The organism is Sphingomonas montanisoli (assembly GCF_008274695.1).
GTDB classification, from domain to species: Bacteria; Pseudomonadota; Alphaproteobacteria; order Sphingomonadales; family Sphingomonadaceae; genus Rhizorhabdus; species Rhizorhabdus montanisoli.
This window is the reverse complement of record NZ_VTOU01000002.1, coordinates 927,465-985,135: the sequence shown is the minus strand read 5'-3', so window position 1 is coordinate 985,135 and position 57,671 is coordinate 927,465. Positions and strand designations below refer to the sequence as shown.

General features: G+C 61.5%; 47 protein-coding genes, 1 tRNA gene and 2 pseudogenes (2 of these 50 cut by a window edge). 16 read left to right on the top strand and 34 right to left on the bottom strand.

Translation table 11 applies throughout. From position 1 onward, the window contains the following. From FYJ91_RS10460 to FYJ91_RS10440, 5 genes are all read left to right on the top strand, one after another. Positions 1 to 249 carry the 3' portion of a TIGR02300 family protein gene (locus tag FYJ91_RS10460; protein WP_149522362.1) on the top strand. The gene continues 69 nt to the left of window position 1, outside the view, so 249 of the gene's 318 nt are visible here — the last part of the coding sequence; the start codon falls outside the window, past its left edge; it ends in the stop codon at positions 247 to 249. A gap of 139 nt (positions 250 to 388) precedes the next feature. Beyond that, positions 389 to 464: transfer RNA gene (locus FYJ91_RS10455), tRNA-Ala, on the top strand. A 64-nt stretch (positions 465 to 528) separates the two neighbouring features. Further along, on the top strand, positions 529 to 1,752 hold the full coding sequence (locus FYJ91_RS10450) for a glycosyltransferase family 4 protein (RefSeq protein ID WP_149522170.1): 1,224 nt from the start codon (positions 529 to 531) through the stop codon (positions 1,750 to 1,752). Next, the gene (locus FYJ91_RS10445; RefSeq protein WP_149522169.1) at positions 1,752 to 2,561 is read left to right on the top strand and encodes an ABC transporter permease; all 810 of its coding nucleotides are present in this window, start codon (positions 1,752 to 1,754) and stop codon (positions 2,559 to 2,561) included. The genes FYJ91_RS10450 and FYJ91_RS10445 overlap by 1 nt, the downstream gene beginning before the upstream one ends. A 27-nt stretch (positions 2,562 to 2,588) precedes the next feature. Then, complete coding sequence (locus FYJ91_RS10440; RefSeq protein ID WP_149522168.1) at positions 2,589 to 3,755, top strand: KpsE/RkpR family capsule polysaccharide export protein; 1,167 nt, start codon at positions 2,589 to 2,591, stop codon at positions 3,753 to 3,755. Between the two features lie 186 nt (positions 3,756 to 3,941). On the opposite strand, the pseudogene FYJ91_RS20600 reads toward FYJ91_RS10440, so the two are convergent. Beyond that, a pseudogene (locus FYJ91_RS20600) lies at positions 3,942 to 4,282 on the bottom strand (DDE-type integrase/transposase/recombinase); the annotation flags it as partial. Between the two features lie 73 nt (positions 4,283 to 4,355). On the opposite strand from FYJ91_RS20600, the pseudogene FYJ91_RS10435 reads away from it, so the two are divergent. Beyond that, positions 4,356 to 5,112 (top strand): annotated as a pseudogene (locus tag FYJ91_RS10435) (IS5 family transposase). 241 nt (positions 5,113 to 5,353) lie between these two features. Here FYJ91_RS10435 and FYJ91_RS10430 read toward each other — a convergent pair. The 4 genes from FYJ91_RS10430 to FYJ91_RS10415 form a co-directional block, all read right to left on the bottom strand. Next, on the bottom strand, positions 5,354 to 6,262 hold the full coding sequence (locus tag FYJ91_RS10430) for a class I SAM-dependent methyltransferase (protein ID WP_149522167.1): 909 nt from the start codon (positions 6,260 to 6,262) through the stop codon (positions 5,354 to 5,356). A 254-nt stretch (positions 6,263 to 6,516) separates the two neighbouring features. Beyond that, positions 6,517 to 7,404 (bottom strand): glycosyltransferase family protein, encoded by an 888-nt coding sequence (locus FYJ91_RS10425; RefSeq protein WP_149522166.1) that lies wholly within the window; start codon positions 7,402 to 7,404, stop codon positions 6,517 to 6,519. Beyond that, positions 7,405 to 11,139 (bottom strand): glycosyltransferase, encoded by a 3,735-nt coding sequence (locus tag FYJ91_RS10420; RefSeq protein WP_149522165.1) that lies wholly within the window; start codon positions 11,137 to 11,139, stop codon positions 7,405 to 7,407. Between the two features lie 26 nt (positions 11,140 to 11,165). After that, positions 11,166 to 11,603, bottom strand: a complete 438-nt coding sequence (locus tag FYJ91_RS10415; protein ID WP_181008444.1) for a tetratricopeptide repeat protein — start codon at positions 11,601 to 11,603, stop codon at positions 11,166 to 11,168. A 234-nt stretch (positions 11,604 to 11,837) separates the two neighbouring features. Between FYJ91_RS10415 and FYJ91_RS10410 the strand changes: the two genes are divergently transcribed. Both FYJ91_RS10410 and FYJ91_RS10405 read left to right on the top strand, forming a co-directional pair. After that, on the top strand, positions 11,838 to 12,881 hold the full coding sequence (locus FYJ91_RS10410; protein WP_149522163.1) for a glycosyltransferase: 1,044 nt from the start codon (positions 11,838 to 11,840) through the stop codon (positions 12,879 to 12,881). Further along, a complete protein-coding gene (locus FYJ91_RS10405) occupies positions 12,874 to 14,436 on the top strand; it encodes a glycosyltransferase family 2 protein (RefSeq protein ID WP_181008443.1) in 1,563 nt (520 codons plus the stop codon). The genes FYJ91_RS10410 and FYJ91_RS10405 overlap by 8 nt, the downstream gene beginning before the upstream one ends. Before the next feature lie 33 nt (positions 14,437 to 14,469). Here the strand turns inward: FYJ91_RS10405 and FYJ91_RS10400 are convergent, their stop codons facing one another. The 9 genes from FYJ91_RS10400 to rfbC form a co-directional block, all read right to left on the bottom strand. Then, a complete protein-coding gene (locus tag FYJ91_RS10400; protein WP_149522161.1) occupies positions 14,470 to 15,117 on the bottom strand; it encodes a sulfotransferase family protein in 648 nt (215 codons plus the stop codon). Beyond that, positions 15,114 to 20,390 (bottom strand): glycosyltransferase, encoded by a 5,277-nt coding sequence (locus FYJ91_RS10395; protein ID WP_149522160.1) that lies wholly within the window; start codon positions 20,388 to 20,390, stop codon positions 15,114 to 15,116. Before FYJ91_RS10395 ends, FYJ91_RS10400 begins: the two co-directional genes overlap by 4 nt. A 7-nt stretch (positions 20,391 to 20,397) precedes the next feature. After that, positions 20,398 to 21,678, bottom strand: coding sequence for an FkbM family methyltransferase (locus tag FYJ91_RS10390; protein ID WP_149522159.1), 1,281 nt, complete (start codon positions 21,676 to 21,678; stop codon positions 20,398 to 20,400). Between the two features lie 46 nt (positions 21,679 to 21,724). Further along, positions 21,725 to 22,663: a GDP-L-fucose synthase gene (gene fcl, locus FYJ91_RS10385; RefSeq protein WP_149522158.1), complete on the bottom strand. Its 939-nt coding sequence runs from the start codon at positions 22,661 to 22,663 to the stop codon at positions 21,725 to 21,727. After that, a complete protein-coding gene (gmd, locus tag FYJ91_RS10380; protein WP_149522157.1) occupies positions 22,663 to 23,736 on the bottom strand; it encodes a GDP-mannose 4,6-dehydratase in 1,074 nt (357 codons plus the stop codon). Before gmd ends, fcl begins: the two co-directional genes overlap by 1 nt. A gap of 68 nt (positions 23,737 to 23,804) precedes the next feature. After that, on the bottom strand, positions 23,805 to 24,689 hold the full coding sequence (gene rfbA, locus FYJ91_RS10375) for a glucose-1-phosphate thymidylyltransferase RfbA (protein ID WP_149522156.1): 885 nt from the start codon (positions 24,687 to 24,689) through the stop codon (positions 23,805 to 23,807). A 22-nt stretch (positions 24,690 to 24,711) separates the two neighbouring features. Beyond that, positions 24,712 to 25,611 carry a dTDP-4-dehydrorhamnose reductase gene (rfbD, locus tag FYJ91_RS10370; RefSeq protein ID WP_149522155.1) on the bottom strand — a complete coding sequence of 300 codons (900 nt, stop codon included), beginning with the start codon at positions 25,609 to 25,611 and terminating at the stop codon, positions 24,712 to 24,714. Further along, positions 25,611 to 26,672 carry a dTDP-glucose 4,6-dehydratase gene (gene rfbB / locus FYJ91_RS10365; protein ID WP_149522154.1) on the bottom strand — a complete coding sequence of 354 codons (1,062 nt, stop codon included), beginning with the start codon at positions 26,670 to 26,672 and terminating at the stop codon, positions 25,611 to 25,613. Before rfbB ends, rfbD begins: the two co-directional genes overlap by 1 nt. A 15-nt stretch (positions 26,673 to 26,687) precedes the next feature. Further along, positions 26,688 to 27,254, bottom strand: coding sequence for a dTDP-4-dehydrorhamnose 3,5-epimerase (gene rfbC, locus FYJ91_RS10360; RefSeq protein ID WP_149522153.1), 567 nt, complete (start codon positions 27,252 to 27,254; stop codon positions 26,688 to 26,690). A 128-nt stretch (positions 27,255 to 27,382) separates the two neighbouring features. On the opposite strand from rfbC, the gene FYJ91_RS10355 reads away from it, so the two are divergent. After that, positions 27,383 to 28,756, top strand: a complete 1,374-nt coding sequence (locus FYJ91_RS10355) for a discoidin domain-containing protein (protein WP_149522152.1) — start codon at positions 27,383 to 27,385, stop codon at positions 28,754 to 28,756. A 393-nt stretch (positions 28,757 to 29,149) separates the two neighbouring features. On the opposite strand, the gene nadC is transcribed toward FYJ91_RS10355, so the two are convergent. The 12 genes from nadC to FYJ91_RS10295 all read right to left on the bottom strand — a co-directional run bounded on the left by nadC (position 29,150) and on the right by FYJ91_RS10295 (position 40,913). After that, a complete protein-coding gene (gene nadC / locus FYJ91_RS10350; RefSeq protein WP_149522151.1) occupies positions 29,150 to 29,995 on the bottom strand; it encodes a carboxylating nicotinate-nucleotide diphosphorylase in 846 nt (281 codons plus the stop codon). Positions 29,996 to 30,087: 92 nt separating this feature from the next. Continuing rightward, positions 30,088 to 31,077 carry a quinolinate synthase NadA gene (nadA, locus tag FYJ91_RS10345; protein ID WP_149522150.1) on the bottom strand — a complete coding sequence of 330 codons (990 nt, stop codon included), beginning with the start codon at positions 31,075 to 31,077 and terminating at the stop codon, positions 30,088 to 30,090. A gap of 22 nt (positions 31,078 to 31,099) precedes the next feature. Next, on the bottom strand, positions 31,100 to 31,960 hold the full coding sequence (locus tag FYJ91_RS10340; protein WP_425474015.1) for an MBL fold metallo-hydrolase: 861 nt from the start codon (positions 31,958 to 31,960) through the stop codon (positions 31,100 to 31,102). Positions 31,961 to 32,029: 69 nt separating this feature from the next. Then, positions 32,030 to 33,118 carry a mannose-1-phosphate guanylyltransferase/mannose-6-phosphate isomerase gene (locus FYJ91_RS10335; protein WP_425474014.1) on the bottom strand — a complete coding sequence of 363 codons (1,089 nt, stop codon included), beginning with the start codon at positions 33,116 to 33,118 and terminating at the stop codon, positions 32,030 to 32,032. 8 nt (positions 33,119 to 33,126) lie between these two features. Further along, complete coding sequence (locus FYJ91_RS10330; protein WP_149522147.1) at positions 33,127 to 33,990, bottom strand: class I mannose-6-phosphate isomerase; 864 nt, start codon at positions 33,988 to 33,990, stop codon at positions 33,127 to 33,129. 109 nt (positions 33,991 to 34,099) lie between these two features. Continuing rightward, complete coding sequence (locus FYJ91_RS10325; protein WP_181008442.1) at positions 34,100 to 35,611, bottom strand: ATP-binding protein; 1,512 nt, start codon at positions 35,609 to 35,611, stop codon at positions 34,100 to 34,102. Positions 35,612 to 36,629: 1,018 nt separating this feature from the next. Beyond that, a complete protein-coding gene (gene grxD / locus FYJ91_RS10320) occupies positions 36,630 to 36,959 on the bottom strand; it encodes a Grx4 family monothiol glutaredoxin (protein WP_149522145.1) in 330 nt (109 codons plus the stop codon). A gap of 10 nt (positions 36,960 to 36,969) precedes the next feature. Next, the gene (locus FYJ91_RS10315; RefSeq protein ID WP_149522144.1) at positions 36,970 to 37,203 is read right to left on the bottom strand and encodes a BolA family protein; all 234 of its coding nucleotides are present in this window, start codon (positions 37,201 to 37,203) and stop codon (positions 36,970 to 36,972) included. A 5-nt stretch (positions 37,204 to 37,208) separates the two neighbouring features. Beyond that, on the bottom strand, positions 37,209 to 37,532 hold the full coding sequence (locus FYJ91_RS10310) for a DUF1476 domain-containing protein (RefSeq protein WP_149522143.1): 324 nt from the start codon (positions 37,530 to 37,532) through the stop codon (positions 37,209 to 37,211). 49 nt (positions 37,533 to 37,581) lie between these two features. Beyond that, positions 37,582 to 38,160, bottom strand: coding sequence for a 3-isopropylmalate dehydratase small subunit (gene leuD / locus FYJ91_RS10305; RefSeq protein WP_149522142.1), 579 nt, complete (start codon positions 38,158 to 38,160; stop codon positions 37,582 to 37,584). After that, complete coding sequence (leuC, locus tag FYJ91_RS10300; protein WP_149522141.1) at positions 38,160 to 39,599, bottom strand: 3-isopropylmalate dehydratase large subunit; 1,440 nt, start codon at positions 39,597 to 39,599, stop codon at positions 38,160 to 38,162. The genes leuD and leuC overlap by 1 nt, the downstream gene beginning before the upstream one ends. A 111-nt stretch (positions 39,600 to 39,710) precedes the next feature. Continuing rightward, positions 39,711 to 40,913, bottom strand: a complete 1,203-nt coding sequence (locus FYJ91_RS10295) for a M24 family metallopeptidase (RefSeq protein ID WP_246152554.1) — start codon at positions 40,911 to 40,913, stop codon at positions 39,711 to 39,713. A 290-nt stretch (positions 40,914 to 41,203) separates the two neighbouring features. Between FYJ91_RS10295 and FYJ91_RS10290 the strand changes: the two genes are divergently transcribed. The 3 genes from FYJ91_RS10290 to FYJ91_RS10280 all read left to right on the top strand — a co-directional run bounded on the left by FYJ91_RS10290 (position 41,204) and on the right by FYJ91_RS10280 (position 43,432). Continuing rightward, positions 41,204 to 41,593: a VOC family protein gene (locus FYJ91_RS10290; protein WP_425474004.1), complete on the top strand. Its 390-nt coding sequence runs from the start codon at positions 41,204 to 41,206 to the stop codon at positions 41,591 to 41,593. 178 nt (positions 41,594 to 41,771) lie between these two features. Next, entirely contained in the window at positions 41,772 to 43,085 is a 1,314-nt protein-coding gene (locus FYJ91_RS10285) for an MFS transporter (protein ID WP_149522139.1), read from the top strand. Further along, the gene (locus FYJ91_RS10280; protein WP_149522138.1) at positions 43,085 to 43,432 is read left to right on the top strand and encodes an EthD domain-containing protein; all 348 of its coding nucleotides are present in this window, start codon (positions 43,085 to 43,087) and stop codon (positions 43,430 to 43,432) included. Before FYJ91_RS10285 ends, FYJ91_RS10280 begins: the two co-directional genes overlap by 1 nt. Positions 43,433 to 43,528: 96 nt before the next feature. Here FYJ91_RS10280 and FYJ91_RS10275 read toward each other — a convergent pair whose 3' ends face one another. Both FYJ91_RS10275 and FYJ91_RS10270 read right to left on the bottom strand, forming a co-directional pair. Further along, positions 43,529 to 43,969, bottom strand: a complete 441-nt coding sequence (locus tag FYJ91_RS10275; RefSeq protein ID WP_149522137.1) for a nuclear transport factor 2 family protein — start codon at positions 43,967 to 43,969, stop codon at positions 43,529 to 43,531. Next, positions 43,966 to 44,487 carry a nuclear transport factor 2 family protein gene (locus FYJ91_RS10270; RefSeq protein ID WP_181008441.1) on the bottom strand — a complete coding sequence of 174 codons (522 nt, stop codon included), beginning with the start codon at positions 44,485 to 44,487 and terminating at the stop codon, positions 43,966 to 43,968. Before FYJ91_RS10270 ends, FYJ91_RS10275 begins: the two co-directional genes overlap by 4 nt. A 47-nt stretch (positions 44,488 to 44,534) precedes the next feature. On the opposite strand from FYJ91_RS10270, the gene FYJ91_RS10265 reads away from it, so the two are divergent. Beyond that, positions 44,535 to 45,248, top strand: coding sequence for a DUF2889 domain-containing protein (locus FYJ91_RS10265; protein ID WP_149522135.1), 714 nt, complete (start codon positions 44,535 to 44,537; stop codon positions 45,246 to 45,248). Positions 45,249 to 45,374: 126 nt separating this feature from the next. Here the strand turns inward: FYJ91_RS10265 and FYJ91_RS20595 are convergent, their stop codons facing one another. Further along, a complete protein-coding gene (locus FYJ91_RS20595; protein ID WP_181008440.1) occupies positions 45,375 to 48,230 on the bottom strand; it encodes a TonB-dependent receptor in 2,856 nt (951 codons plus the stop codon). Positions 48,231 to 48,534: 304 nt separating this feature from the next. Between FYJ91_RS20595 and FYJ91_RS10255 the strand changes: the two genes are divergently transcribed. Beyond that, the gene (locus FYJ91_RS10255) at positions 48,535 to 50,121 is read left to right on the top strand and encodes a GMC family oxidoreductase (protein WP_149522134.1); all 1,587 of its coding nucleotides are present in this window, start codon (positions 48,535 to 48,537) and stop codon (positions 50,119 to 50,121) included. 6 nt (positions 50,122 to 50,127) lie between these two features. Here FYJ91_RS10255 and FYJ91_RS10250 read toward each other — a convergent pair whose 3' ends face one another. The 4 genes from FYJ91_RS10250 to paoA are packed head-to-tail and all read right to left on the bottom strand — an operon-like array spanning position 50,128 to position 54,347. Continuing rightward, the gene (locus tag FYJ91_RS10250) at positions 50,128 to 50,550 is read right to left on the bottom strand and encodes a GFA family protein (RefSeq protein ID WP_149522133.1); all 423 of its coding nucleotides are present in this window, start codon (positions 50,548 to 50,550) and stop codon (positions 50,128 to 50,130) included. Positions 50,551 to 50,561: 11 nt separating this feature from the next. Beyond that, a complete protein-coding gene (paoC, locus tag FYJ91_RS10245; protein WP_149522360.1) occupies positions 50,562 to 52,766 on the bottom strand; it encodes an aldehyde oxidoreductase molybdenum-binding subunit PaoC in 2,205 nt (734 codons plus the stop codon). A gap of 7 nt (positions 52,767 to 52,773) precedes the next feature. Further along, positions 52,774 to 53,709: an FAD binding domain-containing protein gene (locus tag FYJ91_RS10240; RefSeq protein WP_149522132.1), complete on the bottom strand. Its 936-nt coding sequence runs from the start codon at positions 53,707 to 53,709 to the stop codon at positions 52,774 to 52,776. Continuing rightward, positions 53,706 to 54,347 carry an aldehyde dehydrogenase iron-sulfur subunit PaoA gene (gene paoA, locus FYJ91_RS10235; protein ID WP_149522131.1) on the bottom strand — a complete coding sequence of 214 codons (642 nt, stop codon included), beginning with the start codon at positions 54,345 to 54,347 and terminating at the stop codon, positions 53,706 to 53,708. The genes FYJ91_RS10240 and paoA overlap by 4 nt, the downstream gene beginning before the upstream one ends. Before the next feature lie 113 nt (positions 54,348 to 54,460). Between paoA and FYJ91_RS10230 the strand changes: the two genes are divergently transcribed. Beyond that, positions 54,461 to 54,781: a hypothetical protein gene (locus FYJ91_RS10230; protein ID WP_149522130.1), complete on the top strand. Its 321-nt coding sequence runs from the start codon at positions 54,461 to 54,463 to the stop codon at positions 54,779 to 54,781. On the opposite strand, the gene FYJ91_RS10225 is transcribed toward FYJ91_RS10230, so the two are convergent. Then, positions 54,774 to 55,910, bottom strand: a complete 1,137-nt coding sequence (locus FYJ91_RS10225; RefSeq protein WP_246152553.1) for a serine hydrolase — start codon at positions 55,908 to 55,910, stop codon at positions 54,774 to 54,776. The genes FYJ91_RS10230 and FYJ91_RS10225 overlap by 8 nt on opposite strands. A 337-nt stretch (positions 55,911 to 56,247) precedes the next feature. Between FYJ91_RS10225 and FYJ91_RS10220 the strand changes: the two genes are divergently transcribed. After that, a protein-coding gene (locus FYJ91_RS10220) for a Na+/H+ antiporter (protein ID WP_181008439.1) crosses the window boundary here: on the top strand, positions 56,248 to 57,671 show its 5' portion. Its footprint extends 211 nt past the window's final position; the window shows 1,424 of its 1,635 coding nt (coding positions 1-1,424); the start codon lies at positions 56,248 to 56,250; the stop codon falls past the right edge of the window.

The following is a 57,671-nucleotide window of genomic DNA, read 5'->3' as shown; positions in this document are numbered from 1 at the left end:
AAGGACAATCCCGTTTCGTGCATCGAATGCGATGCCATGTGGGAACCCGAGCCCTTCCTGAAGTCGAAGCAGCCGCTGCCGTTCGACGCGCCCAAGAAGGAAGTGCCCGAGCGCCAGGATTCGGATCTGTCCGATGACGAGGATCTCGACATCGACGAGGACGCCGAACAGAATCCCGACGACGACGTCGATCTGGGCGGCGATGACGATATCGGCCTGTCGACCGACAGCGGCGAAGACGAGAACTGATTTTTGCGCGCGGGCGGCCGCCTTCGGGATGCCGCCCGCCGATTTTTCTGCCGGGGCGCAAAAGCCTCTTGCAGCCATCCGCGCCCTGACCTAAAGGGCGCCCTCCGCTGCCTCCCAGGGGCAGCGCGACGAATGGAACGGGGCCGTAGCTCAGCTGGGAGAGCGCTGCAATGGCATTGCAGAGGTCAGGGGTTCGATCCCCCTCGGCTCCACCATTTTACCAGGATTGATCGCGGTGTCGGCTTGAACGCGTCTCCCCTGTCCTCGCCAGCATCTCTGATGTCGGCTCTCGAACAGACCGAAATCGTTCTCGATCTGTCTCGGTTGATGTCGCGCATGCTGCACGTCATGCCGACCGGCGTGGATCGGGTTGAAATGGCTTATGCGCGAGCGCTTATCGAACATCATCCCGGCCCACTCCACTTCGCCGCAATCAACCCGTTCGGAATCTATGGTCGACTGGACGCGGGCGCCGTTTCCAAATTCCTTAACGAAACGGAGCATCGATGGGGGCGTTCGGGCAATCCTGGCTGGCTGAGACTGCGGACGAGCGCGCTCAAACATCTCTGGCAATTGCGACCGCGCAGAACCCGCCCTGTGGCAAGCGGCATGCGTCGCGTTTTTGTCCAGTCTTCTCCGGCCCACCTGCAAAAACCGGAGGCCTTCGAGGCAAAATTGAAGCGGGAGCGCGCTCCGCTAATCTGCCTTATCCACGATCTCATCCCCATAGAGTTTCCGGAATATGCCCGACCGGGGGGAGCAGAAGCGCATCGGCTTCGCATGCAAACCGTGGCAGAAAATGCCGCGGTGGTGCTGGCGAACTCTAAAGCTACTGCCCAATCCTTCAAACATTTTCTTACCGGCTCGACGCACGCTCCGCGCATTGAAGTCGCACATCTTGGCACTGATCAACGCCTCATCGATCGGACGCCGAACGCCGACTGGCCGCAATCTCCGTCGAAACCCTACTTTGTAATCGTCGGCACGATCGAGCCCCGCAAAAATCATCTCCTGTTACTCCACGTCTGGCGAAAGATCGTCGAGACGATGGGCCCAGCCGCCCCATCGCTCATCGTGATAGGGCGCCGCGGATGGGAAAACGAAAACATCGTCGATCTTCTGGAGCGTTGCGAGCCACTTCGAGACCATGTCTACGAATATGCCAGCTTGAGCGACGAGACGATGCATATGATCCTACGAGGCGCAAGGGCACTACTGCTTCCGTCGTTCGCGGAGGGCTTCGGGATGCCCGTGACCGAAGCAATGGCTATCGGTATCCCTGTCATTTGCAGCGACTTACCCGCGCTGCGTGAAGCCTCGGACAACCTCGCAGAATTCATTGACCCTATCGACGGACTGTCTTGGATGAATATGATCCTCGACTATGCCCAATCGGGCTCTGAGTTACGGGAAGCTCAGTGCAAGCGAATTGCCGAGTGGAGTCCGCCCACATGGAGGGCCCACACTACGACGTTGCTGGAACTCGTGAAGGAGGTTTCCTGATGGCAATGAACCGAGATCAATCAACGAGTTTCGCTACCGCGCTGACCATACAATTCCGCGTCATGGCCGCGATGATACTTCGCGAGGTACACAGCCGCTTCGGCCGTGAGAATTTTGGATTTATCTGGCTCATTATTGAGCCATTAATGTTGGCGAGTGTGATTTCGTCGATCCATCACTTCATGGGGGGTAGCCATTCGTCCGATACAGACATCGACCCTGGCACATTCACACTCCTTGGCTACACTATTTTCATTATCTTCCGTGGCATCGTCAACAAATCAGAGGGAATGCTAGAAGCGAGTGTTCACCTTTTTTACCACCGAATGGTGACTATTCTAGACGTTGTTCTCGCGCGAGCATTGATGGAGGCACTAAGTTGTGTTTGCGCTCTAATCGTGCTCATGACTTTGTACATGGTTCTCGGCTTTGCAGAGCTGCCCGCTCGACCGCTGTATCTGCTTGCCGGAATCGGACTGATGACCTGGCTATCATTCGGACTTTCTTTGATCATCGCCAGTTGGACCTTTGACCGCCGCACCGCGGGTCGCCTCGTTCACCCGATGACCTATTTCGCGATACCGTTGTCCGGCGCTTTCTGGACCATGGAATTTTTGCCCGCGGACTTCCGCTCGGCAATGGAATGGAACCCGATGGCCGGGATTTTCGAAATTGCTCGCTATGGGCAATTCCAAACTGCATCACCCCTTTACATAAATTTCGGTTATGTGATCGCGGTATGCGCGGTAGTAACATATATAGGGTTCATCGCCATCCGAAACGTACGTTCACGCCTCCACGTGAGTTGAGTTTGGGGCGAACATGACAGGACTATCATGCACGGTATAATTAAGCCGCTGGCTGGCGAACACGTTATGCCTCAACCGCAATGGCATGTTCGTGCCGCGGGTTGGGCACGCAAAAACTGGGCGTTCGTTGCCGTAGTGATCCTCCCTTCTGCGCTCGCGGCATTTTATTATGGCCTGGTCGCGTCGAACCAATATGAGTCCGAGGCTCATTTTTTGGTGCGTTCAACGCAGAGCAGTCCTGCCGTCGGCGGAGGGATCGGCGCACTTCTGTCTTTCGGCGGCGCCGCTGGGCAACCGCGGGGCGATGCCATGAGCGTCATCGAATATCTGCAGTCCACAGAGGCGGTTGCGGAACTTGATCGCCGGATTGGACTTATAGGTCGATTCCGCCGCGACGGCGTCGATATCGTGAGTCGGATCCGGGCGACCCCCACGCCAGAAAGCCTCGTCAAATATTACCGCAAACACATCACGCTGCGCTTTGACGACCGCACAGGCATAACCGAATTGTCGGTACGAGCGTTTAGCCCGGCAGACTCGCGCTTGATCGCAGAAACTTCACTTCGCATGGGCGAAGAACGAGTGAATTTGCTCAACGAACGAAGCTATCGCGATTCTCTGATGATGGCGGCGCGGCAATTGGACGAGGCAGAGAATAATCTGCGTGGCATACAGGTCCGGTTAACCAAATTCCGTCAGGTCAACAACGACATAGACCCAGAGGGCAGCGGACGGGCGCAAATCTCATTGCTGACGCAATTGACTACGCGGCTAGCCGAAGCTCGCGCGGAGTTGATGGCGATGCGCGGATCGATTTCGCCAACAAGTCCTCAATATGTCGCGCTTGCGAACCGCGTTCGATCTCTCGACAGTCAAATTGCCGCCCAGCGTCAGCAGTTGGCTGGCGGCACATCGGCGATAGCCGCGAATCTCGGCAATTTCGAAGATCTACGAATTCGTCAGGAGTTCGCAGCGAAGCGCTACGAAGCTGCTGCGGCATCCTATCAAGCCGCTCGTGAGGAAGCGCGCAAAAAGCAGCTCTATGTCGTTCGGGTGGTGAACCCCAACCTGCCGGTTAAGTCACTATACCCGGAGCGTACCAAAACTATTCTTACAGTATTTTTCTCGCTTCTCGTCGCTTATGCGATATTCTGGTTCATGAGGGCCGGCGTGAAGGAGCATGTGAACCATTAAGGTCACCTCTCCCGAAAACCGCAGCTGACTTCGCTTGTCCCGATCCATCGGAGACAAGCGTTGTCTGCAGGAGGCGTAAGAGAACAAGCGCTAGGCGCTGGCGGTTCAAAGTGAGTAGCCTCTAGTTCTCTAGACGCCTTCGGCTTTCAAAATCTGGTGCCGTTCGAACTTGGCGGGCGACAGCATGACAGCATCGTCATGACAGTGGCCGCGTCGGCTCATCGACTGCTCAAGATCGTGAACTCGGATGAAGGCGCCCTAGTCCATGCTGGTGAACTGCGAACCCTAGTCCGAGTGGATTAACCCTTGCTGATTCGGCTTGCGCCGCCAAGCCGTCATGTGTGCAGCGCCTACAGAACCACGTCGGTGGTCTGTCGGCTCTGCATCGACCAACCCACCACGCGACGGGAGTACAAGTCGATCACGACAGCCAGATAGGCAAAACCTTCCAGGTGATGCCTGTCACCCCAGGCTCGGTCTGGGGCAGCCGTGGCGAACTGGCGATCCAGCGTATTGTCGATCACTAGGCCGTAAAATCATAAAGGCGCTTGAGATTTGACATGCCGGATGATTCAGGCGTCCCATTGATTGGGAGTTTTGATGACACGGCGGCGGTACGAACTGACGGATCGGGAATGGGCGATCATCGAACCGCGGTTGCCGAACAAGCCGATGGGCGTTCCCCGGGTCGATGATCGGCGCATGCTGAACGGCATAGTGAGGCGGTTTCGAACCGCCCCCCCCCCCTGGCGGAGGTCCCTGAGCGTTACGGGCCGCTGACGACCTGCTACAACCGGTTCGTTCGCTGGCGCAAAGCGGGGGGGGTGTGGGACCGACTTCTGGTGGCGGTTTCAGCCGGTTTCAACGGCGAACTGGTGATGATCGACTCTACCTGCGTGCGTGTCCACCAACATGCCGCGACAGGCAAAAAGGGGGACTCACAGATCATGGCATGAAACGTTCCCGGGGCGGTCTTACCAGCAAGCTCCATGCTCTTGTCGTCGCTGAAGGACGTCCTGTCAGCCTGCGCTTGACCGGTGGTCAGGTCCATGACGCCGCTGATCGAAGCAGCCCCTGAGAATGCCACGCTGCTCGGGGACAAGGGTTACGACAGCAATGCAATCCGCGCCAAGGCAGCGGAAAGGAACATCTGGGCCAACATTCCTAACAAGGCTAACCGCAAACAGCGCTTTGCCTTCTCGCCCTGGCTCTACCGACAACGCAATCTTGTCGAGCGTTTGTTCAGCCGCATCAAGCATTTTCGCGGCATCGCTGCTCGATACGACAAGAGCGCCGCCACAATTATTTCGCTGCCGTCAAACTCGTCTGCGTTTGCATCTGGTGCAACACGTTATAAATCTACGGCTTAGGGAACGTTTGTCGCCCTCCCGCCGCGCGCAACCACGCGAGCGCACTTTCTGCTGCTTGTCGGCAGGCCTTCGGGTGCTTAGTTTTGATCTCGCCCCATCAATCCAACCGCGGGCAGTGGGCCGGTTTTCTTGTCGCGGCCGATCGACGTCGGCCAACGTACGTAGTATGGCAACCCAAAATGCAGATGATGCGGACAGCCGGGGCTCGCCTCAGTCCCGCGGCATCTATCAAGCCCTAAACAGAAACCACTCTGCAGCGCCGTAGCGCGGTCGCGAGGCATAAGCCGAGTCCATGAAGCGCAGTTCGTCATCGACTAGCGCGAGAATGTCGCTCAAGACATCGGCATCGAAATTCATACAGTATTTCATGAAATCATGAAAAACACTTGTGAATGCACTAAGATATTCGCCGCCGAGTGACGTAAATGTCACCTTATTTTCCGAAGCTATCTCAACAAGTTCATCAATGTAGAAAACATATTTGTCTTCAGCTTCACGCTTATCAAGCTTTCTGTCTAAATAAAATGACGCTGCGTCAATGAAACTCTGCGTTTGATGCGCATGGCGATCGGTCCACTGAACACGATCGGACCGCGACTGCGCAGCCTTGAGTATTAACGAACTTGCGATATGGAAATCAGCACGGGGTTCAAGCATAAAGAGCCCCCCACCTGGTGGTAACTTACTAAGCAATATAGCAGCAGTTTCCCGAAAATCAGCAAAATGATGCAGCGCACTACGCATCATAATCGCGTCATAACGCCCTTGAGGAATCTGATTGAAATCAGCATCGCTCAGCAGCACGAATGAAACCTTATCACCCTGTCCCAGGCCAGCAATTTTGTTTCGCGTAATTTTTAGAAATTCGATCGACGCATCCGATGCCACAATCTCTTCTACTCTACCGTCATAGACTAGGCTAGCTGTCATGTGACCAGTACCGCAGGCGAGTTCAAGCAACGACCTTGGCGTAAAGCCTGCTGCGTCTAAAACGAACGCTCCTATAGTCTTTTCAACATCGTCATTACCATATTGACGATCGTAATCGTCTTCCGGATGCTCGAAGGGAAGATTCTGACTGATGACGTGAATGCCGTCGGCTTTTACGCAGTTCTCAAGCCATTCATTACCGGACACGCTTCACTCCTACGATAGAAGCAGACAATCTCTTCGGTCGCCGCCGCTCCGAACGATCGGCTAAAGCAACCCGCCCGCCGCAGCGGCCAATGTCGAAACAGTGTCCCACAGCGCACTTCAGCGCCACAAGACTTCGTTACGCAGCCCCGATGAATACAACGGAGATATCCACCCTCTCGGCCATTCACTATCGAGACATAGGTCGCATAGGTCGCGGACGACCCACCGGGTGGCATTTGCCGCGCCGTTCATGCTCAACTGCGCGCAATATTGTTGGCAAACTCTTCGCTTCCCATGACCTCGTTGAGCAACCTTGGCAAGCCTTCATTGATGCCTAAGTGTTCAAGGTTTGCCATCGCATTCTGGCGCCCGGCATCGTCAGCATCTCGCCGCAACAGCCCGCGATAGACCGCGTCCACGATCTGCGCGCCCACTGTCGACGAACCCCGGACGGGATCGTCGGGCGACCGCCCATCGAGAACAGCCTCCACCTCGCCGGAAATCGATCGCAATCGCGCGGCGAAGTCTTGTGTATACGACCGAAGATGTTGGCGTATGAACGTCGCGAAACTGGAGTTGATCAGGTTTGTTGCTTGCAAATAAACGGCGCTCGCAATGTCATCGCGCTCACGCAATATGCATTGGATCATGTCCTGATCGCTGTCGGCATCAAGCCACTGCTCTGCTGCGGCCAATCGTTCATCGCTGAGCGCCGCAAATTTCTGCGTCCAGATCGACACGATTTCGCGGCCCAACGGATGCCCTAAATTGATCAGAACAACGCCGGCGTTGATGTCCCAGTGATGATCCGTAGCCATGGACGGTGTGAGAATAGCAGCACGGTCGTTATGTTGGCGCAAATAACTCTCTAAATCGAAATCAAGATCGACGACGTAGGCATCAGCATCTAGATAAATCAACCATCCATGAAATCCGCGTGTCATTATTTCATTGAGTTGATGAATTCTATTATACGTTGCCTGCCAAGGCCAAACTCCGCGCTTTATCCCCACATAACTTTCGTAACCATATCGAGCCCGACGACAGTATTCTATCACCGTCTTGGCCGTTTCCTGCAACATCGGTAGATAATTGAAAGGATCGGCCGTCTGAAGAAATATTGCTTGAATCCTCTCCGACATTTATACCCCCTGAGCGCTCTCAGCGTTATTGATCATCCGGTAATGGTTGTTATCAAAAATGCGTTTCAGGAGATCGCTCGATGTCTCCCTCCATGTTTTAAACGGCATCGAACGGGTCTGAGGCGCTCGATCTTGCTCTGACAGTTCCAACCACTCCGTGATGGCATCTGCCAGATCGGCGGCGCCGGTGCCCGAGAAATAAAAGGCGTGCTCGCCTGCCACCTCGCGAAATACCGGTATATCCCGTGCGATCAGCGGTATGCCGTGTCGGGCTGCTTCGATCAGAGGGAGTCCAAAGCCTTCGCCCTCGGAAGCCGCAATCAAAGCTGAGGCTGAACTATATATCTCTTCGAGATATTCGTCGCTAATGCCGTTGAGCCAAATCAATCGACCGTCCTTTTCGGGATGCTGCTCGAGCCGATTTCCCAACACTTCGACCATCCATCCGCTTTTTCCAACGATTACAAGGCCGACATCAACGCCGGCGCGCCAGAGCCGATCAAATGCCGACAGAACCTGCGCGTGCCCCTTTCGCGGCTCGACGGTACCCACCATTATGAATGTTGGCCGCTTGTTCATCGCTTCGACCATCTCATCAGCCGATTCTGGTCGACCGCGCGACGGCAAGCTCGCTGCTATGTCCGCCGCATTATGAATATAGTCGACTGATATGCTCTGCATGCCCTGATGGAGAGCCGCCCCGAAACGCGCGACGTCGTCAGCGACACTGGCCGACACGCAGACGAATTGATCCGCGATCCGCAGTGCGGTTTCAAACCATCGACGCATCACTTCCGGCATGAAATCGGGGAAATGTTGAGGCAAGTGGAACGGTAGCAGATCGTGTACCCCGATGACGATGCGCACACCGGCGCGACGCATATCGCTCATGAAGCTCAACGTGTCGGGCAGGCGGTCCGGCACCCAATCCATGGCCAGATAGATATCACCTCGGTCGAACTTGATAGGCTCGTCACCGCACACCAATGAAGGGAGGCCAAGCTTGTCCGCTAGAAAACCCCTCGCATATTTGAGCTGACGCCCGTCAATGCGCACTGGCTCAATCCGATAACCTTCGGGGGATGCGTCGATCAGCTGCTGTAGAATCGCTCGCACTACGCGCTGGATCCCGGTTTTGGCGTCGCTTTCCGCCAAAACCGTGACATCGTAGAATAGGCATCTTTGCGTGGGTCGCCGGCTTTCCTCAGCCAAAACTTGCGAAAGCCGGCGGAGATCATCGAGATCTGGTTTTACCGGCGCCGATATCTCTGCGGCCTCGCGAATAAGCAATTGCTGCAAGCTTTCGGGGGCTTTCCGTTCGGCTCGTTCGATCAGCTCGAAGAAACGTTCTCCTATCAGCGCGGGGTGATGCGTCGCTTCGAGATAAGCAGCTGCGCGCTCCACCCGTTTCAGCCGCATTTCGGGGGCGCCGGCTAATTCATCGATAGATCTGGCAAGATCGCCCGGGTCGACGGTTTCGTCGAGCATGTATACAACGTCTTTCGGCAGTTCGGTGACTGGGCCGTGCCTATTCACGATAACCGGCACCCCGGCCGCTAAACAATCCAACACCGTGCCAGAAGTCTCGCCACGCGTTTCTGCGCGGAGTTGTACGGCTAGATCGGCAGCCGCAAGGTAATCGCGATACAGTTTATGGTCGGCAAAGCCCGTTATGCGGATGTCGAGGCCACTCGCTTCCGCCTCGCTCCGCAAGCTCTGGACATAATCGGGTACAGCCCCCTCGCCGACAAACACGAGCGTCGCACCGGCCCTTTTTGAGGTGCGCGAACCTATCCAGGCCTCCAGCACCTGATGACTGAGCTTGCGCGGGGTGAGAACCCCGAAACTGCATATCAGGAAATCCTCCTCGCCGACCCCCAAACGTCTTCGAGCCGCCGCTCTGTCCAAGTCGTGCGCTTTCGCGCGCAGATGCGGCACGACGGCAATTTTGCCAGCCGCCACCTCGCCGTAGTAGCGAAGCGCGCCGTCGCGAATATATTCGGAATGGGCGAGTACCCCCTTCGCGGTTTCAAAGACCAACCCGCTGCACGGATATTCTGCAACGGCTCGAACCCTGCCGAAATCGCGCTCGAATACCAGCGCGGGTATACCATGTGAACGATAAAGCTCCCTCACGAAATAGTCATACCCGCTTCCATGATGACTCATCCAGTCTACGAGGTCACTTAGGAAGAAATCGTGCAATATCACAACGCCCGGATATTGGCGCTGAAGCTCGAGCATTTCAGCATGGAATTGGGAGTTTCCGATAGAATAGACTATTCTATCGTAATCGTCACTATTCCTCCTAAAGAAATCAAAGTCTCTTATAGGAAATGATGCCTTTATCCATTCATCCGTGACGACGGTTTCCGGCCGAACGATGCACTCGATATCGTAAAACCTGGCCAGCTCTGGAAGAAGCTCGGCACTGTAATCAGCAATTCCTGATTTATCGCCGGGCAGCGGTGAGAAGAACGCCATTTTGAGACGGCGCCGGGGCGGGCGTGAAGGCTCACGTGCCGATTCACCGCCGATCTCTTCAAATGCCGCGATCGACCGCGCGGCCACGTCGCTCCAACGAAGTTCTCCGGCGCGTGCCAATCCCCAGGCCCGCGCGGAAGCACGAAATCCGTCATCAGTTAAGATCTTAAGCAGACGCCTCGCCAGATCACCGGAATCTCGAGGGTCAAAGAGAAATTCCGCGTTCTTCATCACCTCGGGAAGCGATGTGGCGTTCGCCGCTAATACTGGCGCTCCGCACGCCATTGCTTCGGCGATGGGCAATCCATAGCCTTCGAGTAAGGACGGAAAGATGAAGGCGTCGCAAGCCCCGTACAGCGCAATAAGATCATCTTCTGAGACATGGCGACAAAAACGAAGGCGATCGCGTGAAATACCGCGCTTTGCCGCTGCAATACGGAGACGCCCTTCCTCTTCTTCGAATAGACGTCCTACGAAAGCTATGATCCGCGATTGTCGAATGTGTTCAGGCAAAACCGCATAGGCGTCAAGAATGAGTTCGACGTTTTTGCGCGGATCTACCGCACCGACATATAGCAGAAACGGCTGGTCGAGCCCGTACCGCTTCAGCATGCTGGCATCGATGCCGCTAGCAGGCTTAAACGAATGATCGACGCCGGCGCCGATCACCCGCACTCGGCGCTGATCAATTTGCAGCCACTGGTCGACCGCGATCTTGGAATATTCCGAGACGGCCAGCAACATGTCGGCGCGTTTCAGAAACTGAGCCTTTCGCAGCCAATGTCGCTTGACCGCAGACTCGCCCAGATACCGTTCGGGATCCATGACCGGTATGACGTCGTGGAGCGTAACCGCCGTCTTGTGGGCGACATCCAGCCTGCCGACAGACAGCACCGCATCGTCCACATATCCTTCGAACAGCGATGAAATGTGCAATATGTCGGGATTGATCGCCGCGATCACGCCTTCTCGCGCGATCTCGGCCGCGTTTGTGCGCCAGAGATTGGCGCTATCCCGTTCCGCGACAGCCCCCGGGACGCCGAATATATGCAGGTTGCTGGAAGGGACTAACCGAGCGAAGTCAGAAAGGACTTCCTCCAGACCATGATCCAACCGCCGATTCAAAAGCAGATGGAAATCATGATCGCCGCCACTTTCGATGAGGGCACGCGCCAGGGCCTTAGCCTGCCGGCCGATCCCACGAAAACGACTTTCGGTTTGAGCGCCCTGGAGATCGAGAAGAATCTTCATTATTAAACCTTTAAAGACAAATCTGATCAGGCACGACGACCCGCAAATGCCATTTCCATCTGCCTGAAAATCAGGAACGCGGGATGAGACAGATCTTCCGACGAAGGATCGCCCGCCGCGATGTTTCGCATGTGCGCCAATTCCATGGCCGCGTGCGCGTTATTGGGATCTGCCCCCAAGGCGTGCTCGTAGAATTGTCGCGCTTTGGCTTGCTGCCCTTTCAATTTGTACAGATGCCCGAGTTGCAGATTGATGTCTCCCTCGTCCCCGCCGGAAACGAGCGCTCCCTGATAAACCCTCTCCGCTCTATCGAGGTCGCCCAAGTCTTTCAGAAGGTTCCCCTGTTGCACCATCGCGCCGACAGCATCGGGAAAGCGCTCAACCACGCGTTCGTACAACATCGCAGCTCGCCACTTATTGCCGCCGTCGCGCGCGAGATCGGCCTCCCGCATAGCCGTTGCCATTCGCCTGCGCCTCCAACGCCGGAGTGCGTTCCTTATAAACCGATTCAACCTCAACTCCTGGTCCGCTCGCATGGTTAGTGCCGCACTCTCGCTGATGGCGCAACGCAGCAAGCAGAACCTACGCAGCATTGTGGCAGGAGGGCGCAGCTTGCCTTACGGGCTCCGACGATTTAGGCGAAAGGAAAGCCGCTACCGCGATATGAAGTAGCGACAACCGAGGCGCCGAGATCAACAATGAAAATCTGCTTTATCGGACATAAATTTCACGCAAAAACTGGCTCTAGCGCTTTCTTTCGCAAGATATTGTCTGAAATCGGCGACGTAACGGAATTACATTCATCGCCAGACGAGCATCCACTTATGGACGATGAGATCATGAGAGGGCTCCTCTCTTCGGATTTTGATCGTTATGTATTTTGGCAGACTGAATATATAGCCGAGCGCCTCCTATGCAGCGAACCAGGAAAGATGATCATAATTCCGATGTTCGATGGAGCCTGGGGTCGATCCGACGATTATTGGCGAAAATTTGCGCGTTGTCGCTTTATCTCTTTCAGTCGGAGCCATCACGAAACTTTGCAGCGACTAGATTGTAAATCATCATACTTTCAGTACTTCCCCGATCCTGGCCTGGAAACCCAACGACCGATTGACACATCAGACCTTGACGGTTTTTTCTGGGAGCGTCGAGCGGGCAAGCATCTCTCTACGCCGCTTGTCGTGAAGATGGCGCATGCGCTTGGCATTCGCAGACTTCACGTCCATCTAGCATCGGACTTTGCACACGCGAATGAAGCGCTGCGATACGCAAGTTGCGCCAGCGATCGCGTCGAATTGACGTTTTCGAAATGGTTCGAAAGCCGGGACGAATATGAGCGCGTCGCGCACCAGCCATTGTTCTACTTTGCGCCACGCGAACGCGAAGGCATCGGCATGGCGGTGCTCGAAGCGATGGCTCAGGGCCAGATCGTCGTAGCGCCCGACATGCCGACGATGAATGAATATGTGGCGCACCGCTGTTCGGGACTGCTGTACGACTCGGAGGACAGCGGTCCGTCTCCCGCTCTTGCGCGCTTGACGGGAGAGGAACTCGCACAACTTAGTTCCGAAGCTCGCCGCAAAGTCGCGGCCGGTCGCCAAGATTGGCTGAGAGACGTCGATAGGCTCAAGAGTATCATAGCTGACGATGGCAAAAGGTGGAGCACGCTTGATGTGTCCGCTCATTTCGCCAATCAAATCAGGCTTTCAGCCCACGGACGAGTGCACAATCATGGGTGACGGCAAGGGTGTAACCGTTATCACGGTCGCGCTGAACGCGGCGAGAGATCTTCCGCTTACGATCGAAAGCGTGCTGGCCCAGGACCACGAGGATATCCAATACGTCGTCCTCGATGGTTGCAGCTGGGATGGCACGTCCGATGTTCTGAATCGATATAGAGACCTTATCGACGTCGTCGCCATCGAGCCGGACGCAGGTATATACTCCGCAATGAACAAGGCCGCCTATTTGGCAGGCCGCGATTATGTCATGTTCCTCAATGCTGGCGATCAATTCTATCGGCACGACGCCGTTAGCAGAATGATGCTTGCCGCTCGTCTGACATCGGACATTGTTTACGGGAACCACGTATACGTCAGCGGGAATCTAGAACTTTTCAACAAGTCCAAGCCGTTTGAGATCATTGCAGACGACTTGGCTCGCGGCAATATCGCAAGGCATTGGCATCCGTTCATTCCGGGCCATCAGGCGACGTTCACAAGAACGTCTCTGCTGCGATCCCTGCCATACGATACGGCCCTGCAAATATGCGCAGACCATGACTTCCTGTTTCGCGCGTTCGAAGCGGGGGCCCTGATGCAATATGTGGACGAAACCGTAGCGCATTATCACGGCGGCGGTTTCTCTGCGCGGCGAGGGGAATTGTGCCGGACGGAATGGGCCGACGTATACAGGCGGTACACGGACTACCCGGAAGCTGTCGACCGACTGCTCTTCCCTGAAAAGGGCTTCAGGTCGCTGCAAACGCGGCGGACCGGCGTGTTTGTATCCGGTTTTCATCCCGAGATGCCGGCGTCTCATCCGGATATGGCCGATAACGTTCGTTGGCTGGTCGGTAATGGCGGCACGCTTTTAGCACCGCCTCTAGAAACCGATGGCTTGGAAATCAGCGGCTCCAATGATTTTGACAATCAACTCGTGCAATTCCTGCATGATGACCAACCGCTGGCCGTACAGGAAATTCCGAAAGGGGTATTTACGGTCGAGGTCGCGTTTGACACGCCACTGAAACCAGACAGTTTCTTGACCTTGCTGCCCACGGTATTCGATCGTGTTGACGGCGTGCCCGGATCCGATGTCGCATTAGCCATTGGGCGCTTTCGCTTTATCCACAGCGGACAGGCGCGGGTGCCCACGCTCCGCGCTGGAACGAAGATTAGATTCGACGAAGCACACGCTGCTGATTTCGCCGATCTGCTGGGTCTCGGATGGTCGCACCCGGAGCCCAATCACACTTGGTCGACGGGACCAAGATCCGATCTACGCATGCGGATCGCCGACAATATTGATGCTATTGTCATCAAAGTATCGCACAATCCGCACGTTCAGAACGGCCCGCAACGGCTCGGTGTTCTCCTGAATGGAACTGCGATCATCCAAGCCGAACTTCCGCCGACCGGCCACGCCGAATTGCGGATTGAAAGATCGTCAGACGCCTGGCAAGCGGGTCAGATCAACACGCTCACGTTCAAACCGAGTGAGGTCGCCTCACCACCTGACGACCCTCGACTTCTCGGGATATGCCTGTCGGCAATCAGCTTCGAACCGTGCTGACAGCAAGATCGAGCGGCGTTCCCCGATCGACGTTCAATTGTAACCATTCCTCATCAGCCATTGCGCGCAAACATCTTCGATCCGCGCTACGGTTGATGGGGATAGTTCTGAAATGGTAACGTTATTGTGGCGTGCCCCGATGTGACCCGGGTGAAGCAGTGTTGCTCGATCGTACCCATTGCCGGTGGAGGAAGGGGCTTCGAGCGCCTCAACGTGCCGGACCACCGCGCTGGCAAATTCGACCGACGTTGGCAGCCCCAGTACCGAGCCCATCGCGAGCACGGCATCAGTCGGACGTTTCATCATATCTTCGTAACGCATAACGTAGTGGGAAACCTCGCCGACAGCCTCGGACTGCGCCACATAGGCCTTCGCCAGGGCGATCACGGCGCCTTCGTCGGCGGGTAGCCACCCCATACGTTTCAACGATCCGACCACCGCGCGCACGTCCCTTACCGATGACACGATCGTATCCGGCCCCGGCTCCAATACAGTGTCGTGGCGATGACTCTTTACGACATGCCAAAGAGCAGGAGTATCGGCGGAGTAGTCATCAGTCCATGCGGCATAGACGGTCTCACCCGTCGCGCGGGCAATATACTCGCGGACTACATTGAACTGCCAAGTGCTCCCAGACCGCATCAACCCGCAGCACAACACGCGCCTTTTGACGATAGTCATACTGGATCGATAACGTCGTTATCGGGCATCAAGTCACGGACACAGCCAATATCGACCAGCATGAAGGCCAAGCTGCGATCCTCGTCTCCGATCGGATCTTTGGAACGGGACGCCTGCAGTTGGATGACGTGGTCCCCCGGGCCGAACGCGCAAGGGAGCAAAATCGCCGCTACCTCTGCAAGGTTGGCAACCGGTGCGAAGTGAGCGACAATTTGTCCTCCCAGTAGGACGTTGATCGTTTGTCCTTCCAACTCGTTGCGAATCGCAATTTCGACCAGGCTGGTGGCATCGGACGGACAATGCACGATCACGGAACAAAGGCCGGCCGTCGCCCATCGAAAAGGCGTGACGACACCGATCGATTCATACGGTCCGTCTAATTCGCCAAGGCCTTCGCCCGGCGTCCATGTCGCCGACTGCCCCTTGGGAACCTCGACGTCATCTTGGTCCCATTGGTGGTCCCAGTCGTCATCCCATTCGACATCGTCATCGCTGCGAGGCGACGGTTCTTTGATCGCAACGATCGTTAGGTCCTCAATCAGCAGACAAAGATCGCGGCTGTCGCCTTCCGGTTGAATCGATCGACCAAAATCGAGTGCCAGCTCATTCCACCCTCTGACGCTTTCGAACTCCCAGACGGCCTCAGCATTCGTCAAATGGTTGGCGGTTCTGAACCGTTGCCTGCATAGGGTTTGGCCATTGATACGGACATCGGCATATTGAGCCCGTATCGGTGTGCGATAAATCAGGCGGAATCGAACCGAACCGGCCTGTGCCCTTTCGAACGCAAGCATCGAATCTTTTTGGATCAGCCATCGGAATGGTGCGGCAAGGCCGAGCGCTGGCGTCGCGGGTTCGATTGCGCTGAAGCCGACGCTGCAGTCCCAGCGGATCTCGTCAGAGTAAGGTACATCCTCCTCGTCGACGAAGCAGATGTCTTCCAACATGAAGGAGAGCGACCGGCCACCGCTGTCCGGGGCCGATACCGCACTGGCGCTTACGACAACCGGATGGAAACCTACGCCGAATTCCGCTTCGAACACCAATTGGGCTGAATCCTCCAGCGTCGTCGTGGCGAGCACTCGGCTACCCACGGCCTTCCCGGCCACGCTGATCGTCAACCGCTGAGCCGGCAGGGAATTTCGCACCTTCAGAGCCAGGTGTCGACGCCCCCTCTTCGCGCTGAAAATACGAAGCTTACTCGCAGGGCCGAATGCCCAGTTGAAATGGGCGGGCAGGTTTGTATCTGGGACGGCGGCCTCGATGGGCGAAAAGCCGGTCAACAGTTCGTACAAGCTATCCGGGACCGAAGCCGCGCGGCCTGCATCGCTGGGCCACGCGCTCAGATCTTCGATGAGCAGCCCCAAGTCGCGTTCATGCGTGGGGTCCGATCGCGATTTGGCGAGGGTAAGGTCGATCCTGTTCCAACCGGCATTCAGTTCGAATGCTAGGATAACCTCCTGGGTTACCACCAGATCCATCGCCGGAAGTCCGACTGTTGTAACGTTGCCCCCATTTGCGCTCACGCCGAGGAGTTGGTCAGACAGGTCGTTATGATAGCGCAAATGGAGATTATGTTGGCCGGCTGTATCCGCCTTTAACAGAAGGCGACTGAAGGTACCGATGGTCCACCAGAATTGAGCGGGCATGTGCTCGCCGCCGCCTCCACGATCCTCGGTCGATATGAACTGCAGCGGAACCCAGCACGGTCGATCTTCAATGCTGTCGTCGCGATCGTTGGGACCAACGATATAGGTTACATCGGGCTCGGGAGAGGGCCCCGGAGTGAACGAGACGTTCGGAGCGCAATCCAGCGACAGCCGCTCCTCATTTGCCAGCACAGCAAGAAGGCGAGCAGCGCTGACTTCCAGACTATAACTGTTCGTGGCGTGGATATGCGCGGCTGTTCCCATGTTTCGCCGTAGGCAATCGTCCTGCCACAGTTCTTTCAGTGCCTCTGCCAAAAGAACCCGGTCCGGTCGATCAATCAACAGGCCGGTCGTCCGATGTATGATGGCGTCCTCGGTGCCTCCCACCCTTATCGCGACGGACGGAATTCCGCATGCTGCGGCTTCGATATATGTTTGACCGAAGGCTTCCTCGAGGCTTGGACCGACAAACAGATCCGCTGCATGATAATGTAACGCTATGATTTCTTGTTGACTTAGATATCCCGTATATCTCACCTCGCACGGCAAATCGTGGGGCCCCGAACCGAAGCCCATGACGATCAGCAGCAGGTTTTCTGGATCCGGCAATAGCGAGATTGCATCCAACAGGAGCGGCATTCCCTTACGGACATCCGCGACATTAGCGGCGGCGGTCATCAGGATAAACTTATCCTGCGGGAGCCCCAGCAGCATCCGCGCCCGCCACCTATCGCCCAAAGTGAAGATGTCGGTTTCCAAGCCTATCGGAACCACATGCACTGGCGCCCAACCGTCGCCTGGCAACGCTGACGTCAGCCAGTTTCGCATATAATTGCTATTCGTCAGCACCGCGAAAGGAGCGCGCGACGCAGCCGCAAGATTCCGCCTCTTACGCCGAAAATTTTCTTCGATGAGCGGCGCGGCTAAAACGGGGTAGGCTGACGCTGACGGGCACTCGCTGGTGCAGGATGACAGGTACCGCGTACACTCTCCCGCATAACCGCAGCGGCCAGTGCCTATCCACTGGTCGTGCGCGTAAAATATCGTTGGAATTCCAAGACTCACCAAAGGAGCAATGAGGTCGAAATCTGCGCGGATCGAATGGAGATTGCCGATCACTACGAGGTCTGGACGCAGTTCAGCGATGCGGCCGGCGACGTCTTGCTCCGACACGTCGCGAGGGCGCCCATAGTCGAAATCCGCGTAGGCCAGCGACAGGACCTCATGCCCCGCCATCATGAGGGCCTTTGCCAATCGGGCATGCCCCAGACCGGCCCCATATTTGTGGCCATAATCGTTGAACAGAACGATGCGCAGACACGATCTCAACGCCCGGGGCGGCGGCATTACGGGCAGGCCCTCCTTTTGGCGGAGCGCCACAGCATGCTCCTTCAGTTCGGGGAGGTAAGCATCGACCGTGCTGGTCTTCTGGAAACGATGAGTCCGGAACTGGGCAATCGTACGCCCTATCACCGCGATGCGGGCGCCGCACTTTGCCATGCGAGCCCACAAATCATAGTCCATCGAATAAAACAGAGCTTGGTCGACGCTGCCGCCCGCGCGCTCCCAGATATCACGCGTGAACATCACTTCCGGCTGGTGAAAAAATTGTCCCCTCAACCACCCGTTTTCGAGATCCAATATAGACGCGAGCGGCAAGTTCTCACCCAGCACGCATGGCAGGTGCCGCCGCTGGACGATATTATCTTCACCAAATATATCACACACGCCGGCGACGATGTCTGCACCGCTCGTCATAAACGCGAAGGCTGCGGCGTGCAGCGCGCCGTCTGCGAACAGATCGTCACTGTTAAGCCACGTGAGAATCTCTCCGCTAGCCGCGAACATGCCCTTGTTTATCGCATGGCTCTGGCCCTCATCGGGTTCTGAAATAAGAACAGTGATGTGCTTGGCATAGCGTTCCAAGATCAAGCGCGTTACGTCGGTCGAAGCGCCATCGACCACGATCAACTCAAGATTTGGATAAGCCTGCCGTAGGATCGAATCGAGTGTATCGGAGATATATTGCGCCTGGTTCCTGGTGGGCACCACGACGGATATTCGCGGCCAGGCGCGATCCGGCGCTGGACGACTTATCCGGGCAGCAATCGCAGAGGAGCGTCGATCGACAGGGGTGACATGGAGTGGTGCAAGATCAATAACCGGCTCCAGTTCCCAGGCGAGGATCAGGAGATAGCGGTCGAGCCCGGGGAACGCTTTGGCTTGTATTGCCAGACGGTGCGAGCCCGCGGCCAATTCGACGTCGACTCTAAGTTCTATATCTCGTTCATTTCCAAGCGACGCCACAGCCATGCCGCCAAGTTCGATATCCTCGAGCATCAGAGAGACATGCTGGTCGGCATACCAATTTCGGCATCGAACCCTGACGGTATACCTGCCGGGCTTGCTGACGACGACCTCGCCGACAGCCAAGGATTCGCGCATCCATCTGACTTCGGAGACAAGGCCCAGTTCGGGATAAGGGCCTTCGGCGCTCGCGAGGCCGCTCGTCGCCAACACCGACAAAGCGACGTCCGCCTTCCCCTTGGACGACAGTAGCAGCGGGGCCCCCGGCAATCCTCCGAACCCCTCCAGCTTCTCCCACACGCGGGCGTCCAGGTTGAACCGCACCACGACCGATGCGTGAACGCTTGCCCGGAATCCCTCCAGATTTATGCGCAGTCGGGCGAAATCGCGGGCGGTTTCATCATAAGCAGTCCGGAACGTCGGAGGCACGTTGCGGTCGATCGGTACCAATACGCCCGCAGAGTGCATGCGCCGATCTTCGGCTACACCGATCGGCTCGCTGAGGACGTCGTCGATCTCTGCGTAATAGCGCCCCATTTGTTCGGACAATTGGCCTGGTCGGCGGCGATGGAAACCTAAAACGGAATCGATCGAAAAATAGGGCGCGTGCTGCGCCATCCGCCGCCACAAATCCCAGTCACCTGCCAGTCGGAAGCGCGGGTCAAGCCGGCCCCCGATCAACTTCCAAAGGCGCGAAAACCAAAATGTCCCCTCTTGCATGATGAAAGGCATGGTCCGCCCGTCATGCAGTCCGGCCGCAACGCACGCCCGCGAAAACCCGCGGATCGCGCCGACCCCGAGGATGCTGCCGGAGACATCCAGCAAGCTCGTGCGGCCGCCCAACAGTTCGATTTCCGGGAACTGTCGCTTTACATTGAATATCGTAGCGAACGCGCCCGGCGCGACGCGGTCATCCGCTGCAATCCAACCCATCAACACATTATCGCCGTCCGGCAACGCGGCGCTAAATCCCTTGTTGATGGCGTCATACATCCCCCCGTCTCGCTCCGTAGCGAAGGTGAAGACGATCTTGCGACAGAACTGCGGCCAAGACCCGCTTTCGATTCTGGATTTCCATTCGGCGAGTTTGGTCAACGTGTCGTCGTTAGATCCACCATCCTGAACGTGGTAGCGCAGGATGAAATCGCCAGACTGAGACAGGACAGACTGTATTGTGTCGTCGATATACTCCGATCCGTTAAAAACGGGCGTAATCAGACAAACCTCAAACGCGTTGGATACAATATTACAAAGATCCCCTGCCGTATTTTCCACAATTTTTCCCTGATCCAATCGCATCAATACTTCGAACGACATATATGATCTAAACGGCGAAACCGCCCGTGCGCACACCGCGAAGTAAGCTCTCTGCCTCCGCCGGGCTTTCGCGCAGCTTGGTAGCCGCGATCAGAAGGCCACACGCTTCTTCGATCTGCCCGCGTGCTAAATAGACTTCTGCAAGGCCGATATGAGCCCAATAATCAGCGGGATCGGTCGAGATTGCCTGCTTCCAATGCTCGATGGCAGCAGCCGGGCGCCCTTGTCGTTGGGCAATATCCGCTAGGGTGCGATAAACACTCGGTGATGCCGGGGCGAGAACGGCAGCACGCTCGCACAATGCTATCGCGACATCGGGTTCGCCCCTATCAAGGGCCTCTATAGCTCTGGTGACGAAGGCGTTCGCCTGGGCGGCGTCATCGAGCGTATCGTCTGTCCGAAGCAGTTGCGCCGCGTCGTCCCTTCCATCGAGAAGGCTGCGTTGGACGTACCAATCGTCCCATTGCGAGATTTCTTCGAACACGCGACAAAAGCCTTTGCTAACCAAAAGCTCATTCATATCGACGCGCATCGGGCTCCAGTTATGCTCGACCGAGATGCAGCGAACCTCCCACTTCTCAAAGTCGAAGGTTCTGAGAATTGGAAACTCCGCTCCCTCCACATCCAACGACAGGTAATCTATGACCGTGGGCGCTTCGTGTTCCGTCAGTAGATCGTTGAGCGTATTTGTTATGAAGACGATTTTTTTTAGATCCTCCGGACGGCGAGCAGCATGCTCCGCTCCAAGTGAGCTTCCGCTTGTCCCTAGATATTCCGATGATATTCCCGAAAATTCCGGATCAGCTTGGCAGTTGAAAGTGACCGAACGCCCTTTCACGTCGAGCAAGCAGTCCGTTGAAATCGTACAATTTCTATTCTGTAATAGAGAATCCTTGAAAACAGGGTTTGGCTCTACGACAATTCCCTTCCATCCATATTCCTTTTCAAGAAGATAGGTATTGGAAATCAGCTTGCCGTCGCCTGTTCCTACTTCGACAAAATATCCGCCACGCTTGAAGTTCAGGAAGTGCAGGACAAACAGATCCTGGAAGAGCTGGCCTTCAGCCTTATCGGCATGGAGCAACAAATTCGTTGCAAAGTTGGCAAGCGCGTTAGCACCCTTACCGTTGCGCTTTGCGCTCGCCAGAGTAAAAGCCGCACGCTCCATAGTAACGGCGTCCTGCTCGACACCGACAAGCAGCAGCGGCTCGCGCTCGCCGGCGGATGGCAGGACGGTCGCAGCCCGCTCCTCACTCTCCGCATCGAGAATTGTCTTACGCTCCACCATGCACTGATCTCCTAGCGCCAGACCCGTCCGCTACGATAAATGCCAATTAATCCGACCACTTGCTCTCCAAGAACCATGCATAGCTGTCCGCTATTCCGGCTTCCAGGTTGATGCGGGCGTGCCAGCCCATTGCGTTGAGGCGATCGGAACTCATAAGCTTGCGCGGAGTGCCATCTGGCTTACTCTCGTCACGCTCGATCCGCCCGGCAAAGCCAACAATCCGCGCGACGAGCTCCGCCAGCTCGATAATTGAAATATCGCTGCCAAATCCGACGTTAACATGCAGACCATCGGAATAGTTTTCCATCAGGAAAACACACGCATCGGCAAGATCGTCTACGTGAAGGAACTCCCGACGTGGCAAACCAGTGCCCCAAATTTCAACAGCGGGACTGCCCGCAACCTTCGCCTCATGAAATTTTCTTATCAACGCAGGCAGAACGTGACTCGACCTAAGATCAAAATTATCGTTTTGACCGTATAGGTTTGTCGGCATAGCAGAAATGAAGTCGAGACCATATTGTTTGCGATACGACTCGCAAAGCTTTATGCCGGCTATCTTTGCGATGGCGTACCACTCATTAGTCGGCTCGAGGGAGCCTGTAAGCAACGATTCCTCGGATATCGGCTGCTGCGCAAATTTCGGATAAATGCATGATGATCCAAGGAAGAGTAATTTCTCAACATCAACTTGGCGTGATGCCTCGATGACGTTCGCTTCTATCATCATATTATCGTAAAGAAATTCGGCTGGCAGGCTGTCATTTGCGAGAATGCCGCCAACCTTTGCCGCAGCCAGGAATACCGCGTCCGGCTTATTCTCTTCGAACCACTGGAAACACTGCGCCTGGTTCCTGAGGTCAACCTGCGCTCGATCCGCGTAAATGATGTCGCAGTCGATGCGCTCAAGCCGCCTGACAATAGCCGAGCCGACCATACCGCGGTGCCCTGCGACAAATATTCTCTTCCTGTCGAGCGTATACATCACGCATCCTTCGCGATCGGGGCGTCGCGCATGACGATCAAATCCTCGCGCACCATCTCGCTTACGAGGTCACGGACTGGCGTGTCGTGCTTCCAACCGAGCTTATCCTTTGCTTTGGTTGGATCCCCGATGAGAAGATCGACTTCGGTAGGCCGGAAATATCGTGGATCGATCTCCACCAAACATTTTCCACTTTCGACGCAATAGCCCTTCTCGTCGATACCGGTGCCTCTCCATTCGATCTGTATCCCGACTTCGGCGAAAGCCCACTCGACGAATTTCCTGACTGTCGTCGTCTCGCCGGTGGCCAGAACGTAATCGTCTGGCTCGTCCTGCTGCATCATCAGCCACATGCCACGCACGTACTCGCGCGCGTGTCCCCAGTCGCGCTTCGCATCCAGATTGCCAAGCCAGAGACGCTCTTGACGGCCCAGCTTTATCGCTGCGGCTGCACGCGTAATCTTCCGCGTGACGAAGGTTTCGCCACGCAATGGGCTCTCGTGATTGAATAGGATGCCGTTCGAAGCATGCATTCCATATGCTTCGCGATAATTGACGACAATCCAATATGCGTAGAGTTTCGCGGCGGCATAGGGAGAGCGGGGATAGAACGGCGTCCGCTCGCTCTGGGGGACCTGCTGGACCAAGCCATATAGTTCGGAAGTCGATGCCTGATAAAACCGTGTTTCTTTTTCCATGCCCAGGATGCGCATGGCCTCCAGCAACCTCAATGTCCCGATGCCATCCGCATTGGCAGTATACTCTGGCGTCTCAAAACTGACCTGCACATGGCTCTGCGCCGCCAGATTATAGATCTCGGTTGGCCGAACCTCCTGAACTATGCGGATTAGATTCGTGGAGTCTGTGAGATCGCCGTAGTGTAGTTGAAACTTCACATTTTGCTGATGTGGGTCCTGATAAAGATGCTCTATGCGCCCCGTATTGAACGAGGACGAGCGCCGTTTCAGCCCGTGCACCTCATAGCCTTTTTCGAGCAACAACTCGGACAAATACGCGCCATCCTGCCCGGTTACCCCCGTGATGAGCGCGACTTTCCGTTCACAATGCCCCATTTAACCACTTCCTTTGAGAATGTTGCGCCCTTACCTATCGATCCGACTAGCTGCAGTCAGCCGATGGTTCAAACCTTTTGCCCGACAGCCGAGCTCGCGAGTTGCCGCAAGTAGTTTCCATATGCGCCGTTGCCCAAGGCTCTTCCCAAGTCGGCAAGTTGCTCCGCATTGATGAAGCCCTGCTGGAACGCCACCTCTTCTGGCGCCGCTATCTTGAAGCCCTGCCGTTTCTCCAGCGTGCGGACAAATTCGGCCGCTTCAAGCAGGCTGTCGGGCGTGCCGGTGTCGAGCCAGGCATAGCCGCGGCCCATCACCTCAACCGAAAGCCTGCCTTGCTCGAGGTAGACCCGGTTGACATCGGTAATCTCGAGTTCGCCGCGCGCAGATGGCTTCAGGTCTCGCGCGATGTCGATCACTTGGCTGTCATAGAAATAGAGTCCAGTCACCGCCCAGTTCGAACGTGGCTCCGCCGGCTTCTCCTCGATCGAGATGGCGCGCATCTTCGCGTCGAACTCTACCACGCCGTACCGTTCGGGATCGCTGACATGGTAGGCGAACACGGTCGCGCCATCGGGCCGGGTCAGCGCGCTCTTGAACAGGTCGGTCGATCCGTGGCCGTAATAGATGTTGTCGCCCAGGATCAGTGCCGACCGCGATTTGCCGACGAACTCCGCGCCGATAATATAAGCCTGCGCCAGCCCGTCTGGGCTCGGCTGAACGGCGTATTGGATCTCCATGCCCCACTGCGACCCGTCGCCCAGCAGCGCCTGGAAGCTCGGCGTATCGCGCGGCGTCGAGATGATCAGCACCTCGCGAATGCCGGCGAGCATCAGCGTCGATAGCGGATAATAGATCATCGGCTTGTCGTAGACGGGCATGAGCTGCTTCGACGTCACCAGCGTCATCGGATGCAGCCGCGTGCCGGAACCGCCGGCGAGAATGATACCCTTCACGTCTTATTCCCCAATGTGATCGTCAGGCGCCGGTCTGGGCCACCGGCCCCGCCAGCTCGTCGATGATGTCACGAACGCCCGCGCGCCAGTCGCGCGGGTGGATGCCGTAATCGGCGGTGATCTTTGCGGTCGAAAGCCGCGAGTTGGCCGGGCGCTTCGCGGGCGTCGGATATTCGGCGGTGGTGATCGCCTCGACTTGCGGAGCGGCCCCGCCGGACCTCGCGCTCAGCCGAAAGATCTCGGTCGCCAGATCGTGCCAGCTTGCCTCGCCCGCATTGACGAAATGATAGGTGCCGGTAGGCGCCCGCTCGTCCTCGATCAGCCGCAGCGTGATGATGCGCAGCGCCTCGGCGATGTCGTGCGCCGATGTGGGGCAACCGATCTGATCGGCGACCACGCGCAGCTTGGGATTGGTCGCGCCCACCCGCAGCATCGTCTTGAGGAAGTTGCCGCGATGCGCCGACAGCACCCACGCGGTGCGCAGGATCACCGATCGCGGATTGCCCGCCGCGATCGTCTGCTCGCCTTCCAGCTTCGACGCGCCATAGACGCCGAGCGGCGCGACCGGATCGCTCTCGACATAGGGCTCATCCTTGGTCCCATCGAACACATAGTCGGTCGAGACATGGACGATCGGAATGCCGGCCCGGGCGCTCGCCTCGGCCAAGAGCTTCGGTCCGACCGCATTGGCCAGGAACGCCGCCTCGCTCTCGCTCTCGGCCTTGTCGACGGCGGTATAGGCGGCCGGGTTGATGACAGCCGCCAGTTCATGTGCCGCGAAAAAGGCCGCGACGCTTTCGGCCGACCCGATATCGAGTTCCTCGCGCATCGGCAGCAACAGCTCGACGTCTGCAGGCCATCCCTGCCGCGCCAGCTCGATGCCGACCTGCCCCGCGCCGCCCGTGACGAGTATCCGCCGCATCACCCCGCCTTGGCGAGGCCAAGCCGGCCTGTGTCGTAGCGTCCGGACAGAATGTCGCCCCACCACTTCCGGTTGTCGAGATACCAGCGCACCGTCGTCTCGATCCCCTGTTCGAAGGTCACGCGCGGCTCCCAGCCGAGATCGTCGCGGATCTTCGACGCGTCGATCGCATAACGATGGTCGTGTCCCGGCCGGTCGGTCACGAAGGTGATCTGGTCGGCATAGGCTTTGCCGTCGGCACGCGGCTGCAGGCGATCGAGCGTCGCACAGATCGCGTGCACGACCTCCAGATTCTTCCGTTCCGAATTGCCGCCGACATTGTATGTCTCACCCGGCTTGCCGGTTTCGAACACGGTGCGAAGTGCGCGGGCGTGATCCTCGACGAACAGCCAGTCGCGCACGTTGGAACCGTCGCCATAAACCGGCAGCGGCTCGCCGCCCAGCGCGCGGATGATGATCAGCGGGATCAGCTTTTCGGGGAAGTGATATGGCCCGTAATTGTTCGAACAATTGGTGACCAGCGTCGGCAGACCGTAGGTTTCGTGCCATGCGCGCACCAGATGGTCCGATCCCGCCTTCGACGCCGAATAAGGCGAACGCGGGTCATAAGCGGTCGTCTCGGTGAAATAACCGGTCTCGCCCAGCGATCCGAACACCTCGTCGGTGGAGATGTGGTGGAAGCGGAACGCCGCCTTCTCCGCATCTTCCAGCCCCTGCCAGTAGCCAAGTGCCTGCTGCAGCATGGTAAAGGTACCGACAATGTTAGTCTGGATGAACTCGCCAGGTCCATCGATCGAGCGATCGACATGGCTTTCGGCGGCGAGATGCGCAACGATCTGCGGCCGGAATTCGGCGAACAGCTTGCCCACCAGTTCGGCGTCGCAAATGTCGCCCTGCACGAAGCGATAGCGCGGGCTTTCGGCGACCGGTGCGACCGACGACAGCACGCCTGCATAGGTCAGCTTATCGAGGTTGAGCACCTCATGATCGGTCTCGCCGATCAGATGGCGAACGAGCGCGGAGCCGATGAAGCCGGCCCCTCCAGTAACCAGGATACGCATCAGAACTCCTGAGGATCAGAGCGGCAGAAGCGGATTGCCATCATAGGTAAAGGGGCTATCGAACTCCGCCAGCACCGGCAAGGTCGTGTCCTTGCCCGACAGGGTCGGCCCTTCGGGGGGCAGCGGCCAGTCGATCCCCAGCCTCGGGCAATCCCAGCGGATACCCCCGTCGCATTCGGGCGCGTAGACGTCCGACACCTTGTAGAGCACCTCGGTATCGGGCGCGATCGTCACGAAGGCGTGGCCGAAGCCCACCGGCACGAACAGCTGCTTGCCATTCTCCGCCGAAAGCTCCGCCGCGACAAATTTGCCATAGGTCGGCGATCCTCTGCGCAGATCGACCGCATAATCGATAATCGCGCCGCGCGCGCAGCGCACTAGCTTGGCCTGCGCATGCGGCGGCGCCTGGAAATGTATGCCGCGGATTGTGCCGACATTGGCCGACAAGCTGTGATTGTCCTGAACGAACGATACGTCAACGCCCTGGGCCGCCCACTTCTCCGCATGGAACGTCTCCATGAACCAGCCACGGTCGTCGCCGAACCGACGCGTTTCGATCAATTTAATGGGAGACGCTGTCACGATGCCCTTCCTGTTTGCCGGTGATCCACCTTAGCCGCCCTGCGCACGAAGCACCAACATCATGGTAATGATTTCCTTGCCGAAGCGGCTATGGGGCGGCACGAAGCGCGGCGGAGACCCACCAGATTATGAACTATGTTGCCGCCTTCCGAACCTACACCTGGGATGATGACATCCGTGAACTGGCGCGGCGCTTCTTCGCTGCCTGCCCGTCCGCAAGGCAGGTCGTTCTCGCCGATGAGACGCGCGGGCCGCTGGGCATCACCGAATATGAGCTTATCAGCCACACCGAGGATACCAGCGCGATCGGCTTGATCGTCGAACCCCCCGGCAGTTCGCTCTGGTACAATGTCGATTACGGCCCCTATATCCTACGCGATCGGCTTCCCGGTTACGCCTATTATCTCACATCGGAATCCGATCTCGCGGTGAATGCAGACCTTGAACCCATGGTTCGCACGGCTATGGATCGCGGCATCGATATTGTCACGCATCAGGTGATGCCGTCCGCCCCGCCGTGGCACTGGCACGATAATGCCGCCGCCTGCTTCGACAATCCGTGGCGATCGATTCTATTCTTCATGCTGATGTCCGATCGCGCTGTCGATACTCTGGCAGCCACCCGACGCGACATGGGCGCTGCGTTCCGCCGGGGCGAATTGGCGCAATGGCCCTTCTGCGAGCCATTCGTGCCATCGGTGGGGATGCGCGCTGGGCTCAGCTTTGCCGAGATCAGCGAGTTCGTCGACACCAAGCATCTTAACTATCGTCCGCGCATCGCGCTCGACGATCCAAAGGCGAACAAGCCGGGCGCCCTCGCTCATTCGGTTCTAGGTCGCCGCCCATTCATTCGATCGGTGATCGCCGAAAACGAACCTCGCGACTTCTTCTTTCCCGGTAGCGACGTGCACGAGGCGCTCATCCGCTACCCAGTCGAAGAGTACGAGGACCAACTCCACGCCGCTTTCGCAGCGCGGTCAGATCACGCTGCGATGAACCGCCTTCGCCCGCGCCCTGCTCCTGAACGGTCCCCTGACATGCCCGATTTCGACCTCGCCCTTTGCAAACCTTCGCTCGTCAGCTCCACTTCTGCGTGGTCGCGGACCGACGATCCGGTCCGCGAGGCTGCGGGTGCGAACGGTGCCCAACTTCTCGACGATCACGGCTTTCACACCAATCGCGAACGCGAACCGTGGTGGCTGGTCGATCTTCTCGAAGATTGCGAGGTACACGCCGTCACTATCATCAACCGCGCTGGCCAGACGGCGCGCTTCGTCAACTTCTACGTCGAAAGTTCGGCGGATTCGCACCAGTGGCGGATCGAGCATGTGAAGATTGACGCCCACGATGTTTCCGCCGATCCCGCGTCGCCGCACCGCGTCGATTTCGCCGAACCGTTCCGCGCACGCTTTGTGCGGATTCGTCTGATGGGTTCGGGCATTCTCCACCTCCGCCGTGTGCAGGTTTTTGGTGCCAAAGCTCCGCCAGACGAAGAAATTTAATCAGCGGTTACCACCGTAACCTAAGCCGCAATGTTGCCCCCGGATCAAGGGGCGCATCCGCGACATTGACCGATGCGTCGATCAGGGTCGGAGTGGGAGTGGGAGCGGGCATCGGCGTGGAGTACACGGCCCCGCCGCCGCCTCCGCAGGCCGTCAGCATCAGCGCGAGCGCCATCGCCGTCATCGTCCTAGCCACATAGTCCGCTCCCCAGCGAGACTCGTCGCAGGTGTCACCGAAGCCGTGACGGGCGACAATCCTCTCGTCATTGCGAGGAGCCGCAGGCGACGAAGCAATCCAGGCCCGCATTCGAGTTAGGTCGCGAGCCTCTCTAATTCGGGCCTGGATTGCTTCACTACGCTCGCAATGAAGAATTGGGAGGGGGCAGCCGCGCCCTAAACCGCCGTGAAATCCAGCCCGATATCCGCCGCCGCCGCCGACTGCGTCAGCCGGCCCACCGACACGAACGTCACGCCCGTCTCGGCGATCGCCTTGATCGTGTCGAGCCGCACTCCGCCCGAGGCCTCGGTCGGCACGCGTCCGCCGACCAGGGTCACCGCGCCACGCAGCGTGGGCGGATCCATATTGTCGAGCAGCAGATGGGTCGCGCCCGCCGCGAGCGCAGGCTCGATCTGGTCGACGCGATCGACCTCGACGATCACGCGTGCGATCCCGGCCGCCACCGCGCGGCGCACCGCCTCGCCGATGTCACCGGCGACCGCGACATGATTGTCCTTGATCATCGCGGCATCATCCAACCGCATGCGATGGTTGGTCCCGCCGCCCATCCGCACCGCATATTTCTCCAGCACGCGCAGGCCCGGGATCGTCTTGCGCGTGTCGAGCAGGGTCGCCTTCGTCCCCCGGATCGCATCGACATATTGCGCGGTCAGCGTCGCGACGCCCGACAGGTGCTGCACGGTGTTGAGCGCCGATCGCTCCGCCGTCAGCATCGCGCGCGCGCTGCCCTTCAGCCGCATCAGCACCGCGCCCTTCGCGACGCGCGCGCCATCCTCGACCAGCATCTCGATCTCGACCCGGGGATCGAGCGCCCGGAAAAACGCCTCCGCGATCGGCAGCCCCGCGACCGAAATCGCATCGCGGCTCGCCATCACGCCCTCGAAGCGCGCATCGGCAGGGATCGTCGCGGCGGAGGTGATATCCCCCCCATGCCCCATATCCTCGGCCAGCGTGGCGGCAACGAATGCAGAAAGGTCGAAATTCTCTAGATCAAAGGTCATCAGAAACCCCGTTCGTGTCGAGCGAAGTCAAGACACGTTCACAAGCGCCCAGCCACCGTGTCTCGACTTCGCTCGACACGAACGGTTGGGGGTTAAAGCTTAGGCCGACCCACATCCGGCCCCGACAACCCGCCCGTCATCTCGAGCATCCGGTCGAGCGAGCGCTTCGCCGCGACACGCGTTTCCTCGTCCACCTCGATCCGGGGCGTGAGGTCGCGCAGCGCCAGATACAGCTTCTCGAGCGTATTGAGCGCCATGTATGGGCACATGTTGCAGTTGCAGTTGCCGTCCGCGCCCGGCGCGCCGATGAAGGTCTTGTGCGGGGCCGCCTTCTCCATCTGGTGGATGATGTGCGGCTCGGTCGCGACGATGAAGGTTTCTGCCGGATCGCTCAGCACATAATCGAGGATGCCGCGGGTCGAACCCACATAGTCGGCGTGGTCGAGGATGTGGACCGGGCATTCGGGATGCGCCGCCACCGGCGCGCCCGGATGCTGTGCCTTCAGCTTGATCAGTTCGGTCTCGCTGAACGCCTCGTGGACGATACAGCTGCCTTCCCACAGCAGCATCTCACGCCCTGTCGTCCGCGCGAAATAGCCGCCCAGATGCCGGTCGGGGGCGAAGATGATCTTCTGGTCCAGCGGGATCTGCGACAGGATCGTCGCAGCCGACGACGAGGTGACGATGATGTCGCTATGCGCCTTCACCGCCGCCGAACAGTTGATGTAGGTCAGCGCCAGATGATCGGGATGCGCCGCGCGGAACCGAGCGAACTCTTCGGGCGGGCAGCTGTCCTCCAGCGAACATCCCGCATCCATGTCGGGCAGGATCACGGTCTTCTCGGGCGACAGGATCTTTGCCACCTCGGCCATGAAGCGCACGCCGCAAAAGGCGATGACGTCGGCGTCGGTGGCGGCGGCCTTCCTCGACAGATCGAGGCTGTCGCCCACGAAATCGGCGAGATCCTGGATCTCGGGCGCCTGATAATAATGGGCGAGGATCACAGCGTTGCGTTCCTTGCGCAGCCGGTCGATTTCGGCGCGCAGGTCCAGCCCGCTCAGATTCTGAACGATCGCAGTCATATCAAATCACTCCAGAGGCCGCTTACGCAGCCAGGCTCCACTGGTCGCCGGTCTCGCGTACGAGCCCCCGGGTCTTCATGTCGATCAGGTGCGCCAGCACGGACAGGCCGGCTGCGGCGTGCAGGCGCGGATCGACGCCGACATACATAGTGCCGACCATCGCGGATATCGACCCCACTTGTTTCTCCAGAAGCCGCAAAATCTGCCCCTCGCGCTGCTTTCGGTGACCGATCAGCCCGCGCACGAAGCGGTGCGGCCGTTCGATCGGATCGCCATGCGCCGAATGATAGATCGCGTCCTGCGTCCGCGCCATCAGCCGCTCCAGGCTTTCCAGATAGGCGCCCATATCGCCATCGGGTGGTGCGACCACGCTGGTCGACCACCCCATCACATGATCGCCGGTGAACAGCACGTTCGCCTCGGGCAGCGCGTAGCAGAGGTGGTTGCTCGTATGGCCGGGCGTATGGACCGCCTCGATCGTCCAGCCGTCGCCCTCGATCCGGTCGCCATCGGCCAGCACGCCGTCGGGCGCATAATCCTTGTCGAAAGACGCATCGGCGCGCGGCCCCACCGCCTCGATCGTCAGCGGCGCGCAGCCGATGATCGGCGCGCCCGTCCGCGCCTTCAGCATCGCCGCAGCCGGGCTGTGGTCGCGATGGGTGTGGGTGCAGACGATCGCCTTCACCGGCGCGCCGCCGATCGCCGCGACGATCGCGTCGACATGATCCTCCATGTCGGGGCCGGGATCGATCACGGCCACGTCGCGCTGGCCGACGATATAGGTCTGGGTGCCCGTATAGGTGAAGGCCGACGGATTATGCGCCAGCACGCGCCGCACCAGCGGATGTTCGGCCTGCGCCACACCGTAAAGCGTCTCTCCCATGGGGGGCATGTGGCATCACCCGACCTGATTGTGAAGAACTTCACGTCAAGCGAGCGACCACCATTCAGCTCAATCCATCGGAAAAGGCATATCGAGCGTGATATGGGCGCGTGTCTTGAGTTGTTCCACGACGCGCTTGACCTCCTGGCTCGATCCGCGCGGCAGGATCATCACCGCGTCGCGGGTTGCGACCACGATCAGATCCTTGACCCCAACGGTCGTCACCACGACGCCCTCGCCCCGGATCAGGCAATGCGACGTGTCGATCGCGACGACATCGCCGTGGATCACGTTGCCGTCGACATCGCGCTCGGCGATGTCGTGGAGGGCGTCCCAGCTGCCGAGATCGGACCAGCCCATTTCGACGGGAACCACCGCCACCTGGTCGGCGCGCTCCATGATCGCATAGTCGATCGATTCGGAAGGAGACTGGAGAAACGTCTCGCGCTCGGGCGCGACGATCGCGCCATCCCGCGTGGCGCCTGCCATCGCGGCGTGCGCAGCCTTCGCCATCGTCGGCGCATATTGCTCCAGAGCGGTGAGATAGGTGTCCGCGCGGAACAGGAAGATGCCGCCGTTCCAGCTATAATTCCCCTGTGCCAGATATTGCTCGGCCCGCGCGCGATCGGGCTTCTCCACGAAGGCCGCGACGCGCTGGACGCCAGCGACGATCTCTTCACCGCGCTGGATGTAGCCAAAGCCTGTGTCCGGCGCGTCGGGCGTGATGCCGAAGGTTACGAGCCAGCCTTCTGCAACCAGCGGCAGCGCGCGCTCGATCGCCGCGTGAAAGGCAGGGACATCGGAGATCACGTGATCGCTCGGCATCACCAGCAGCGCGGCATCGGAATTCGCTTCGATCGCGGCCAGCGCGATTGCGGGCGCGGTGTTGCGGCCGGCGGGCTCGGTGATGATCGCAGCGGGCGTAAACCCCGAAGCCGTCAACTGCGCGCCGATATCCTCGGCATGCGCCGCATTGGTGACGATGATCGGCTTGCCGAAGCGCCCACCGTCGACGCAGCGTCCCGCCGTCATCTGCAGCATCGTCTCCGTACCCGTGAGGGCGAGCAACTGCTTCGGGCGCTTGGAGCGCGAGAGAGGCCAAAGCCGCGTGCCGGATCCGCCGGAAAGGATCACCGGCGTGATGAGGGTCGTCAAAATTCGTCTCCTTAACCGGTCTGCTTTTCCGTGCCGCCGATCAGATCGCCTATCACGTCGGCGCCGGGATAGGCCGCATAGACCAGGCTATCCGGCGCAATCGTCATTCGCGCCGCATCTTCAACGATCGCGACCTCTCCGATCGCGAAGGGCTGCCCATCAAGGTCGATCGCGCCACGCACCGGCATGACCCACAGCGGCACCGAACCCGGCGCGAGCCATTGATCGCCAGCGGCCGTCCAGCGCTCCAGCACGAACTTTCCACCTTCCGCGATGACCTCGCGCCCAGCCGACAGGACGCGAGGTGGCGGGTTCCCCTCGAACGGCCTGGGATCGGCTACCACGATACCGTCATCGAGGTGCAGCTCGCGCGGGCGGCCATAGTCATAGAGCCGATAGGTCAGATCGAGGTTCTGCTGGATCTCCATCACCCGCAGCCCCGCGCCGATCGCGTGAACGGTGCGGGCAGGCGAATAAATGACGTCGCCGGCCTTCACCGGCTTCCAGTCGAGCAGTTGCTCGATCGATCCATCGAGCGAAGCTGCGCGCAAAGCCGCATGGCTGACCGCTTTCTTCAGCCCCAGCCCGATCGTCGAGTGATCTTCCGCAGCCAGAACGACCCACGCCTCATCCTTGCCGCGCGCAAACCCGCGCGCCTGCGCCGATTCGTCGTCGGGATGTACCTGGATCGACAGCTTCTCGCTGGTGAACAGATATTTGATCAGAAGGTCGCGCTCGGCCGCACCGCCCCCTTCCTCATACCATATCTCGCCGACAGCTTCCTGGTCGCCGGGTTGGTCCGCGAACAAAGGCGCCAAATCATGCCGTCCCCAAGGCTTGAGGACGCGATGGGTCTTCAACTTGATAATTGACAACGTAAACCTTCCCGGAATCCGATCGCGCTCCGCTTTGCAATAAGCTGGTGCGGACGCAACGGTAAATCATCCAATTTGCAGGAGCGGTGTCTAGAATATAGAACCCGCGTCAACGGTCTCGCGGCACCGTGAAGCAGAAGCTCGCGCCGCCGTCTGCGTTGTTGGCGGCGGTCATCCGGCCGCCGTGGGTTTCGATGATCCGCTTCGACAGCGACAGGCCAATTCCCATGCCGTCGGGCTTCGACGTGGCGAAGGCCTGGAATATCCGCGGCATCATCTCGGCGGCGATGCCGGGTCCCGCGTCGTGCACGCAGCATCGGGTCATGTCGCCTTCGTCGGTGGTCGACAGGATGAGATCGGGTACTGCCGCGCCTGCCGCCTCGATCGCGTTGCGGATCAGGTTCATCACGACCTGTTGAAGCTGAACCGGGTCGACGCGCACCCGCCCGCGCGCGCGCAGATCATAGGTGATGCGGGCGTCATGTCGTCCTGCCGACGTCATTGCCATTGTCACCGCTTCGCGAAGCAGCGGCTCGATCGCGACACTTTCCTGCCGCACCGGGCCGCGCATCGTCATCGCGCGCAAGCGATGGATGATATTGCCCGCGCGTTGCACGCTGGCGCTCGCACCCTCGAGACATTCGGACACCCGCTCGTCCACGCCATGTCGCGCGGTCAGCAATCCTGCTGCGGACACGTAATTCTGGATGGCCGCGAGCGGCTGGGTCAGTTCGTGCGCCAGCGCGGACGCCAGTTCGCCCATCGCATTGATCCGCGCGACGTGGATCAGCTCGCTTTGCAGCGTCGCCAGCCGCTCGCGGGTTTCCAACTGCTCGGTCAAATCCTCGCCCTCGACGAAGATGCCGTGGATGCGCCCTTCCGCATTGCGGATCGGGCGATAGACGAGGTCGAGATAGGCGATCTTATTCTCCACCCCCTCGCGCTTCATGTAGAATTCGACCCCGTGCGCAACGAAATCCTCACCCGTCCGGTAAACTCGATCGAGGATTTCCACGAAGCCCTGCTGCTCAGCCTCAGGAAAGGATTCGACAACTGTGCTCCCCACCACTTCGCGCTCGACAAGCCGCACATAGGCTTCGTTAGCGAAGATGAAGCGATGCTCCGGTCCATCGAGCACGGCGATGAAGCTCGGCGTGCGCTGAAGATGTTCCTGCAGCGCTTCACGCTCGGTGCGGATCGCGGCATCGAGTCCACGCTCGTCGGACAACGCGATCTGCAATACGCCGCGATGATGGTGTCGCGCACGGCACAAGCGAAAAAACTCGTCCGGCAGCGTCTTGTCGCCGCCCGGGGCGCCGATCAGGACGCTGCCCGGCACGCCGTTGATCGCCCAGTCGCCGGGCCCCAGCCCCGAAATATAGCCGATCGCAGCCCCCGGATTGACCTCGCGCAGGCGCCGCGCGAGATCCCAGCCATTCACCCCGTCGCCGAGTTCGACATTGACGATCAGGCCGGACAGCGATCCGCCCGCGGATTCGATCAGCCCCGCCGCCTCCCCGGCATCGGTGACGACGGTCGCGTCGCATCCGCTGCTTTCGAGCTGCCGACGCAGCAGGGCCGCATCGATCGCATCGCGCTCGGCGATCAGGACGGATATCATGCGCGATCCTCTGCTCGTTGGACCGATCTGCGCGCCGGCTTCGATGCTATGACGTTTTCGTACGACATTCGATCCGTATGGCAGCGGGCCCTCCCAATTCCTCCCGGGCACGGGGAAGGGCACAGCGCGAAGCGCGGTGGAGAGGCAGGAGACTGAACGTTGTGCCCTGCCTCCTACCCCCTCCGTCGTCTTCGGCGCCACCTCCCCGCATCGGGGAGAACTTCGAACCTTGACAAAACGAACCATTTAGGTTATTCACTTATCCATCCCCTCGCCGACGGGCGGGACGGATGCAGGACCGGCCCGGAGCAGAGCTCGCTCCGTTTCCGGGCCGTGAAAAGGTCGGCGCGAAGTCATCCGGACTCCCGCCGGCATGTGCTGGTAAAACCGCCGGTGTGCGGAAGCGGATTTGGGTTTCGAAGGAAAGACAGGGCCGATCCACTGCGGGCGTCACAGCCCGCATCCCGGGTAGCCCCGACCGGACAGACCTTTTCCCAATCCCATCACCGGGGTCGCCTCGCAAGGGCGGCCGCAGCCAATCATTGGGCGCGCCCATAGCCTGGTGACAGGCTCGGGCCCACGCTCCGCCGGCCCCAGCCATGCCCGCACCAGACCACCCTGTTACCCGCGTCCGGGTGCCCCATTGGCAGGACGCGTCGACCTCTCCCTGTCCTGATTCTACGCCACAAATGCGTCCGCGGCAGATCGCTTCTCTCTCCACCTCGTCATTGCGAGGAGCTGAAGGCGACGAAGCAATCCAGTCCGCACTTCGGAGTGGATTGCCGCGTCGCCGCAAGCGGCTCCTCGCAATGACGAGGGAGAGAGGCGAGCCTACCCCTCCCAACAATCGTCATCCCGGACGTGATCCGGGATCCAGCTTCTGCTTCCCATTCAACGTCGGCAAAGGTAGCTGGACCCCGGATCAAGTCCGGGGTGACAGCGCGTGTGGGAACACCCCCATCACCAAAAAGGCCGGACGTTTCCGCCCGGCCCCTGTCTCGATCGTCGCCGCGAAGCTTCAGCTCGCCGCGATGCCCTTTTCTTCCATCAGGTCGGCTAGCTCGCCTGTCTCGTACATCTCCATCATGATGTCCGATCCGCCGACGAATTCACCCTTCACGTAAAGCTGCGGGATGGTGGGCCAGTCCGAATATTCCTTGATGCCGGCGCGGATCCCGGCGTCCTGCAGGACATCAAGCGTCGCATATTCGACACCGAGCCGATCGAGGATCGCGATAGCGCGGCTCGAAAAGCCGCATTGGGGGAAGAGCGGCGTGCCTTTCATGAACAACAGCACGTCCGCCGCGTTCACGGCCGATGCAATGCGGGCCTGGGTATCATCGCTCATCGTCTTGCTCCTACTCGGGAACGGCCGTCTTGAGCTGGAGCGCGTGAAGCACCCCGCCCATCCGGCCGCCCAGCGCTTCATACACGCGCTGCTGCTGTTTCACCCGCGTCTGGCCGCGAAAGCTCTCGCTCACCACCCGCGCCGAATAATGGTCGCCATCGCCCGCCAGGTCGGTGATCTCGACGATCGCGTCGGGAATCCCGGCCTTGATCAGTGTCTCGATCTCATCGGCCGCCATCGGCATGACGTTTACTTGCCTTCCATCAGTTGGCGACGCGCCTCGATCATCTTGGCGTCGAGCGCCGCACGGATCTTGGCATCATCGACCTCGACACCCGCCGAGGTGATGTCACCCAGCAGCTTGCGGATAACGTCCTCGTCGCCGGCTTCCTCGAAATCGGCCTGGACGACCGCCTTGGCATAGGCATCGGTTTCGGCCGGGGTCAGGCCCATCAGCTGCGCGGCCCACTGGCCGACCAGGCGGTTGCGGCGCGCGGTAACGCGAAACGCCATGTCCTGATCGTGCGCGAACTTGTTCTCGAAGGCCTTTTCGCGATCGTCGAAGGTCGTCATGCTTACCCCTGGTCCAACTTATCGAGTCGGCAGATAGGGCGCCCGGACGTCAAAGCCAAGGCCGCTCCGCCGCCATCTTGCCTTCGAAAGCCGCGATCGCCGTTTCCCGCGCGATCGTCAGGCCCACTTCATCCAGCCCTTCGACCAGACATTGCTTGCGGAACGGATCGATTTCGAAGGTGTAACGATCCTGGAACGGGGTCGTCACGGTCTGATGCTCCAGGTCGATCGTGATCGGATCGGTCTTGGCAACCTCGACCAGCCGGTCGATCGCCTCTTGCGGCAGCACGACCGTCACGATCCCGTTTTTGAAGGCATTGCCCGAGAAGATGTCGGAGAAGGACGGCGCGATTACCGCCGTCACGCCCATGTCGACCAGCGCCCAGGCGGCGTGTTCGCGGCTCGATCCGCAGCCGAAATTGTCGCCCGCGATGATGATCGGCGCGCCGGCATATTCGGGATCGTCGAACACGTTGCCCGGCTGCGCGCGCAGCGATTCGAACGCGCCCTTGCCCAGCCCCTTGCGGGTGATCGTCTTCAGATAGGGTGCAGGGATGATGACGTCGGTGTCGACATTCTTCAGCGCCAGCGGATAAGCGCGCCCTTCGACCTCGCGAACGGGTTCCATCACTTGGCCTCCATCAGGTCGCGAACATCGGTCAGCTTGCCCGTCACCGCCGCAGCAGCCGCCATGGCGGGACTGACCAGGTGGGTGCGCGCACCCGGCCCTTGCCGGCCGACGAAGTTGCGGTTCGACGTCGATGCGCAGCGTTCGCCCGCGGGCACCTTGTCCGGGTTCATCGCCAGACATGCCGAACAGCCCGGCTCGCGCCATTCGAAACCGGCGTCGAGGAAGATGCGGTCGAGCCCTTCGGCCTCCGCCTGCCGCTTCACCAGACCCGATCCGGGGACGATCAGCGCCTGCTTGACGTTCGGCGCGATGTGGCGCCCCCTGGCGATTTCGGCGGCTTGGCGCAGATCCTCGATCCGGCTGTTGGTGCAGCTGCCGATAAAGATGTTCTCGACCGGAACCTCGCGCATCGGCGTGCCGGGGATCAGCCCCATATAGTCGAGCGACTTCTGCGCCGCGACCTGCTTGGAAGGATCGGCGAAGCTCGCGGGGTCGGGCACCACGCCGGTGATCGGCACCACGTCCTCGGGGCTGGTGCCCCAGGTGAGGCACGGCGCGATATCGGCCGCGTCGATCACGACGACCTTGTCATAGGTCGCGCCCGCATCGGTCACGAGGCTGCGCCACCACGCGACCGCCTTGTCCCACTCGGCGCCCTTCGGCGACATCGGACGGCCGGCGAGATATTCAAAGGTTGTGTCGTCGGGCGCGATCAGGCCGGCGCGCGCGCCACCCTCGATCGACATGTTGGACACGGTCAGGCGCCCTTCGACCGACATCTCGCGGAAGACGTTTCCGGTATATTCGATGACATAGCCGGTGCCACCCGACGCGCCGATCTTGCCGATGATGTGCAGGATCACGTCCTTGGGGCCGACGCCGAGACCCAGCGCCCCTTCAACGCGGACCTCCATCGTCTTCGATTCCTTCAACTGCAGCGTCTGGGTCGCCAGCACATGTTCGACCTCCGACGTGCCGATGCCGAAGGCCAGCGCGCCCATACCGCCATGCGCGGCGGTGTGGCTGTCGCCGCACACGATCGTCGTGCCGGGCAGCGAGAAGCCCTGTTCGGGGCCCACGACGTGGACGATGCCCTGTTCGGGCGCGGTGTCGGGGATGTAACGGATGCCGAATTCGGGCGCGTTGACCTCGAGCGCGGCAAGCTGCTGCGCCGATTCCGGATCGGCGATCGGAATGCGCTTGCCCTGCGCATCGAGGCGCGGCGTGGTCGGCAGGTTGTGATCGGGCACCGCGAGGGTGAGATCGGGCCGGCGCACCTTGCGTCCTGCGATACGAAGCGCCTCGAACGCCTGCGGGCTCGTGACTTCGTGGACCAGGTGGCGGTCGATGTAGATCAGGCAGGTGCCGTCGTCGCGACGTTCGACGACATGGGCGTCCCAGATCTTCTCGTACAGGGTGCGGGGCTTGGTAGTCATGCGCGCTGCCTTACGCGCGCCATCGACTTTGTCAAAAGAGAGAGGCTTGCTATCCGCCTAGCGGGGGTTTCAGCTTCTTGGCCTTCTCCCGCTTGCGGGAGAGGGAGAAGATTAAACCGGCGCCTCAATATTCCTCGGCGGCTCGGAAAACCATTTCGGCCCGCTATCGGTCATGTGGAAGCAATCCTCCAGCCGCACCCCGAACGATCCCGGACGGTAAAGCCCCGGCTCGTTCGAAAAGCACATCCCCGGCGCCAAAGGCGTCGTCTCGCCGTGGACGAGGTTGACCGGCTCGTGCCCGTCCATCCCGATGCCGTGCCCGGTCCGATGCGACAGGCCCGGCAATGCGTAGCGCGGGCCGTAGCCCAGCTTCTCATAATAGCCGCGCACCGCGTCATCCACCGAACCCGCCGGCGCGCCCAGCTTCGCGGCCGCAAAGGCGATCCGCTGCCCCTCCGCCACCTGATCCCACACCTTGCGCTGCTCCGCGCTCGCCGATCCGAACACCCAGGTGCGCGAGACATCCGACTGATAGCCTTCGACCGAGCAGCCGCAGTCCATCAGCACGATCTGCCCGTCGGCCACGACCTGCGGCTTGATGCTGCCGTGCGGATAGGCCGCGCCCTCCCCCACCAGCACCAGCCCGCCGTCCGAATGCCCGCCCAGCTTTGCGGTCGCGGCGTCCATCAGCGCGGCGATCTGACGCTCGGTCATCCCCTTTTCGACGCGCGGCTGGATCCAGCGATAAGCGGCGATCGTCACGTCGGTCGCCGTCTGCATCAACGCGATCTCGGCCGGCGTCTTGATCATCCGGCATCCGCGCACGACCGGATTGGCCGAAACGATCGTCGCGTCGGGCAAGACCCGCCGGATCCCGTCGAACGCGAAGAAGCGCACCGTCTCCTCGATCCCGATCGGCTGCCCGGTCAGCTTGCGCTCGGCCAGGAAGCCCGCGATCAGCTTCAGCGGATCCTCATCCTCCTGCCACACGCGCACATCGGCTGGAATCGCCAAGGTCTGTTCGACCGAGGGGCGCTCGAAGAAAGGGGTGACGATCAGCACCGGTCCTTCGACCGGCAGGACTGCGGCGGTCAGCCGCTCGCTGCGCCACCACTTCACCCCGGTAAAATAATCGAGGCTCGATCCCGCTTCGATCAGCACCGCGCCGATCCCCGCCTTGCGCATCAGCCCCTGCGCCTTGGCGACGCGCGCGAGCCGCTCCTCCATGCCGATCGGTTTCACACCGGTGGTCAGGCTTTGCAGCGCCGACAGATCGGGCTCGGCCGCGCGCACGATCGACGGCAGCGCGACCATCGACGCGCCAAAAGCTGCGGAACGGAGGAGGGAGCGACGGGAGAAGATCATGTGGGCACGATGTCACGCAGTCTCGCATCTCACAATCCTCCCCCGCCAGGGGGAGGTGGCGCCAAAGGCGACGGAGGGGGAGGACGGCGGCCAACTCAGGATCATCGTGTCCTCCCCCTCCGTCAGCTACGCTGCCACCTCCCCTTGGCGGGGGAGGATAAAAGGCAACATCTTCCCTTATCCGCCGCCTCCCGCCACAACGCGCAAACCACATCGATATGCGGGAGAGGGATTCGAATATGCGAATGATCAAGAGCTTTCGTCTGGGCTGTGCCGACATCGACAAGAGCCGCGCCTTTTACGACGCCACCTTCGCCGCGATCGGCGGCCCCGCGAACAGCGCGCCGGCCGGCTATCCGATCCTCATGTATCGTGGCGAGGACAGCCCCGTCCTGATCCTCGGCAAAGCCGCGAATGGCGAGCCGACGTCGTTCGCCAATGGCGGCACGATCCTGTTCGAAGCGCCCAGTCCCGAATCCGTCGCCGCCTGGCACGCCGCGGGCCTTGCCAATGGCGGCACCTGCGAAGGCCAGCCCGAACCCAAGCCCCAGACCGGCGGCAAGATGGGCGCCTATCTGCGCGACCCCGACGGCAACAAGCTGGGCGCCTATTTCGACTTCCCGATGTGAGGACGTCGGGGAAAGCGACCTCGCCTCCCCACCTCGTCATTGCGAGCGTAGCGAAGCAATCCAGTCCGCAGGTCGGAGTGGATTGCCGCGTCGCCTCCGGCTCCTCGCAATGACGATTAAAAGATGCGAAGCCTGCTTTTGAGACCCGCAAAGATGGGCCGAAGAGGGGATCGAAAACATGACCGCAGCACCCGATCGCGTATCGCCACGCGCCTATGTCACGCTCGCGATCCTCGTCCTCCTGAACATCGTGTCCTTCCTCGATCGACAGGTGATCTCGCTGCTGGTCGATCCGATCAAGGCCGAGCTGGGGATCAACGATTTCCAGTTGAGCCTGCTCCAGGGCCTTGCCTTCGCGATCTTCTACGGGCTGTGCAGTATCCCGCTGGGCTGGGCGGTTGATCGCTATTCGCGGCGCTGGATCATCTATGTGGGCGTCACCGGCTGGTCGATCGCGACGCTGGGCTGCGGCCTTGCGCGCAACTTCACCCAGATGTTCGTCGCGCGGATGGGCGTGGGGATTGGCGAGGCGGCGCTGTCGCCCGCCGCCTATTCGATGCTGCCCGATCTGTTCCCGCCGCGCCGGCTCAATATGGCGACCGGCGTACTGGCGACGGGGGCCGCAATCGGCACCGGGGTCGCGCTCGCGGTCGGCGGGATGATCGTGATCTGGTCGCAGCAGGCCGGCGACATCGTGCTGCCCGTCATTGGCACGGTCAGCGCGTGGCGGCTCGTCTTCCTGATCGCGGGCGCGGTCGGCGTCGCGCTCGCCTTCCTGATCTTCCTCGCTCCCGCGACGCACCGTCACGCGCCCGCGATCCAAGCAGCATCCGAGACTGACCCCGGCTATGGCCGCTGGCTGCGCGATCATACCGCCTATCTCGGCACGCTCTCGTCGGCCGTCGCCTTGTGGGGTGCCTTCGCCTACGGCCTCGCGGCGTGGGAGCCGGCCTTGCTGTCGCGTGTCTTCGGCCTGCCGACCGGGGAGATCGGGATCACGCTGGGCATGATCCAGCTTGTCACCGGGGTCGTCGGCTATGTGTTCGGCGGCTGGCTGATCGATCGGATGATGGAGGCGGGCGTCCGCGATCCGCATTATCGTTACCTGATCTACGGCGGCTTCATCGTCGTCGCGGCGGGGTCGCTCGGCATCCTCTTCGCGAGCAGCGCGGCGATGGCCTATCTGATGATCGGTATCCTCCACCTCGTCATGCCCTTCACCGCATCCTATGTCGGCCACCTGCAGATGAGCGTCCCCGCGCGCTATCGCGGGCGCACGATCGCGCTGGTGATGCTGGTGATGACGGTAACGGCGACGACGATCGGCCCGATGACGGTCGCCTTCTTCACCGACTACGTCTTCGGCGCGCCCGACAGGGTCGGCCACTCGATCGCGGCGACCGCGGCCCTGTTCGTCCCCGCGTCGATGCTGCTGCTCGTCCTCGGCCTGCCCGCATCCCGGCGCGCGGCGGCGGAAAGCGAAATCCTTTAATGTACAAGATCGTCTGCCTGATCCGCCGCCTGCCCAGCGTCACCCCCGAAGCCTTCCGCGCGCATTATGAGGGCGTCCACGCCCCGCTCGCTCTGTCGATCATGCCCGCATTGCGCAGCCGCGTGCGCCGCTACGTCCGCCGCTTTCCCGAGCCGCTGGCCGGCCAAGTCGATTTCGACGTGATGATGGAGATGTGGTTCGACGACAAGGCGAGCCACGAAGCCGCGCTGATCGACCTTGCCAATCCCGACGTCGCCGCCCGCATCGCCGCCGACGAGGCTCACTTCCTCGACCGCGCGACGATGCGCGTCTTCGCGGTCGAGGAGTGCGACAGCGACCTATCCTAACCGTCACCCCCGCGAAGGCGGGGGCCTATCCAGTCTCGCCGCAAGCGATGGCACAAGAAAATAGAGCGGATGGGCCCCCGCCTTCGCGGGGGAGGATCATTTGGCGGCATGGCTCGCGATGAACACGCTGTCGGGCCGAGCCCAGTCGGTCCGCACCTTGCGATGCGCGATCAGCCAGCGGTTGCCGACGCGCGCGAAGCGATCGACATAATAGCCGGTGTGGTCCGGCCCGGTGTCGGTATAGACGTGATAGTACGTCCGGACGTCGGCCGCGTCCGGCCCGTCCATGTCGATCAGGCAGGTGGTGATGTGGTGGCGGACAAACTTGACGCGCGGCCCGTCGCTCGGCCCCGCATTGCCCGCCATCCAGTCGCGGATCGCATCGCGCCCGTGCAGGTCGAACACGTCCGACTGATAGACCGCATCCTCGGTGAAGCAGGCCAGGAAGGCGTCGGTGCGCATCCTGTCCCCGTTCATGTTGTAGCGCGCGATCGTGTCGCGGATGCACTCGCGCGCGATGACCTCGTCCATCGTCATGCGTCGAGACTCGCGAACAAAGCGTAGGAAGGATCGCTGGTGTCGAGCCGCCCCTGACGCGGCAGGAAGCGCGCCTCGATATCGCGGCTGCCGCCCAGATCGGCGATCGCCTGCCGATGATCGACCGCCCAGCGCCCGTCGCGATACGACCACTTGTCGAGGTAGCGCGCGTTGAAGAAATGCTCGCGATACTTCGCGTCCGGCTCGAGTTCGCGGAACAGGCTGGCGATGCAATAGGCTTCGCTGACCGCGCGGCCCGTCGCCACGTCGACGTCGATCGTGATCTGGATCAGCCGGTGCAGCAGGACGCTGCATTTGTGGTGGAAGGCCCAGGCATGATCGATCAGCGCCTCGGGCGTGGTGATGCCGGGCAGTGCATAATCGAGCGTGCCGTCGGCATGCCAGACGCCGCGGACCAGATCCTTGTCCATCCGGTCCATGCCGCGCCCGTAATTGCTCAGCTGCCGCCGTATCGCCTCGCGCGCCAGCAGCTCCTCTATCGCCCGCTCGTCCGCCATCCCGCTCTCCTCTCGCAATTCCATTAACTCAATGGCATTGGATTGGAATGGACTTCTACCTCCATCGTCCCGGCCCCTATCGCCGCGCGGTCAGCTTTTCGATCGAGCAGGGTATCGCTCGCGCCGCGCTGGAAGACGATCTGCACAGCTTCGCGATCACGATCCGCCATGACGGCGCGACGATCGAGAGTGTCGAGAGCGACAATATTCGCACGCCCTTCAACACCTGCCCCAGCGCCGCGATTGCGACCGCACGGCTGGCGGGGACGCCGCTCGTCTCCCCCGCCGCGTTCGACGATCCCGACGACCGGTTCCGAAGCTGCACCCACACGCTCGACATCGTGAACCTCGCGGCGGCTCATGCGCTGGAGCCGGGGCTGCGGCGGCTCTACCGAATCGAGATCGAGGAAATCGACGGGTTGCTCCACGCGAGCATCGAGCGCGACGGTGCGGCTATGTTCGCTTGGCAGGTTCAGGGCGACACGATCGTCGCGGGGCCGTGGACCGGGCAGAGCGTGCAGCGCCTCGCCAAGGCGATCGGCGACGAGGATGCCGACACGCGCGAGGCCGCGATGCTGCTGCGCCGTGCCTGCCACATCGGCCAGGCGCGCAATTTCGACACCGACAAGGTCGAGCGCGCGGGGACGAGCGGCAGTATTGCGAGCTGCCACACGCTCCAGTTCAACGTGCGGCCGCATTCGCGGCGGAATGTCGGGACCTATGTGGATTTTTCCGGCGAAGGGCGCTGGCCTCTTACCTAATCCTCCCCCGCCAGGGGGAGGTGTCAGCGAAGCTGACGGAGGGGGAGGACACGAGACGCTAGTTAGTCGCCGTCCTCCCCCTCCGTCGCCTTTGGCGCCACCTCCCCCTGGCGGGGGAGGAATTGGTTAGTCCCCGCCGCCACGCCCCGGCCCACCCGGCCCTTGCGGGAAGGTCGGGAAGAACAATTTCCGGATGCTGATCTTCACCACGCGGCCCAGCGGGTCGAGATATTCGGGCTGGTAGCTGAGCGGAGTCGCGCCGGTCGCGTCGCGCACCCGGATGCGCTGGTTGAAGACGTTGTCGACGCCCAGCGACACGCGCAGCCCGCGCGTCCACGGATGCTTCACTGCCATGCCCGGAATGCCGCCGACATCGGCGAACAGGCGCAGGCTGGCGGTCGCGAGATCGCCAAAGCGCAGGTCGCCGGTCGATCCGACTGCATTGACGCTGCCGCCCGTCACCTTGGTCGCGCTCTGATATTTGGCGCCCAACCGGAAGCCGAGGCCGTTGCGCGTCACGTTCAACTGCGCATCGATCAGGTGGCGCGGCTGCCCGCCATTGTTGCCGGTCGCGGCGCCATCGAGCAGGTCGAGCTTCGGTATGCCCTGCCGGATCAATATCTCATCCTGGAAATACCAGGTGTGATAGACCGACAGGCGAATGCGGCCACCCTGCCCGCCGCCGGGGCCACGCGGGCCGCCGAAGCCCCCCGGAGGACCACCGGGGCCGCCCGGACCACCACCCAGCCCGCCGCCGCCAGCACGCTCGCCCTGCCCGCTGTCGCCGGCATTGCGCGATTCCTGCTGCTGCGGCGTCGGCGCCTGTTCGCGCTGCGCCTCACGCGCGGCGCGCATCGCGGCGAAGCGTTCGCGCATCTCGGCCTGCTGGCGCTCGCCCGCCGCGGTCTTGAACCCCTTTGAGAAGTTGATGCCCCAGCGCAGTTGCTGGCTGTCCTCACGCTCATATTGGATCGGGCGCGCGTCGATCGCGGTCAGGTTGCCGTCGACATCGCGGGTGAAGCGGCCGGGGAACGCCGCCTCGACACCGCCGATCGCAAGCGGGAAGCTGGCCACCGAATTGCGGGTGCGCGTGCGGACATAGTTCGCCTGCAGCGTCAGATCCTCGGTGAATGGCTTCAACGTGACGCCCAGTTTCCAGACGTGGCGGTTGTCGTTGGTCAGGAACGGATTGCCGCCCGACGTGCGGATCACGTCGACGCTGCGCCCGGTGACGAAATCATAGACGCGGACCTCCGGCGTCGCGATCACCGGGTTCGACAGCTGCTGCACGGTCGGCGCGCCTTCGTCGCTGGTGAAGGAGGCGACGAGCGACACGCCCTTTACCGGGCGCCAGTTGGTGCCGACGCCATAGGTCTTGAGCGCGCCGAAGTTCGATACCTGATCGATGCCGGCATTCAGGTTGACCGAAAGCTCTCCCAGGAAAGGCAGCACGTCGTTGCGCGCGCTGGCGATCGGCACGTCGACGCTCGCCTGCCCGCTGCCGATCTTGCGCGACGAATTGCTGCGCGTGACGACGCCCAGCCGGGTCGATGTGGAATCGAGTTCGTTGAATTCGCCGCTGACCGTGAAGCTGCCGCTGATCGCGCCCGCCTTGATGCTGGCGATCGTGCCGCTGGTGACGAAGGCGGCCTTGCCGATATCGTTCTTGGCGCGCGCGCGATCGTCCGGCCGGGTCGGCAACAGTGCGTCCGAATAGGCGCCGAACGGGTTCACCGTGCCCAGGTTGATCGCCGATTGCAGCCCGGTCAGGTCATAGCCGCGATCGGTGCGCGTGCGCGTATCGGCATGATCGAAACTGCCGGTGAAGTTCCAGCGCCACGTTCCGCTGAACGATCCGTTGAGGTTGGCGCCCACCACAGTGTCGGTGCTGCGCACCCGCTGCTGCAACGCATCGTCGCCCAGGAAGCGATAGAGCTGGACCGGGCGGGTGAAGGGCGAAAAGGCGCTGCCCGCCGGCACATTGAGGCTGGCGGTCGCAAGCCCCTGATCCGACGTGCTGCCGTTGGCGGTGAAGGTGCCGGTGAACGTGCCCGACACGCCGTCCCACAAAGGCCGCGCCAGCACGACATTGGCGACGAGCTGGTCGGTCGAGGATTGCAACGTGCGGAAACCCGCCGTGTCGGTGACGTTCGCACGGTTCGCACCGGGCACGAAGGACGCGACCGTGGGCCGGCCGTTCCCCGCCACCACCGGCACGCCGGCGACTGTGACCGGCGTTCCCGCCAGCGCCGACAGCGTCGGATCGATCTCGCTCGACGCAGCACCGCGCGGCGCGGTGATGTTGCCGACGGGATCATAGGGCTGTGTCAGTGCGCGCGAGGTGACGTCGCGATCCGATTCCAGCAGCGGCTCGGCACGCTGGTAACGCAGGCCCAGGTTCAGGCGATTGTCGCCCTGGATGCGGAGCATATAGGCATTGGCCTGCCCGGTCTCGCGCCCGCCTTCGGTGGTGGTCGATCCCTCCAGCTCGGTCGTGGTGGCCCGGAAGCGCGGGCGCAGGACGATGTTCACGACCTTCTGGTCGGGCCGATAGCCGTACTTGAGCGCGACTTCTTCGGGCATGATATCGACGCGGCGGATCGCCTCGGTCGGGATATCGCGGATTTCGGCCATGCCCGAGATCCGCTTGCCGTTGAGCAGGACGACCGGCGCGCCGCCGTCACGCCCCTGCCCGGTCGATGTCTGCGCGGAAAGTTCGCTCAGCAATTCGGAAACGGTGCTGACGCCGTAAGAGCGGATGTCGGCGGGCGACAACATGGTTTCGGGCTGGATCTCCCCAAGGGTTGCGCCCGGCAGCTTCTGCCCGCGCACGACGATCGCCTGCGCATCCTCGAAATCGGCGGCGTCGCTCGCGGCGGCGGCCGCGCCCGCATTGACCGGGGGCAGCCCCTGCGCCAGCGCGGCGGCGCCAACGCCACCCGTCAAAAAGCTCGCCAGCATCAGGCGCGCGACGTCCCGCATGAAATCCCCTTTGATCCCCAATGGCGGCTGCTTCCGCCCTTGCTACGCCCGCCGCTCTACAGCGCGAATCCGTCGCAATATTTCATTGCGGAAACATGTTGCCGATTTCTGGGGGCTGAACGGCAATCACCTACTTTCGATCCTCCCCCGCCAGGGGGAGGTGGCAGCGCAGCTGACGGAGGGGGAGGATACGGAACATTGCGGATCGCCGCCCTCCCCCTCCGTCGCCTTCGGCGCCACCTCCCCCTAGCGGGGGAGGACAGGGTGAGGCATCACCGCATCCAAAGAACAGATGAGGGTGAGGATGAGCAGCTACGACTATATCATTGTCGGCGCAGGATCGGCCGGCTGCGTGCTGGCGAACCGGCTGTCGGCCGATCCGGCAGTGAAAGTGCTGCTGGTCGAGGCGGGTCCGGCCGATCGTGATCCACTGATCCACATGCCCGCGGGCATTCAGCGGCTGATGCGCAGCGGCAAGGTCGACTGGCGTTATCACACCGCCCCGCAGGCGCATCTCGACGGGCGGTCGCTTTATTATCCACGCGGCAAGGTGCTGGGCGGGTCGAGCGCGATCAACGGGATGGTCGCGGTGCGCGGGGCGGCGAGCGATTATGATCATTGGCGCCAACTGGGCCTCGAAGGCTGGGCCTATGACGATGTCCGCCCCTATTTCGAGAAGCTTGAAACATCGGCGACCGGTGGCGAAGCGCGCGGATCGGGCGGCGAGTTTCGGGTCGCGCCGATCGCGCCGCGCGGACCGATGACGCCCGCGTGGATGGAGGCGGCGCAGCAGCTGGGCCATCCGTACAATACCAACTTTTCCGGCCCCACGCTGGAGGGGGTCGGCCTCTACGATCGCTCGATCCACAAGGGGAAGCGCCAGAGCGCAGCGGTCGCCTTCCTCGATCCGATCCGGCATCGCAAGAATCTGACGATCGAGACCGGCGCGCAGATCACCGCGATCACGATCGAGAAATCGCGCGCGACCGGGATCGCCTATGTCCAGAACGGGCGGACCAAGACCGCGCAGGCCGCAGAGGAGGTCGTCGTCTCGGCGGGCGCGGTCAATTCGCCACAGGTGCTGATGCTGTCGGGGATCGGCGAGGCGGATCATCTGTCCGAACATGGCATCCTCGTGCGCCACGAACTCAAGGGCGTCGGGCGCAACTTCATCGATCATATGAGCGCGTTCGTTAGCTACACCTCGCCCGATCCGGTGAGCCACCTGATCTACATGAAGCCGCACCGGATGGCGCTGGCGGGTCTCCAATATCTGCTGTTCAAGACCGGCGTTGCGGCGGAGGCCGCGCCGATGGTCGCGGGCTTCCTGAAGACCGATCCCAGCCTGCCCGAGCCCGATGTGCAATTTCACTTCGTGTCGATGATCTATGCCAATCACGGCCGGTCGGTGCCGACGACGCATGGATCGATGGCGATCGTGAACGTGTGTCGACCGGAGAGCCGGGGCACGGTGCGCCTCGCCTCGGCCAACCCGCTCGACGCGCCGGTGCTCGATCCGAACTTCTTCGCCGAAGCCTATGACCGGCGCACGATTGTCGCGGGGATCCGGCTGGCGCGCGAGATCGTGCAGCAGCCCGCCTTCGATCGCTTCCGGGGCGAGGAGGTTATGCCGGGGCCGGAGGCCGAGAGCGACGCCGAGATCGAGGCGCAGGTCCGCAAGACCGCCGAGACCGTCTATCACGGCGTCGGCACCTGCCGGATGGGCAAGGACGCGCTATCGGTGGTCGACGCGCGGCTGCGGGTCCACGGGATCGACGGGCTGCGCGTGGTCGATGCGTCGGTGATGCCCGATATCGTGCGGGGGAATACCGCCGTGCCGGTGATGATGATCGCGGAGAAAGCCGCCGCGATGATGCTGGAGGATGCGTGACGCCGGCTACTGTTCAGGGATGAAGCGCAGCGTGCCCGCCCGTCGGGCGACGCCGGTGTCGTTCGGATGGTTCACCCCGTCGAGGACAGGCACCTCGGCAAAATCGAACGGGCTGACGCCGTCGAGGCAAGCGACGTTTACGCCATATTGCGCCTGGTTCGATCGCCGCTGGTGGTGCGTGTAGATGCCGCAGCGCGAACAGAAGAAGTGTTGCGCAGCGCCGGTGTTGAAGCGGTAGCTGGTCAGCACATCCTCGCCGCTCAGGAAGCGGATGCCTCCCATTTCAGCGGACACTGCAACGGCTCCGCGCATCCGGCAATAGGAACAGGTGCAGCGTCGGATGGTCTCGAAACCGTCCGAAAGCGTCGCTTCGAACCGGACAGCGCCGCAATGACACTGCCCGGTATGTACCTGCTTTTCCGTCGCCATCCCGCCCCCGTTCAAGCCGTCTCCAGCCCCTCCAGAATCTTGTCCAGCGTCAGCGGATAGTCCCTCAGCCGCACGCCTGTCGCATTGTAGATCGCGTTGGCCACGGCCGCGCCCGCGCCGCAGATGCCGAGTTCGCCGACACCCTTGGCCTTGAGCGGGGTCGCCTTGTCGTCGAGTTCGTCGACGAAGAACACGTCCTGGTGCGGAACGTCGGCGTGCACGGGGACATGATATTCGGCCATGTCGTGATTGACGAAATAGCCGAAGCGCGTGTCGACGATCAGCTCCTCCATCAACGCCGCGCCGATCCCCATCGTCATCGCGCCAATCACCTGGCTCCGCGCCGATTTGGGGTTGAGGATGCGACCCGCGGCGAAGGCGCCGCCCATCCGGCGGATGCGGACCTCGCAGGTTTCGACGTCGACCCCGACTTCGACGAAATGCGCGCCGAAGGTCGCCTGGGCGAACTTCTTCGAAAGATCGCCGAACTCGATCTGATCGACCACCGTCACGCCATCCGGCCCCGCCGCATCGCCCAGCTTCACCCGGCGATTGCCCGCGACGACATGGCCGTCGACGAAATCGGCATCATCGGCGTTGAACCCGGCCTTCTGCGCGATCGCCGCACGCGCCGCGACGCAGGCGGCATAGACGCCGGCGGTCGAACTGGCCGCGCCCCATTGCCCGCCCGATCCCGACGAAGCGGGAAAATTGCTGTCGCCCAGGTTCACGGTGACGTGATCGAGCGGCACGCCCATCATCTCCGCCGCCGTCTGACCGAGGATCGTATAGCTGCCGGTGCCGATGTCGGTCATGTCGGTTTCGACCGTAACCCGGCCCTTGCCGTCGACGATGATCCGCGCGGCCGATTTGGTAGCGGGGGCGCCGCGAAACGCCACGGCCATCCCCATGCCGACCAGCCAGCGCCCGTCGCGCATCTGGCCCGGTTTCGGGTTGCGCCTGTCCCAGCCGAAACGTTCCGCACCGGTGCGCAGGCATTCGACCAGCTTGCGGCTGGAAAAGGGGACGCTCGGTCCCTTTTCCGGATCATATTGCACGTCGTTGCGGATGCGCAGCTCGACCGGATCGACGCCGACCTTTTCGGCGAGTTCGTCCATCGCGATTTCGAGCGCGAGCAGGCCGACGGCCTCGCCCGGCGCGCGCATCGCATTGCCTTCGGGCAGGTCAAGCGTGGCGAGATAATGTGCGGTCATCCGGTTCGCGCCGCCATAAAGCTGGCGCGTCTGGATCGCGGCGATCTCGGCGCCGCCACCGGGCAGATCGCCCGACCAGCTTTCATGCCCGATCGCGTCGATCACCCCGTCCTTGTCCGCGCCGATACGGATGCGCTGGATTGTCGCGGGGCGGTGCGTGGTGTTGTTGTAGATCTGGGGTCGGGCGAGCGCGACCTTGACCGCGCGGCCCGTCGCCTTCGCGCCCAGGGCCGCGAGCAGGGCATCCGCGCGGATCCACAGCTTCGAACCGAAGCCGCCGCCGACATAAGGCGACACGAGACGCACCTTCGACTTGTCGATGCCGAGCGTGGTCGCGGTATCGCGAACGCTCCACGCGATCATCTGGTTCGATGTCCACAGGGTCAGCTGGTCGCCATCCCAGCGCGCGGTGGTCGCGTGCGGCTCCATCATCGCATGCGCCTGATCGGGCGTGCTATAAGTCTGGTCGATCTTGACCGGCGCTTTCTTGAAACCCGCTTCGAAATCGCCCGCCTTGCTGGCCGCCTTGGCGAAGCCGTCGGGGGACAAAGGCGCGCCATCCTTCTCCTTCGCCAGATCGAAGCGGCCTTTGCCGGGAGCATAATCGACGCGCACGAGCTTGGCGGCGTCGCGCGCCTGTTCAAACGTCTCGGCGACCACCAGCGCGACGGCCTGGTCGAAATGCTCGACCTCGGGGCCCGCGAGCAATTTGGCGGTGTGCGAGTCCGCTTTCTTGAGCGGGCCGGCATTGGCCGCCGTCACGACCGCGATCACGCCCGGCGCCGCCTCGGCATCGGCCGCGTCGATATGGACGATCCGTCCGGTGGCGATCGCCGAGCCGACCATGACGCCATAAGCCGCGTCGGGCGCGACATCGTGGCGTTCATAAGCGTAGGGCGCGAGGCCACTGACCTTGAGTGGACCGTCGAGCCGGTCCTGCGGGCGGCCGATGACGTTCTGCCGGTCGATCGGGTTGATGCCGGCGGGGGTGTCGAATTTCAGCGGCATCTCAGGCCTCCGCCAGCACGGCGCCAAGGGTACGGCGCAGGAGTGGGATCTTGAACGCGTTTTGGGGCGTCGTCTTGGCGCCCAGCGTCACCGATGCGGTGATCGCATCCGGACCGGACAGCTTCTCCGCCGCCTCGACCCGCCATGGCTTGTGCGCGAGGCCACCGAAGGCGAAACGCTGCCCCTTCGGGCCGACGATCGCGGCGACCGAGATCAGCGCGAAGGCGTAGGACGCGCGGTCGCGCACCTTGCGATAGACGTGACGTCCCTCGATCGGCGCCGGCAGGGTGACGGCGGTGATGAGTTCGCCCGGCCTGAGCGCAGTCTCGATGTGGGGCGTCTTGCCGGGTAGCTGATGGAAATCGGCGATCGGGATCGCGCGGGTCGCGCCGTCGGCACTCACCGTCTCGACGCTCGCGTCGAGCAGCCGCATCGCCACCGCCATGTCGGACGGATGGGTCGCGATGCACGCTTCGCTCGTCCCCATGATCGCCAGACCTCGGTTGATCCCGCCCAGTGCCGCGCAGCCGCTGCCGGGCTTGCGCTTGTTGCACGGCTTGGTAGTGTCATAGAAATAGGGGCAGCGGGTGCGCTGGAGCAGGTTGCCCGCGGTCGTCGCCTTGTTGCGCAGTTGGCCCGAGGCACCCGCGAGCAGCGCGCGGCTCAAAACCGCATAATCGCGCCGCACGATCTTGTTCGCCGCCAGATCGGTGTTGCGGACGAGCGCGCCGATCCGCAGGCCGCCATCCTTTGTCGGCTCCACCCGATCCAGATCGAGCCGGTTGACGTCGATCAGATGCTGAGGCGTCTCGATCTGCAGCTTCATCAGGTCGAGCAGATTGGTGCCGCCCGCTATGAAGCGCGAGGCCGGTTTGGCCGCCGCCATCGCCGCCGCTTCGGCCGGGGTCGATGCGCGTTCGTAGGTGAAGGGCTTCATGCCTTTTCTCCCGCGACGTCGGCAATGGCTTCGAAGATGTTCGAATAGGCGCCGCAGCGGCAGATGTTGCCGCTCATCCGCTCGACGATTTCGTCGCGCGAGAAGGCGATCTTGTCGAGATCTGCCGAAACGTGGCTGGGAATGCCGGCCTTGAGTTCGTCGAGAACCGCCACCGCCGAGCAGATCTGCCCCGGCGTGCAATAGCCGCATTGATAGCCGTCATGCGTGACGAACGCCTTCTGCATCGGGTGCAGATCGCCCGGCGTGCCCAGCCCCTCGATCGTCTTGATCGCATCGCCATCGTGCATCACCGCGAGCGTCAGGCAGCTGTTGATGCGCTTGCCCTCCACGATCACCGTGCACGCGCCGCATTGCCCATGATCGCAGCCTTTCTTGGTGCCGGTCAGGTGTAGATGCTCGCGCAGCGCATCCAGCAAAGTGGTGCGCGGATCCAGATCGAGCCGCTCGGTCTTGCCGTTCACCTTGAGCGTGGTCTGCATCAGCGCGACCTCCGTGGATTTGGCTTTGGGGGATGGAGGCGCCGCCAAAAGCGGCGCGGCCGCACTGGTCGCCGCGCTTGCGACACCACTCGCGAGCACGCCACGACGCGTAAGGGCCAATGGCCGATCATTGTTCAATTCGAAGTCCTCTCTGCCCAGAGGATTGGAGACGTGCCTCGCACGACGCGCGACACGCCGAAATGATCCACCGAAACCCTAGAAAAATGCAAGGTAATTGCCATATCGAAACGATGCGCGATCAGGTTCCTTCCCATTGGCGGGGTGCGGTCCTCGTCTGTTCGAAATGTTCGAAGAAGGTCGGCGGCGGCTTCGGCCCCAAGGGCAAGACGCGGCTGGCCAAGGCGCTGCGCGAACTCGGCAACGGCAAGAAAGGCCGCAAGGCGGACTTCGGCGTGATCGAGACGGGCTGCCTGAAACTCTGCCCCAAACAGGCGGTGGTCGTGATCGACGCGCACCGTCCGCGCGACTGGTTGCTGGTCAAACCGGGAAGCTCGGTCGAGGCGCTCGCGGATCGGCTGGGCTTCGTGCCGCCGACGATCGCCGTCACCTGACGTCTGCGCCAGCGCCGGTCGCATCCTTCTGCTCGGCAAGTTCGCCATCATAGGCGATCGTAAGCCGGACGACCTTGCGCATCAGGTCCATCCGCTCAGGAAGCGGTCGGCTGGTGCGGCCGATCATCACCGCGACCGCGTAGGACCGTCCCTCGGGCGAGGTGAGGATGCCGACGTCGTTATAACCCGCCTGCTCGCCTTCGAGTATCTGTCCGGTGCCTGTCTTGTGCGAGAGCGTCCAGCCGGGGCGCAGCCCGCTTTTCAGCCGCAGCGCACCGGTGCGCGTCTGGCCCATGAGGTCGAGCATCTGTGCGGTCGACGCATCCGACAACAGCTCGCCCGTCTTCAACCGCGCGAGCGCGTCGACCATCGCGATGGGACGGGCGCCGTCGACCGGATCGGCGACATAGGCTTCGAACGCGGCGCGCCGCTGCGCGATCAGCAGCGCCTCCCGGGCCGTATAGAAGCCGTTGCCCTTCGCGAACGAAGCTTGCCAGTCGAGCCCCGCGATCCGGCTCTGCAGCCCCTTTTCGCCGGGACCGAAGCGGATGCCGGAGATCGATTTGGCGGCGAGTGTCGCGCGCACGGCATCCGGGCCACCGACTTCGCGCAACATCTTGTCGTTGGCGCTGTTGTCGCTCTGGGTCAGCGCGCGGGTCAGCAGATCCTCGCGATCGGTCTGGAAACCGCCGGGGCGCGTCGCGAGCGATCTGATCGGCTGATGAAACAGCGTGAGGTCATTCGGACGGACGCTGAGCCGGCCGCGCAGATCGAGCTTCCCGCGATCGGCCATGTCGAATGCGCTGATCGCCACCCACAGTTTGCTGACGCTCTGCTGCGGGAAATAATCGAGCCCGCGATAATGCGATATCCAGCCGGTCTGGATATCGCGGACGGCCAGGCCGACATCACCCCGGAAGCCGCTGCCCAAAGCCTCGATCCGTCGATCGAGCGCGCTGGCGGCGCTGGGGATGACGGGTGGCGCGACGGCGATCGGCTTCGCTCTGGGCTTGGGTGCCGACGGCGCATGAACCGGTATCGGCGATACCGATTGCGGCGTGGATCGGGCCGCCTGCGGATCGGGGGCGGCGGGCTGGCAACCGGCGAGCAGAAGGAGCGGCGCCAGCAATAGCGAGCGAAGTGGGAGACTGAATGACGAACCCGCCCCGTTCAGCAATCGACCGAACCTCCTCGATACGACAAGACCCATCCTCCATAACACACATCGCTTGCCACAGGCTGAACTCCCGTCACGCGCAGGCGGTTCAAAGCGGCGTGAGATATACGTCCACCGCATCGGATTGCTGACTCGACGGCAAGCGCCCCAGCCCACAACATGGCCGCTTCGCCAGATGCCGCGGCCGGGGGCGGTGGCCGAATTGCCCCGATTGCGCTATCGGTTGCGCACCGCGGGGCCAGGCCAGACTGCCCTGTCATCATGCCCTTGCTCAACGCGGAGATGGATTTTGGAAACAGTTTCGATCGTGCTTTTCCTGCTGCTGGCGGTCGTCGTCAGCGGTGCACTGTCGAGAATGCTCCCAATTCCCGCGCCGGTACCGCTCGTCCAGATCGGGCTGGGCGGGATCATCGGCCTGTCGACCTCGCATCGCGTCGATCTCGATCCCGAATTGTTCCTGCTGCTGTTCCTGCCGCCGCTGCTGTTCCTCGACGGCTGGCGCATTCCAAAGGACGAGCTGTTCAAGGATCTGTCGACGATCTTCGAACTGGCGCTCGGCCTGGTCCTGATCACCGTGGTGGGGATGGGCTTCTTCATCCACTGGATGATCCCCGCAATGCCGCTCGCGGTCGCCTTCGCGCTCGCCGCCGTCGTTTCCCCCACCGATCCGATCGCGGTGTCGGCGATCGCGGCGCGGGTGCCGATCCCTAAGCGGATGATGCACATCCTCGAAGGGGAATCGCTCCTCAACGACGCTTCGGGCCTCGTCTGCCTGCGCTTCGCGATCGCCGCGGCGATGACCGGCATTTTCTCTGCCCCGTCGGCCGCGCTCAATTTCCTGTGGGTGGCGGGCGCCGGCCTCGTCATCGGCGTTCTGGTGACGCTCGCGGTCACGCGTGCCAAGGCGTGGGTCACGAGCCGCTGGGGCGAAGATACGGGCTCGCAGATCCTGGTGAGTCTGCTCATCCCCTTCGGTTCCTACCTGGCGGCCGAGCATGTCCACGCATCGGGCATCCTCGCCGCCGTGGGCGCGGGCGTGACGATGACGTTCGCCGAAATCTCGCGCCAGACGCTGGCAGTGACGCGGATGCGCCGCAATTCGGTGTGGGATACGATCCAGTTCGCGCTCAACGGCATCATCTTCGTGCTGCTGGGCGAACAGCTTCCCGCGATCCTGGCCGGCGCGAAGCAGACGGTGGCGATGACCGGGCACAGCGCGCCGTGGTGGCTCGCCGTCTATATCGTCGCGATCGTCGCAGGGCTGGCGGCGCTACGTTTCCTGTGGGTCTGGGCGTCGCTGCGCTTCACCATCCTGCGCAACCGGAACAAAGAAGGGGTGCAGATGCGCAGCCCCGAATGGCGGCTGGTCGCGGCGATGTCGCTCGCCGGGGTTCGCGGGGCGATCACACTGGCCGGCGTGCTGACACTTCCGCTGGCGCTCAGCGACGGCACGCCTTTCCCCGCGCGCGATCTGGCGATCTTTTTGGCGGCGGGGGTGATCATCGTCTCGCTGCTGATCGCCAGCGTCACCCTGCCGGTGTTGCTACGCGGGCTGACCATGCCGCCCGAGCCATCGAAACTGGCCGACGAGGATGCCGCGCGGGTCGCCGCCGCCGAGGCCGCGATCCAGGCGATCGAGCGCCATCAGCACGAATTGTCGGAGAAACTCGGCGACGCCGATCGCTATGCCGCGGCCGGCGCCCGCGTGATGGA

Bases quoted from the DNA above. Each gene is read 5' to 3' on its own strand.
- FYJ91_RS10450 (WP_149522170.1), top strand. From the start codon at position 529: ATGTCGGCTCTCGAACAGACCGAAATCGTTCTCGATCTGTCTCGGTTG.
- FYJ91_RS10445 (WP_149522169.1), top strand. From the start codon at position 1,752: ATGGCAATGAACCGAGATCAATCAACGAGTTTCGCTACCGCGCTGACC.
- FYJ91_RS10440 (WP_149522168.1), top strand. From the start codon at position 2,589: ATGCACGGTATAATTAAGCCGCTGGCTGGCGAACACGTTATGCCTCAA.
- FYJ91_RS10425 (WP_149522166.1), bottom strand. From the start codon at position 7,404: ATGTCGGAGAGGATTCAAGCAATATTTCTTCAGACGGCCGATCCTTTC.
- FYJ91_RS10420 (WP_149522165.1), bottom strand. From the start codon at position 11,139: ATGAAGATTCTTCTCGATCTCCAGGGCGCTCAAACCGAAAGTCGTTTT.
- FYJ91_RS10415 (WP_181008444.1), bottom strand. From the start codon at position 11,603: ATGGCAACGGCTATGCGGGAGGCCGATCTCGCGCGCGACGGCGGCAAT.
- FYJ91_RS10410 (WP_149522163.1), top strand. From the start codon at position 11,838: ATGAAAATCTGCTTTATCGGACATAAATTTCACGCAAAAACTGGCTCT.
- FYJ91_RS10405 (WP_181008443.1), top strand. From the start codon at position 12,874: ATGGGTGACGGCAAGGGTGTAACCGTTATCACGGTCGCGCTGAACGCG.
- FYJ91_RS10400 (WP_149522161.1), bottom strand. From the start codon at position 15,117: ATGACTATCGTCAAAAGGCGCGTGTTGTGCTGCGGGTTGATGCGGTCT.
- FYJ91_RS10395 (WP_149522160.1), bottom strand. From the start codon at position 20,390: ATGTCGTTCGAAGTATTGATGCGATTGGATCAGGGAAAAATTGTGGAA.
- FYJ91_RS10390 (WP_149522159.1), bottom strand. From the start codon at position 21,678: ATGGTGGAGCGTAAGACAATTCTCGATGCGGAGAGTGAGGAGCGGGCT.
- fcl (WP_149522158.1), bottom strand. From the start codon at position 22,663: ATGTATACGCTCGACAGGAAGAGAATATTTGTCGCAGGGCACCGCGGT.
- gmd (WP_149522157.1), bottom strand. From the start codon at position 23,736: ATGGGGCATTGTGAACGGAAAGTCGCGCTCATCACGGGGGTAACCGGG.
- rfbD (WP_149522155.1), bottom strand. From the start codon at position 25,611: ATGCGGCGGATACTCGTCACGGGCGGCGCGGGGCAGGTCGGCATCGAG.
- rfbB (WP_149522154.1), bottom strand. From the start codon at position 26,672: ATGCGTATCCTGGTTACTGGAGGGGCCGGCTTCATCGGCTCCGCGCTC.
- FYJ91_RS10355 (WP_149522152.1), top strand. From the start codon at position 27,383: ATGAACTATGTTGCCGCCTTCCGAACCTACACCTGGGATGATGACATC.
- nadC (WP_149522151.1), bottom strand. From the start codon at position 29,995: ATGACCTTTGATCTAGAGAATTTCGACCTTTCTGCATTCGTTGCCGCC.
- nadA (WP_149522150.1), bottom strand. From the start codon at position 31,077: ATGACTGCGATCGTTCAGAATCTGAGCGGGCTGGACCTGCGCGCCGAA.
- FYJ91_RS10340 (WP_425474015.1), bottom strand. From the start codon at position 31,960: ATGGGAGAGACGCTTTACGGTGTGGCGCAGGCCGAACATCCGCTGGTG.
- FYJ91_RS10325 (WP_181008442.1), bottom strand. From the start codon at position 35,611: ATGATATCCGTCCTGATCGCCGAGCGCGATGCGATCGATGCGGCCCTG.
- grxD (WP_149522145.1), bottom strand. From the start codon at position 36,959: ATGAGCGATGATACCCAGGCCCGCATTGCATCGGCCGTGAACGCGGCG.
- FYJ91_RS10315 (WP_149522144.1), bottom strand. From the start codon at position 37,203: ATGCCGATGGCGGCCGATGAGATCGAGACACTGATCAAGGCCGGGATT.
- FYJ91_RS10310 (WP_149522143.1), bottom strand. From the start codon at position 37,532: ATGACGACCTTCGACGATCGCGAAAAGGCCTTCGAGAACAAGTTCGCG.
- leuD (WP_149522142.1), bottom strand. From the start codon at position 38,160: ATGGAACCCGTTCGCGAGGTCGAAGGGCGCGCTTATCCGCTGGCGCTG.
- leuC (WP_149522141.1), bottom strand. From the start codon at position 39,599: ATGACTACCAAGCCCCGCACCCTGTACGAGAAGATCTGGGACGCCCAT.
- FYJ91_RS10295 (WP_246152554.1), bottom strand. From the start codon at position 40,913: ATGGTCGCGCTGCCGTCGATCGTGCGCGCGGCCGAGCCCGATCTGTCG.
- FYJ91_RS10290 (WP_425474004.1), top strand. From the start codon at position 41,204: ATGCGAATGATCAAGAGCTTTCGTCTGGGCTGTGCCGACATCGACAAG.
- FYJ91_RS10285 (WP_149522139.1), top strand. From the start codon at position 41,772: ATGACCGCAGCACCCGATCGCGTATCGCCACGCGCCTATGTCACGCTC.
- FYJ91_RS10280 (WP_149522138.1), top strand. From the start codon at position 43,085: ATGTACAAGATCGTCTGCCTGATCCGCCGCCTGCCCAGCGTCACCCCC.
- FYJ91_RS10275 (WP_149522137.1), bottom strand. From the start codon at position 43,969: ATGACGATGGACGAGGTCATCGCGCGCGAGTGCATCCGCGACACGATC.
- FYJ91_RS10270 (WP_181008441.1), bottom strand. From the start codon at position 44,487: ATGGCGGACGAGCGGGCGATAGAGGAGCTGCTGGCGCGCGAGGCGATA.
- FYJ91_RS10265 (WP_149522135.1), top strand. From the start codon at position 44,535: ATGGACTTCTACCTCCATCGTCCCGGCCCCTATCGCCGCGCGGTCAGC.
- FYJ91_RS20595 (WP_181008440.1), bottom strand. From the start codon at position 48,230: ATGCGGGACGTCGCGCGCCTGATGCTGGCGAGCTTTTTGACGGGTGGC.
- FYJ91_RS10255 (WP_149522134.1), top strand. From the start codon at position 48,535: ATGAGCAGCTACGACTATATCATTGTCGGCGCAGGATCGGCCGGCTGC.
- FYJ91_RS10250 (WP_149522133.1), bottom strand. From the start codon at position 50,550: ATGGCGACGGAAAAGCAGGTACATACCGGGCAGTGTCATTGCGGCGCT.
- FYJ91_RS10240 (WP_149522132.1), bottom strand. From the start codon at position 53,709: ATGAAGCCCTTCACCTACGAACGCGCATCGACCCCGGCCGAAGCGGCG.
- FYJ91_RS10230 (WP_149522130.1), top strand. From the start codon at position 54,461: ATGCGCGATCAGGTTCCTTCCCATTGGCGGGGTGCGGTCCTCGTCTGT.